At 37.8% G+C, this 52923-nt stretch carries 54 protein-coding genes (1 of these 54 cut by a window edge); 22 read left to right on the top strand and 32 right to left on the bottom strand.

Annotated features, from left to right (window positions below):
- Window positions 1-200 precede the first annotated feature (200 nt).
- Window positions 201-1370, bottom strand: a complete 1170-nt coding sequence (locus tag ACSLUO_RS14450) for an MltA domain-containing protein (protein ID WP_448249501.1) — start codon at window positions 1368-1370, stop codon at window positions 201-203.
- Between the two features lie 165 nt (window positions 1371-1535).
- On the opposite strand from ACSLUO_RS14450, the gene waaA reads away from it, so the two are divergent.
- Window positions 1536-2822, top strand: coding sequence for a lipid IV(A) 3-deoxy-D-manno-octulosonic acid transferase (gene waaA, locus ACSLUO_RS14445; RefSeq protein ID WP_448249499.1), 1287 nt, complete (start codon window positions 1536-1538; stop codon window positions 2820-2822).
- Between the two features lie 367 nt (window positions 2823-3189).
- Window positions 3190-3945 (top strand): 3-deoxy-D-manno-octulosonic acid kinase, encoded by a 756-nt coding sequence (locus tag ACSLUO_RS14440; protein ID WP_448249497.1) that lies wholly within the window; start codon window positions 3190-3192, stop codon window positions 3943-3945.
- A gap of 240 nt (window positions 3946-4185) precedes the next feature.
- Here ACSLUO_RS14440 and ACSLUO_RS14435 read toward each other — a convergent pair whose 3' ends face one another.
- Entirely contained in the window at window positions 4186-4842 is a 657-nt protein-coding gene (locus tag ACSLUO_RS14435; RefSeq protein ID WP_448249495.1) for a TetR/AcrR family transcriptional regulator, read from the bottom strand.
- Between the two features lie 183 nt (window positions 4843-5025).
- Here ACSLUO_RS14435 and coaD point away from each other — a divergent pair, with 183 nt between their 5' ends.
- Window positions 5026-5499: a pantetheine-phosphate adenylyltransferase gene (coaD, locus tag ACSLUO_RS14430; RefSeq protein WP_448249494.1), complete on the top strand. Its 474-nt coding sequence runs from the start codon at window positions 5026-5028 to the stop codon at window positions 5497-5499.
- A 4-nt stretch (window positions 5500-5503) separates the two neighbouring features.
- On the opposite strand, the gene ACSLUO_RS14425 is transcribed toward coaD, so the two are convergent.
- The 10 genes from ACSLUO_RS14425 to radC form a co-directional block, all read right to left on the bottom strand.
- Window positions 5504-6034: a rhodanese-like domain-containing protein gene (locus tag ACSLUO_RS14425; protein ID WP_448249492.1), complete on the bottom strand. Its 531-nt coding sequence runs from the start codon at window positions 6032-6034 to the stop codon at window positions 5504-5506.
- Between the two features lie 47 nt (window positions 6035-6081).
- Window positions 6082-6378: an ArsR/SmtB family transcription factor gene (locus ACSLUO_RS14420; protein ID WP_448249491.1), complete on the bottom strand. Its 297-nt coding sequence runs from the start codon at window positions 6376-6378 to the stop codon at window positions 6082-6084.
- A 151-nt stretch (window positions 6379-6529) separates the two neighbouring features.
- On the bottom strand, window positions 6530-7345 hold the full coding sequence (mutM, locus tag ACSLUO_RS14415; RefSeq protein WP_448249489.1) for a bifunctional DNA-formamidopyrimidine glycosylase/DNA-(apurinic or apyrimidinic site) lyase: 816 nt from the start codon (window positions 7343-7345) through the stop codon (window positions 6530-6532).
- A complete protein-coding gene (locus tag ACSLUO_RS14410) occupies window positions 7345-7827 on the bottom strand; it encodes a hypothetical protein (RefSeq protein ID WP_448249487.1) in 483 nt (160 codons plus the stop codon). The genes mutM and ACSLUO_RS14410 overlap by 1 nt, the downstream gene beginning before the upstream one ends.
- Before the next feature lie 176 nt (window positions 7828-8003).
- The gene (rpmG, locus tag ACSLUO_RS14405) at window positions 8004-8159 is read right to left on the bottom strand and encodes a 50S ribosomal protein L33 (protein ID WP_126670413.1); all 156 of its coding nucleotides are present in this window, start codon (window positions 8157-8159) and stop codon (window positions 8004-8006) included.
- Between the two features lie 9 nt (window positions 8160-8168).
- A complete protein-coding gene (gene rpmB / locus ACSLUO_RS14400; protein ID WP_448249485.1) occupies window positions 8169-8405 on the bottom strand; it encodes a 50S ribosomal protein L28 in 237 nt (78 codons plus the stop codon).
- A gap of 253 nt (window positions 8406-8658) precedes the next feature.
- Complete coding sequence (locus tag ACSLUO_RS14395; protein ID WP_448249484.1) at window positions 8659-9039, bottom strand: hypothetical protein; 381 nt, start codon at window positions 9037-9039, stop codon at window positions 8659-8661.
- Complete coding sequence (locus ACSLUO_RS14390; protein ID WP_448249483.1) at window positions 9026-9694, bottom strand: AAA family ATPase; 669 nt, start codon at window positions 9692-9694, stop codon at window positions 9026-9028. Before ACSLUO_RS14390 ends, ACSLUO_RS14395 begins: the two co-directional genes overlap by 14 nt.
- Window positions 9695-9763: 69 nt before the next feature.
- Window positions 9764-10069 carry a PilZ domain-containing protein gene (locus ACSLUO_RS14385; protein WP_448249482.1) on the bottom strand — a complete coding sequence of 102 codons (306 nt, stop codon included), beginning with the start codon at window positions 10067-10069 and terminating at the stop codon, window positions 9764-9766.
- Window positions 10070-10254: 185 nt separating this feature from the next.
- Window positions 10255-10926 (bottom strand): RadC family protein, encoded by a 672-nt coding sequence (radC, locus tag ACSLUO_RS14380; protein ID WP_448249481.1) that lies wholly within the window; start codon window positions 10924-10926, stop codon window positions 10255-10257.
- Window positions 10927-11006: 80 nt separating this feature from the next.
- On the opposite strand from radC, the gene coaBC reads away from it, so the two are divergent.
- Both coaBC and slmA read left to right on the top strand, forming a co-directional pair.
- On the top strand, window positions 11007-12215 hold the full coding sequence (coaBC, locus tag ACSLUO_RS14375) for a bifunctional phosphopantothenoylcysteine decarboxylase/phosphopantothenate--cysteine ligase CoaBC (RefSeq protein WP_448249479.1): 1209 nt from the start codon (window positions 11007-11009) through the stop codon (window positions 12213-12215).
- Between the two features lie 222 nt (window positions 12216-12437).
- Entirely contained in the window at window positions 12438-13022 is a 585-nt protein-coding gene (slmA, locus tag ACSLUO_RS14370) for a nucleoid occlusion factor SlmA (protein ID WP_448249477.1), read from the top strand.
- A gap of 76 nt (window positions 13023-13098) precedes the next feature.
- Here the strand turns inward: slmA and ACSLUO_RS14365 are convergent, their stop codons facing one another.
- The 3 genes from ACSLUO_RS14365 to ACSLUO_RS14355 form a co-directional block, all read right to left on the bottom strand.
- Window positions 13099-13518: a hypothetical protein gene (locus tag ACSLUO_RS14365; RefSeq protein WP_448249475.1), complete on the bottom strand. Its 420-nt coding sequence runs from the start codon at window positions 13516-13518 to the stop codon at window positions 13099-13101.
- Between the two features lie 73 nt (window positions 13519-13591).
- Entirely contained in the window at window positions 13592-15328 is a 1737-nt protein-coding gene (locus tag ACSLUO_RS14360; RefSeq protein ID WP_448249474.1) for a sodium:solute symporter family protein, read from the bottom strand.
- On the bottom strand, window positions 15328-15582 hold the full coding sequence (locus tag ACSLUO_RS14355) for a DUF4212 domain-containing protein (protein WP_448249472.1): 255 nt from the start codon (window positions 15580-15582) through the stop codon (window positions 15328-15330). Before ACSLUO_RS14355 ends, ACSLUO_RS14360 begins: the two co-directional genes overlap by 1 nt.
- Before the next feature lie 203 nt (window positions 15583-15785).
- Between ACSLUO_RS14355 and ACSLUO_RS14350 the strand changes: the two genes are divergently transcribed.
- On the top strand, window positions 15786-17324 hold the full coding sequence (locus ACSLUO_RS14350; protein ID WP_448249470.1) for a methyl-accepting chemotaxis protein: 1539 nt from the start codon (window positions 15786-15788) through the stop codon (window positions 17322-17324).
- A 149-nt stretch (window positions 17325-17473) separates the two neighbouring features.
- Complete coding sequence (locus ACSLUO_RS14345) at window positions 17474-19126, top strand: sensor domain-containing diguanylate cyclase (RefSeq protein ID WP_448249468.1); 1653 nt, start codon at window positions 17474-17476, stop codon at window positions 19124-19126.
- A 75-nt stretch (window positions 19127-19201) separates the two neighbouring features.
- On the opposite strand, the gene ACSLUO_RS14340 is transcribed toward ACSLUO_RS14345, so the two are convergent.
- A complete protein-coding gene (locus ACSLUO_RS14340; protein WP_448249466.1) occupies window positions 19202-20104 on the bottom strand; it encodes a LysR substrate-binding domain-containing protein in 903 nt (300 codons plus the stop codon).
- Window positions 20105-20250: 146 nt separating this feature from the next.
- Between ACSLUO_RS14340 and ACSLUO_RS14335 the strand changes: the two genes are divergently transcribed.
- Both ACSLUO_RS14335 and ACSLUO_RS14330 read left to right on the top strand, forming a co-directional pair.
- Window positions 20251-20697, top strand: coding sequence for a DoxX family protein (locus ACSLUO_RS14335; protein ID WP_448249465.1), 447 nt, complete (start codon window positions 20251-20253; stop codon window positions 20695-20697).
- Between the two features lie 45 nt (window positions 20698-20742).
- Entirely contained in the window at window positions 20743-21447 is a 705-nt protein-coding gene (locus tag ACSLUO_RS14330; RefSeq protein WP_448249463.1) for a pirin family protein, read from the top strand.
- A gap of 365 nt (window positions 21448-21812) precedes the next feature.
- Here ACSLUO_RS14330 and ACSLUO_RS14325 read toward each other — a convergent pair whose 3' ends face one another.
- Window positions 21813-22709 carry a hypothetical protein gene (locus ACSLUO_RS14325; RefSeq protein ID WP_448249461.1) on the bottom strand — a complete coding sequence of 299 codons (897 nt, stop codon included), beginning with the start codon at window positions 22707-22709 and terminating at the stop codon, window positions 21813-21815.
- Between the two features lie 245 nt (window positions 22710-22954).
- On the opposite strand from ACSLUO_RS14325, the gene ACSLUO_RS14320 reads away from it, so the two are divergent.
- From ACSLUO_RS14320 to ACSLUO_RS14305, 4 genes are all read left to right on the top strand, one after another.
- Window positions 22955-23476, top strand: coding sequence for a hypothetical protein (locus ACSLUO_RS14320; protein ID WP_448249459.1), 522 nt, complete (start codon window positions 22955-22957; stop codon window positions 23474-23476).
- A 417-nt stretch (window positions 23477-23893) separates the two neighbouring features.
- The gene (locus tag ACSLUO_RS14315; protein ID WP_448249457.1) at window positions 23894-24880 is read left to right on the top strand and encodes a DUF1852 domain-containing protein; all 987 of its coding nucleotides are present in this window, start codon (window positions 23894-23896) and stop codon (window positions 24878-24880) included.
- 70 nt (window positions 24881-24950) lie between these two features.
- Window positions 24951-26009, top strand: coding sequence for a methionine synthase (locus ACSLUO_RS14310; RefSeq protein WP_448249455.1), 1059 nt, complete (start codon window positions 24951-24953; stop codon window positions 26007-26009).
- Between the two features lie 164 nt (window positions 26010-26173).
- Window positions 26174-27004, top strand: coding sequence for a sulfite exporter TauE/SafE family protein (locus ACSLUO_RS14305; protein ID WP_448249453.1), 831 nt, complete (start codon window positions 26174-26176; stop codon window positions 27002-27004).
- 146 nt (window positions 27005-27150) lie between these two features.
- Here the strand turns inward: ACSLUO_RS14305 and ACSLUO_RS14300 are convergent, their stop codons facing one another.
- The gene (locus ACSLUO_RS14300) at window positions 27151-27537 is read right to left on the bottom strand and encodes an MmcQ/YjbR family DNA-binding protein (protein WP_448249451.1); all 387 of its coding nucleotides are present in this window, start codon (window positions 27535-27537) and stop codon (window positions 27151-27153) included.
- A gap of 111 nt (window positions 27538-27648) precedes the next feature.
- Here ACSLUO_RS14300 and ACSLUO_RS14295 point away from each other — a divergent pair, with 111 nt between their 5' ends.
- Together ACSLUO_RS14295 and ACSLUO_RS14290 are read left to right on the top strand one after the other, a co-directional pair.
- The gene (locus ACSLUO_RS14295; RefSeq protein ID WP_448249449.1) at window positions 27649-28911 is read left to right on the top strand and encodes a S1 family peptidase; all 1263 of its coding nucleotides are present in this window, start codon (window positions 27649-27651) and stop codon (window positions 28909-28911) included.
- Entirely contained in the window at window positions 28899-29876 is a 978-nt protein-coding gene (locus ACSLUO_RS14290; RefSeq protein ID WP_448249447.1) for an FHA domain-containing protein, read from the top strand. Before ACSLUO_RS14295 ends, ACSLUO_RS14290 begins: the two co-directional genes overlap by 13 nt.
- Window positions 29877-29959: 83 nt before the next feature.
- Here ACSLUO_RS14290 and trpS read toward each other — a convergent pair whose 3' ends face one another.
- A complete protein-coding gene (gene trpS / locus ACSLUO_RS14285; protein ID WP_448249445.1) occupies window positions 29960-30964 on the bottom strand; it encodes a tryptophan--tRNA ligase in 1005 nt (334 codons plus the stop codon).
- Window positions 30965-30981: 17 nt separating this feature from the next.
- Entirely contained in the window at window positions 30982-31656 is a 675-nt protein-coding gene (rpe, locus tag ACSLUO_RS14280; protein ID WP_448249443.1) for a ribulose-phosphate 3-epimerase, read from the bottom strand.
- Between the two features lie 322 nt (window positions 31657-31978).
- Between rpe and ACSLUO_RS14275 the strand changes: the two genes are divergently transcribed.
- Together ACSLUO_RS14275 and ACSLUO_RS14270 are read left to right on the top strand one after the other, a co-directional pair.
- Complete coding sequence (locus ACSLUO_RS14275; protein WP_448249441.1) at window positions 31979-32656, top strand: TorF family putative porin; 678 nt, start codon at window positions 31979-31981, stop codon at window positions 32654-32656.
- A 140-nt stretch (window positions 32657-32796) separates the two neighbouring features.
- Window positions 32797-32982: a DUF2970 domain-containing protein gene (locus tag ACSLUO_RS14270; RefSeq protein WP_448249439.1), complete on the top strand. Its 186-nt coding sequence runs from the start codon at window positions 32797-32799 to the stop codon at window positions 32980-32982.
- Between the two features lie 14 nt (window positions 32983-32996).
- On the opposite strand, the gene ACSLUO_RS14265 is transcribed toward ACSLUO_RS14270, so the two are convergent.
- The 9 genes from ACSLUO_RS14265 to pilM all read right to left on the bottom strand — a co-directional run bounded on the left by ACSLUO_RS14265 (window position 32997) and on the right by pilM (window position 41753).
- Window positions 32997-33812: a Dam family site-specific DNA-(adenine-N6)-methyltransferase gene (locus ACSLUO_RS14265; RefSeq protein WP_448249437.1), complete on the bottom strand. Its 816-nt coding sequence runs from the start codon at window positions 33810-33812 to the stop codon at window positions 32997-32999.
- Between the two features lie 52 nt (window positions 33813-33864).
- Window positions 33865-35172, bottom strand: a complete 1308-nt coding sequence (locus ACSLUO_RS14260) for an SPOR domain-containing protein (protein ID WP_448249435.1) — start codon at window positions 35170-35172, stop codon at window positions 33865-33867.
- A gap of 24 nt (window positions 35173-35196) precedes the next feature.
- Window positions 35197-36261, bottom strand: a complete 1065-nt coding sequence (gene aroB, locus ACSLUO_RS14255; RefSeq protein ID WP_448249434.1) for a 3-dehydroquinate synthase — start codon at window positions 36259-36261, stop codon at window positions 35197-35199.
- Between the two features lie 2 nt (window positions 36262-36263).
- The gene (aroK, locus tag ACSLUO_RS14250) at window positions 36264-36782 is read right to left on the bottom strand and encodes a shikimate kinase AroK (RefSeq protein ID WP_448249433.1); all 519 of its coding nucleotides are present in this window, start codon (window positions 36780-36782) and stop codon (window positions 36264-36266) included.
- A gap of 145 nt (window positions 36783-36927) precedes the next feature.
- Window positions 36928-38976 carry a type IV pilus secretin PilQ gene (locus ACSLUO_RS14245; protein ID WP_448249432.1) on the bottom strand — a complete coding sequence of 683 codons (2049 nt, stop codon included), beginning with the start codon at window positions 38974-38976 and terminating at the stop codon, window positions 36928-36930.
- Window positions 38976-39509 carry a pilus assembly protein PilP gene (locus tag ACSLUO_RS14240; RefSeq protein WP_448249431.1) on the bottom strand — a complete coding sequence of 178 codons (534 nt, stop codon included), beginning with the start codon at window positions 39507-39509 and terminating at the stop codon, window positions 38976-38978. The genes ACSLUO_RS14245 and ACSLUO_RS14240 overlap by 1 nt, the downstream gene beginning before the upstream one ends.
- Window positions 39506-40099, bottom strand: a complete 594-nt coding sequence (gene pilO / locus ACSLUO_RS14235; protein WP_448249429.1) for a type IV pilus inner membrane component PilO — start codon at window positions 40097-40099, stop codon at window positions 39506-39508. Before pilO ends, ACSLUO_RS14240 begins: the two co-directional genes overlap by 4 nt.
- Window positions 40099-40686: a PilN domain-containing protein gene (locus tag ACSLUO_RS14230; RefSeq protein ID WP_448249428.1), complete on the bottom strand. Its 588-nt coding sequence runs from the start codon at window positions 40684-40686 to the stop codon at window positions 40099-40101. Before ACSLUO_RS14230 ends, pilO begins: the two co-directional genes overlap by 1 nt.
- On the bottom strand, window positions 40674-41753 hold the full coding sequence (pilM, locus tag ACSLUO_RS14225) for a pilus assembly protein PilM (RefSeq protein WP_448249426.1): 1080 nt from the start codon (window positions 41751-41753) through the stop codon (window positions 40674-40676). The genes ACSLUO_RS14230 and pilM overlap by 13 nt, the downstream gene beginning before the upstream one ends.
- 127 nt (window positions 41754-41880) lie before the next feature.
- Here pilM and ACSLUO_RS14220 point away from each other — a divergent pair, with 127 nt between their 5' ends.
- The 4 genes from ACSLUO_RS14220 to ACSLUO_RS14205 all read left to right on the top strand — a co-directional run bounded on the left by ACSLUO_RS14220 (window position 41881) and on the right by ACSLUO_RS14205 (window position 49383).
- Window positions 41881-44409 (top strand): penicillin-binding protein 1A, encoded by a 2529-nt coding sequence (locus ACSLUO_RS14220; RefSeq protein WP_448249424.1) that lies wholly within the window; start codon window positions 41881-41883, stop codon window positions 44407-44409.
- Between the two features lie 266 nt (window positions 44410-44675).
- On the top strand, window positions 44676-46391 hold the full coding sequence (locus ACSLUO_RS14215) for an HAD-IIB family hydrolase (RefSeq protein WP_448249422.1): 1716 nt from the start codon (window positions 44676-44678) through the stop codon (window positions 46389-46391).
- A gap of 1 nt (window position 46392) precedes the next feature.
- A complete protein-coding gene (locus tag ACSLUO_RS14210) occupies window positions 46393-47628 on the top strand; it encodes a glycosyltransferase family protein (protein WP_448249420.1) in 1236 nt (411 codons plus the stop codon).
- A gap of 9 nt (window positions 47629-47637) precedes the next feature.
- Window positions 47638-49383 carry a sugar phosphorylase gene (locus tag ACSLUO_RS14205; RefSeq protein ID WP_448249419.1) on the top strand — a complete coding sequence of 582 codons (1746 nt, stop codon included), beginning with the start codon at window positions 47638-47640 and terminating at the stop codon, window positions 49381-49383.
- A 127-nt stretch (window positions 49384-49510) separates the two neighbouring features.
- On the opposite strand, the gene ACSLUO_RS14200 is transcribed toward ACSLUO_RS14205, so the two are convergent.
- Together ACSLUO_RS14200 and ACSLUO_RS14195 are read right to left on the bottom strand one after the other, a co-directional pair.
- Entirely contained in the window at window positions 49511-49636 is a 126-nt protein-coding gene (locus ACSLUO_RS14200) for a hypothetical protein (protein ID WP_448249418.1), read from the bottom strand.
- A gap of 110 nt (window positions 49637-49746) precedes the next feature.
- Window positions 49747-50442, bottom strand: a complete 696-nt coding sequence (locus tag ACSLUO_RS14195) for an SDR family NAD(P)-dependent oxidoreductase (protein ID WP_448249416.1) — start codon at window positions 50440-50442, stop codon at window positions 49747-49749.
- A 307-nt stretch (window positions 50443-50749) separates the two neighbouring features.
- On the opposite strand from ACSLUO_RS14195, the gene ACSLUO_RS14190 reads away from it, so the two are divergent.
- The gene (locus ACSLUO_RS14190) at window positions 50750-50950 is read left to right on the top strand and encodes a hypothetical protein (protein ID WP_448249415.1); all 201 of its coding nucleotides are present in this window, start codon (window positions 50750-50752) and stop codon (window positions 50948-50950) included.
- A gap of 135 nt (window positions 50951-51085) precedes the next feature.
- Here ACSLUO_RS14190 and ACSLUO_RS14185 read toward each other — a convergent pair whose 3' ends face one another.
- Window positions 51086-52923, bottom strand: the 3' portion of a protein-coding gene (locus ACSLUO_RS14185; protein ID WP_448249413.1) for a methyl-accepting chemotaxis protein. The gene runs 220 nt beyond the window's last position; only the last 1838 of its 2058 coding nucleotides appear in the window; the start codon falls outside the window, past its right edge; the stop codon is at window positions 51086-51088.

The following is a 52923-nucleotide window of genomic DNA, read 5'->3' as shown; positions in this document are numbered from 1 at the left end:
AATTTAATTGCAATACGCCCCCATGGATGGGGAAGGTAGAGCGACGTTTGAACCAAAGCCGAGGCTCGCTATTGGCGCTTAAATTTGCCTTGTACTAAGAAAAAACATCAAGCTAGAATAGAGAAAACATCAAAATATATATATTTCATATAGTTAGCCAATTTCTTATCCCGAGTTCAGGTTAGTTAATAAAAACGCCGTTATTGGCGTTTTTTCAATAACAACCAGGCATTGGTATAATCGGGTAAGTTTTTATTGGCTTGATGATAATCAGCCCAGCCTTGGTAACTGCCTGCTAATAAATCCAGTTGAAATAAATTATCATCAAAGGCACCACCTTGATCCGCTAACACCCCTAAACGAACAAAGTCAGCAGCTTGTTTTGTGCTATTATCACTACCACTTACGAGGAATAACTGACCTAAGCCTAATTGTTTAACATTACCAGCAAAGCTCACTTGTGGTTTAAGCGCAATTTTACTGGCAAGATCTTTACCATATCCCATAATGCTTGGTACTTCAGCAAAGTACCAATAACGCGCTTGGGCACTTTTACCTATGGCATAGTCATATGCAATACCATTATTACGATGAACATTAAAATAGCGGATATTACCATTAACATTTAATACGCCTGTTCCCTGCAATAATACATCATGTAACGCTTCTTCGGTGATCCATACCAGTGGCTGTGCTAATTTTTTAGCCGATAAAACCCCAGAAATAACTTGTTGTCGCGTGAATTGATAGCGGGTTAAATCAGCTTTTTTTTGCTCAGCTTGTTCAAGTGTTAAGTCTTGTTCATCAAACGGTAAACTATACAACGCTTGATTATACTGTTCTGTTTTTATTGGGCTGCCGGTTAATAATTTCGTGTAATATTTAGTTAAAAATATTTTTTGCTCAGGGATAGCCATTAACATTTGAGCTTTACGCTGGTTGGTACTTTTTTTAGCTATCGCCTGCGCCGTGGCTTGATCGGGTAACCAACGATAAATATCAAAATGCTCAGTTAAAAAGTTTATATTGGCTAAACGGTTTATATTACCGTTAATTGATTTTTGTTGTTGATCTTGCTGATAAGTTGCACAAACAAACGACAAGGTTGCTTTTATCCGCGCATTATTACTAAAGGGTAATAAATTTTCGCCGCCATGTACGGCAAACGTATCATCAGGGTAGCGATCAAGATAAGCCAGCATTTTATCGGCGACATCACATAAATGAGCATAATTAATTGCTGTCAAATTAAGTGCTTTCAATTGCTCGAATTCAGCAGGAGTAACGAGAGAAAACTGTGCTTTTGCCGAGCTTTCCATGGCAGAAAAAAGTGATAAAAACAAAATAAACAATAAAATAAAAGTGCGCATAACCAATAAAATTTAACAAGATTTGAGGATAATATACCACGCTAAAACAACAATTCCTGCTAACCGTCACGACTTTCGAAACAACAAAGCCCGACACTTCCTTTTAACTCTTGATATAATCAAGGCATTATCGATTAATTTTACTTGCTGCCGGTTATTATACTTGTGAAAAACTTTTTAACATTATTGTGTTACCGTTTGTTTTTATTACTGTTAACACCGCTAATTTTACTTTTTCTGCTATTGAGATCGCGTTCAAACCCTGCCTATCGCCAACGCTTAAATGAACGCTTTGGTTGGTTAAATCAGTCGTTTCAACAACAAGGTATTGTTATTCATGCTGCTAGTGTCGGTGAAGTATTAGCCTTAAAAAACTTAGTAGAAAAATTATTACTCGCCTACCCTAATATACCAGTAACTTTTACCACCTTTACTCCAACCGGTTCTGAACAAGTGATAAAATTATTTGGTGATCGGGTGCAACATTGTTACCTCCCTTTAGATATTTTATTTGCAACAGAACTGTTCTTACAAAAGCTACAACCAAGCCTAATGATTTTTATGGAAACAGAGCTTTGGCCTAACCTTGTTGCCCAAGCCAATAAACGTAATATAAAGTTACTGCTGATCAATGGCCGGATTTCAAATCGTTCCATCAAAAGTTATAAAAAACTCACTTGGTTATTCGCGCCATGTTTACAAAAGTTCAACGCTATTTTGAGCCAAAGTACCGACAACCAAAACAACTTATTAGCCATTGGTGCACAAGTTGAGCAATGTCGAGTTTCCGGTAATTTAAAATACGATATGTTGGTGTCAAATGAAGTGCAAAATAAGCAAACGGAATTGAATAACTTGTTAGCAAAAAATAAAACCTATTGGGTTTTCGCTAGCACCCATCAAGGTGATGAACAGCTTGCATTAGATGCTTACGCTCGCTTAAAGCAACAATATCCTGACTTATTGCTGGTACTTGTTCCACGTCATCCTGAGCGTTTTAATAACGTCACCGAGCTTGCTCAAGCCCAAGGCTTTATTACCCAAACACGTAGCAGCCTGCAAGCTGTAAACGACAATTGCCAAGTATGGGTTTTAGATAGCTTAGGTGAATTAATGGCGCTGTATGGCCTAGCCGATATTGTTACCATTGGTGGCAGCTTTAGTGCCATTGGCGGCCATAATCCGCTAGAGCCGGCTTGGTTTAAAAAACCCATTATTGTTGGCCCTAACATGGCAAATTTTACTGATATAATGCAACAAATGTTAAACCATCAGGCGTTAATTCAATTGCCTGAAAGCCAAAACATCAGTGCAGCATTAAGTGATGCGGTTACCAAGCTACTAAATAACAGCAGCTTAGCGGCACGTTATGGTGAGCAAGCACATCAGGTGGTAAAACTTAATCAAGGCGCGGTTGATAAAACCTTGCTAGAAATTGCTTTATTAACCTGAACTCGGGATAAGAAATTAGCTAACAATATGAAATAAATATACTTTATGATATTTCACATATTCTAGCTTGATGTTTTTTCTTAGTACAAGGCAAATTTAAGCGCCAATAGCGAGCCTCGGCTTTGGTTCAAACGTCGCTCTACCTTCCCCATCCATGGGGGCGTATTGCAATTAAATTTAACGCTGTAATAAGGAAAAACAGCTGCTAGAAAGCAAGTTATTATCCCGAGTTAAGGTTTATTAATGAATAAGTGAATAAACAAGCTTTTTAAAGCTGAAGTTTGACCTCAACTTAAGTGACCATCACAATAAACTCATTACCTAAGTAGCGAATTTTTGTAATTAATTTTTAATAAGGCTAAATATCTTGAACCCAGCTGCAATTGTAAAGCCCAGTTTAGAAAAAAGTGCTGAAAAAGTATTTCAGCAAGGCAATTGTTATTGTGTTTTTAATAGTGAGCAACTTGCTGATTTTACTCCACAAATGTTATCACCTGACTATTGGCAACATCAGCAAGCAATAGAAGGCTCTGCCCAAGGCCGAGGCACCACCTACTTTGTAAAATACCAAGCGCAACATTGGGTGCTGCGTCATTATTATCGTGGTGGTTTGATCGGTAAACTCAATAAAGACAGCTATTTATTTACCGGTTATCACAATACTCGTGCAGCACAAGAATTTACCTTGTTAACAACCCTCAAAAAGCTCAGTTTACCGGCACCACAGCCCATTGCATATCGGGTGATCAAACAAGGGCTGTTTTATCACGCCGATTTATTATCAAGCCGTATTGAAAACGCCCAAGATCTCGTTGCCATCTTACAACAACAAGCTTTAACGGAGACAATATGGTTCAATATTGGAGTGATGATCAGTAAGTTTCACCAACATGGTATTTATCATCACGATCTCAACAGTCATAATATTTTATTAGATCAGCAAGAAAAGCCTTGGCTGATTGATTTTGATCGCGGAGAGCAACGACAAGTAGATAAACGTTGGCAAGAAAACAACTTAAACCGCTTATTACGTTCATTTAGAAAAGAAAAGGCAAAACTCAGTACTTTTCATTGGCAAGAAAAAAACTGGCAAACGCTGTTAAACGGTTACCAGTCTCTTTAGTTTTAGATTATTAACCTGAACTTGGGATAAGAAATTAGCTAACAATATGAAATAAATATACTTTATGATATTTCACATATTCTAGCTTGATGTTTTTTCTTAGTACAAGGCAAATTTAAGCGCCAATAGCGAGCCTATTGCAATTAAATTTAACGCAGTAATAAGGAAAAACAGCAGCTAGAAAGCAAGTTGTTATCCCGAGTTCAGGTTTATTAATCTTCTAGCTTATCTAGCTTAGTATTATGCGGCCACTAAGGATTCTTGATAGCGCTGCTGATACATCTCACGCGCTTTTAAGAACTCAGGTAATGCTTCTTTAGTGGTATAAGGTTTAATAATGACTAATATTTTCAACACACCTTCATAAAAGACCGAGGCATCAATTTCTGGATTTACCCGTTGCGTTTGATAAAAGCTTAACCAGAACGTATTTACCAAACGTAAAATACTCACTAAATCGGCTAGTTCATCATCAGCAAATTGGATCATGTTTTCATCGCGCAATGACAACATCATTTTAGCAACACGATCACCAATAGCTTCTTGTACTTCAACATACTTTTCACGTAAATCAGGATTTTTATCTAACAAAACCGGTAAGTTAGCGTAGAAAAACCGAAACTTAGACATCACATGAAAAACCGTATCCAAATAAGAGATAATTGTATCTAACGGCTTAGCTTCAGGTGAAACGGTAGGGAAAGTGTCTAATAATAATTTGCGGGCATATTCTTCGTAAATACAAAAGATGATGTCTTCTTTATTACGAAAATGATAATAAAGGTTACCTGGGCTGATACCTAAATGGGCAGCAATATGATTAGTGGTAACGTTCCTTTCACCCTGCTCATTAAACAATGCAATACTTGCGTGTATTATTTTGTCGCGTGTTTTCATGGTATCTATTTTATCCTTACTACCGATAACTTTTCTTTATCATACTACCAAAAAAGCGCTAACGAAAAGCCTTTTCGAGTAAATACTTTAAGCCTTAGTTATTTTAGCGAATAGATGTTTTGAAAATCAAGCCAGACCGACATACAATACTGTTCATAACTTTATGAAAAATTAAGAATTATTATGGGTGTAACAGCTATTTATCCGGGTACTTTTGACCCTGTAACTCACGGACATACTGATATCATTGAACGTGCCAGCAAACTATTTGGGCGCGTAGTTATTGCGGTAGCGGCAAGTCCAAGTAAAAAGCCACGTTTTAATTTAGCTAAGCGTGTTGAGCTATTAACACATGTCACCGCACATTTGTCGAATGTCACGGTTGTTGGCTTCAGTGGGTTATTAGCTGACTTTGCTAAAGAGCAAAATGCCACAGTATTAGTCAGAGGGTTACGCACCGTTGCCGATTTTGAATATGAATATCAATTAGCGAATATTAATCGCCAGCTTAATCCGCAACTCGAAAGCGTGTTTTTAACCCCGGATCCCGCTTATTCGTCAATTTCATCAACCATAGTTAAAGAAGTGGCTTTACATGGTGGTGATATTAGTCCGTTTGTTGATCCTACTGTGAAGCTAGCATTTTCTGAAAAATAAGTACTTATTGATTCCACGGCATTCTAGCAAGTAGCATAGCCATGCCGCACGAGTTAGTAATGCCGGCAAACATTAGTCCTGCTCCAACAAAGGCAGATATACCGTAAAAATACGGATGCACTAAGCTACCAAGAATAACCCCTGTTACGGTTAATGCACCGGCCGCTATTCGTACTTGCCTTTCAAGTGATATCACCTGACTTTTACCTTGAATTGTTGTTAAACCCGACATTTTTAATTGATTTAAACCACCTTCAATAATCACTAAGTCATGTGTTAATTTTGAAGATAATTTATCAACTGCCATTTCCGCACGAACGCCACTTTGGCATAACAAATAAACTGGCTCATTCGTATGGCCGTGTTCAGCTAATGCACTTTGACAACGCTCAGGTGTCAACGCTTGTATTGGCAAAACTATACAGCCAGCAACTGATTCATTAGCAACTTCAGCGGCAGTTCTTAAATCAATGATCGTTTTTTGCTTTGTTGGTAGCTTCATAAATTCGCTTGCTAACATTCGTGTTACGGCCATAACCTCACCTCTTAAATTCATTGATTATAAAACGTTGTCTGAAAACCTTATTCAGGACAATATATTGCTTTTAATGTCGCGATCAGTTGCAACACTTTGTCATCCGCTAAACGATAATAAATCGTTTGCGACTCTCGTCGTGTTGTTAATAAATTAGCCGCTCTCATTTTTGCTAAATGCTGTGATAGGGCTGATTGACTTAACGGTACTTTTTTATTTAATTCATTTACAGATAGCTCTTCAGCACCAAGACAACAGCAAATCATTAACCGTTTATCGTTAGCAAGTTGCTTTAATAAGTTAGTTGCAGCCTGTGCATGTTCAGCTAGTTTTTCTATTTCCATATAAACACCTCGACATACATTAGAATATTCTAATGTATATAGATTAGCAAATACTAATATAATAAAGCTTAGATTAATATTTGCTATAAAATTAAATTAATATAACGGAATAATTAAATGAAAAGACTAGAATATCGAACCAAAGCGCCATTTAATTTTTTTGACACTTAGGACAATAAACAGAACTACGATTTGACTGTCGAATTTCAATCAAGGATGTTTCACAAACCACACAGTTTTCACCACCACGGCCATAAACGTTCAACGACTGAGCAAAATAACCAGGTTTGCCGTCAGCTTGAGTAAAGTCTTTTAAGGTTGTACCGCCTTGGGTAATCGCTGCAGCTAGTACCGCTTTAATGGTATCAGTTAAATTATTCAAACGACGTTTACTAATACTACCAGCAGCAGCAGTTGGTCGAATTCCCGCTAGAAACAAGGCTTCATTAGCATAAATGTTACCCACACCAACAACTACCGGATTATTCATAATAAAGGTTTTTATCGGCGTTTTACGGTTCTTAGCCATCTCAAATAAATAATCATGAGCAAAGTCATCGGTTAATGGCTCGGGTCCTAGCTTTGTTAGAATACCTTGTTCATCAACATGCTCCGGTAACCATAAAACCGCGCCAAAACGACGAGGGTCATTTAACCTTAAAATAGTGCCATTGGTGAACACAAGCTCAAAATGGTCATGTTTTATGACCTCAACATCCTTATTAACAACTCGAATAGTACCTGACATACCTAAATGAATCAGTAAACTGCCCGTGTTAAATTTAAGAATTAAATACTTAGAGCGACGCTCAACCGATAGCACTTTTTGGTTTTTTAATGTTAAGACCGCTTCAGGTATTGGCCAGCGTAATTGCCAAAACCGCACAATAACCTCAGCAACGGTTTGCTCAACAATATGGGGGCTAATACCTAAACGGCATACTTCAACTTCGGGTAATTCAGGCATTACATCATCACTTCATTTGGAATAAGTTGAGAAAAGATCGGAGCCGCAACGCTGAGCCACTGATCACTGCTTTGTTTATAAATTATTAACTCTTGTTCACTAGGTAATAACATAAAGTATTCATCGATATCTTGGCCAGCTAACACCACAGAAACCACTATTGCCTTAGTTTTATCAAGTACTTCAGGTTTTGTTATTTCTGTGCCTGACACTTGATGCCAGGCGGACATCATCGCACTAAGCGGTTGGCCTTCGATAACGTTAGGCATCGAACGCCATGTTTGACCGATACGTTCAATATGAGTTTGCTGATTCACCGTTAAAGATAAAATTACCGCATGCTCGGCAATTAAAAACTGCTCGGTATGCTCTGGCGTAGTATTCATGAAAGTGTTTTTCTGGGTTAAATTAATTAATAAAATAAACCCCATTACCGAAAAAATAATGACATTGTTCCAGCCACTACGAGAAAGTTTGATCACTTGTTTTGCCCCAGAAAATAAATAATACCAATCCGTATAAGAAAGTGCTCGCTATAGATAAACCATGACAAAAATAGAATAGCAGAATGAAAACCTAACAGATACGGCTATGATACTGGATTTTAGGCAATAAAAAACCCAGCAATTGCTGGGTTTTTGAAAGTTTGAAATAAAGATTACTTAATTTTAGCTTCTTTATAAATCACGTGTTGACGGATTCTTGGGTCAAACTTTTTGATTTCCATTTTTTCAGGCATGGTTTTTTTATTTTTATCTGTAGTATAAAAATGACCAGTGCCTGCACTAGAAACTAAACGAATTTTATCACGCATGATGATTCCTTAGATTTTTTCGCCACGAGCACGAATGTCAGTTAATACTGCATCGATGCCTTTTTTATCGATAATACGCATTCCTTTCGGAGTTAAACGTAATTTAACGAAACGATTTTCGCTCTCAACCCAAAAACGGTGAGATTGAAGGTTTGGTAAAAAACGACGACGAGTCGCGTTTCTTGCGTGAGAACGATTGTTCCCAACAACTGGTTTCTTGCCTGTTACTTGGCAAATTCTAGACATGTGAGTCACTCCAATAAAAAATTTCAGCTCGAGCTATCTTGCCCCAAGGCCGTCGCCACGGGATCCTGAAAAAGGTGGCATATTATAGAGAAACTAAAATACTATTGCTAGTCTTTATCTCCTTTATCTACTAATACATTATATTTTATAACAATATCAATAATATACAGAATGAAAAAACAACTTATTGGGGCTATTTACTACTGATTTTTCGGCTATTAAGCCATCAAATTGCTGATTACACCAGCAAAATCTATTCAACTTTTGATTCTAACAAAGCTTTTAATTTTTCATCATCATCTAGTTCAGCGAACTCAGCAATTAAAATCCGTAAAATATGCGATTTAGCCAGCTTACTTTCTTTCGCTAGGTCATTTAATTGCTTAAAGGTTTGTTCATTAAAAGTAAAAGTTGCATGACGAAATAATTTTTTTTGTGCCGCTTTTTTTTGGGCTTTTGCTTTTTTAGCTAATCCAACGGCTTTTTGTACGGCTAATTTGTTATCTTTACCCGTGGTGACAATTTCAGGCATTCCCTTGGCGTAATTTTCAGCATCATCAATAAACTCATCAACGGTAAATTTTTTCTTTTTACCGTTGTTAGAGTTCGACTTTTTTAAATCAGCTAAACTCATGTGAGTTATCCGATTTAATAGCTAAAATTTCTTCTGCAATCGCAATGATTTCTTGTGCTGCTTTACCGCCAGGTTCATTTTCTAGTACTGAAGAGCCTTGTTCTTCACTATCATCATAAATATTACGACTAAAAGTCACGTTGTCTAACACGTTAATACCGTATGAGCGACAAACGTCTTTTGCTTCCAGAATACGGCCAGCTTGATTAGGTAAAGATGGGCATTGAGTGATGACAAATGATGCCATTAATTTAGGATTAACCATTTTACACGTACTTAACATATCTTCCATATGCTCAACCGTTTTCAGATCTCGACGTTTAGGTCTTAATGGAATAATCGCATGTTCAGCAACCGACATCGCAGCGCGTAGTGCTAAGTTATCTTGGCCACCACAATCAACAATCACGTAATCGTAATGCTGCTTTAAACTCAATAAGTCATTACGGATTTTACCGTAGAGTTGAATACAATTAATAGCTGATAACGACGGGTCACTATTACGAGCCTGTATCCAATCAGAGGTCGTTCTCTGAGGGTCACAATCTACCATTAACACAATCGCTTTTTTATCTCGAGCAAAGTACACCGCTAAGTTTTGAGCTAAACAACTTTTGCCGCTACCACCTTTCTCTCCGCCCACTAAAATCATCATAATGTAAAGTCCTTTACTTTCTCTCTAGCACTGAACTTTTTAAGTATAGTGCAAATAAAAATATCGACATTAGTCGATAAGTTTTAAAGCGATTTGATAACAACCGCTAGCTTGTTTAACACATCGTAACACTTTGCCATGTAAACGCTGACTTCTAGGATCAGCCGCTTTAAAAATAACAATTGCATTGGTGTTAACTGGAATTTCATCATCACAGTCAGCTCTAACACCGCCTCGTGAAAAATCCAAGCAGGTAATTTTTTTACTATATTCTTCGCCGTTTTGATCTTGCCAAATAAGATCTATCTGCTCTTCTTCCATATCAATTCTAAAAAATTGACGACGTTCGTTATCTTGTATACTACTCTCAGACATAAGCAATCCCTGTATTAATATAATCTTTTTTATTTGCTATAAATTACCGCTAGAAACAACTAGATGCAAGTATTACAAATAACCCACTATCATATTTAACGTTAACGACTTGATTTATTAATATCAGGTTAACATCTCATCTCGTTGGCTTACTTAAGTTTTCAAAGTAATAGTTAACACTTAGCTTAAATTTCACCGTGTTCAGCAAACGAGTAACAATAATTACCAGCAATAATGCAATGATCTAATAAGCGCACATCAATCAAACTTAAAGCCTGAGCTATTTTATTGGTGATTTGTTTATCGGCAATACTCGGTTCTGCTACTCCTGATGGATGATTGTGGCAAAGGATCACCGCCGCCGCTTTGAATTTTAATACCTGTTCAATGATCACCCGTGGATACACTGCTGCAGAATCAATTGTGCCATAAAACAAACGCTTAAAAGTTAACACTTGGTGTTGGTTATCTAAAAATAGCACGGCAAAAACCTCTGAAGTTTCCGCTTTTAATTCCGTGATTAAATAATCACGAGTTGATTGTGAACTAGTAAGCGCTTGCCCTTGTTGTAATTGCTCACTTAAATAACGCTTCGACATTTCTAAACAAGCTTGTAACTGAACATATTTCGCCGTGCCTAAACCATGGGCTTGGCAAAATTCACTTAAACTGGCTTGATAAATAGCTGAAATACTACCAAAGGTTGATAATAAATTTCTCGCCAGATCTACCACATGGCAACCTCGAACACCGGTTCGTAAAAATATCGCTAATAATTCAGCATCACTTAAACTTGCTGAGCCTTGTTGTAATAATTTCTCCCGTGGGCGCTCGTCACACGGCCAATCCTTTAGCATGTTTGCTCCTTAACTAAACGTTCTTTTAGTGGTAATCTATCCGCTTATATTTATTGATTCATGTTTAAGATTAGCAGCTTATGCAAATTCTACAGGGTAAAAAAATCGTTTTAGGCTTATCAGGCGGTATTGCTGCCTACAAAGCCCCTGAACTTGTGCGCCGATTAAAAGAACAAGGCGCGGATATCAGAGTTGTTGTAACCCAAAGCGCTAAAGAGTTTGTTAGTACCTTAAGCTTACAAGCAGTATCAACTAATCCCGTTGCCGATAGCTTGTTAGACCCCGCAGCAGAATTAGCCATGGGTCATATTGAATTAGCCAAGTGGGCTGATTTAATTTTAATTGCACCAGCAACCGCCAATAGTATTGCAAAACTCAGTCATGGCCTTGCTGATGATTTATTAACCACAATTTGTTTAGCAACCAGCTCACCGATTGCTATTGCACCGGCAATGAATCAACAAATGTGGCACAACTTGGCAAGCCAGGCCAATATTAAAACCTTAGCCTCACGTAATTTTCTTATTTGGGGGCCGGGCTCAGGTGAACAAGCTTGTGGCGATGTAGGCTTAGGTCGCATGTTGGATATTCCTGAGTTGGTTGATCACGTTTGTGACTTTTTTCAGCCACAAACTAAACAAACGCTAACAGGTCAACACTGGGTGATCACTGCAGGGCCAACCCGAGAAGCTATTGATCCGGTACGTTATATTTCAAACCATAGCTCAGGGAAAATGGGTTATGCCATTGCCGAAGCAGCAGCAAAAGCCGGTGCTCAAGTCACGATAATATCTGGGCCAGTAAACCTTCAAGCGCCGACAAATTGCCAACTCATTAAGGTAAACAGTGCCTTAGAAATGCATCAGCAAGCATTAACTTTAGCCCCTCAAGCTAATGTATTTATTGCTTGTGCCGCCGTTGCTGATTACCGTGTGGCAAGCATTGCTGAGCATAAGTTGAAAAAAACAGACGAGCAGGATGAGCTTAATCTGACCTTAGTAAAAAACCCAGATATAGTTGCTGATGTTGCCGCTTTAACAAACAAACCTTTTACGGTTGGTTTTGCCGCCGAAACTCAAGATGTAGAACATTATGCTTTAGGCAAATTAACACGCAAAAATCTCGACATGATTGCCGCGAATAATGTTGCTCTTGCTGGTCAAGGTTTTAATTCTGATGACAATGCCTTAACCTTATTTACTAAGCATGATAAAGCCGTATTAGCCTTAGCAGCAAAAACGGAGTTAGCAAAACAACTAGTCGCTTTTATTGAGCAACACAATAGGTAACCTCAGCGTAAGTTATTGACACCCAAAACGCTGACTTATCCTTAACCTTAATCTCTAAATAACACCTGCTTATTAACATTGCCCGTTAGTAAGCAGCCACATACTGCTTACCACTTAGTATATCGAATAATTTATTTAAAAGTTGTAGATAAACAGTTGAAGGTTCAATGAAAAAAACGGTAGAATCAAACCATAATTAAAAATAATTTTGTGAGTGTTTTGATGCCAGTTAATCAAAAACCAAATCGTAAACAACAAATCCTCGAATGCCTTGCTTTAATGCTTCAATCTAGCCCTGGACAACGTATCACTACGGCAAAACTTGCGGCTGAAGTTGGCGTTTCTGAAGCGGCACTTTATCGCCATTTTCCGTCAAAAGCACGAATGTTTGAAGGATTGATTGAGTTTATTGAAGAGTCTATTTTTTCGCGGATCAACTTAATTTTAGCCGACCACAAAGAAACCTTGGTGCGCTGTCATCATATTCTGCATGTTTTGTTAGTGTTTGCAGAACGTAATCCTGGCATGTGCCGTATTTTATCGGGTGATGCCCTAATGGGTGAAAATGAACGCTTAAGAACACGGGTAAATCAGTTTTTTGAAAAACTTGAATCACAATTTAAACAGGTATTACGCGAACGTAAGCTACGTGAAGGTAAAGCGTTTAATGTCAGCGAGCAAGCGCTTGCGAATATGTTAGTGTCATTTGCCGAAGGAAAAATATCACAATATGTTCGTTCTGGTTTTGCCAGAAAGCCCAGTGATGACTTTAACGAGCAGTGGTTATTTTTAATGGCTGATAAATAACTATACCCATTCATATAGCGCTGAACACAAATAATGTTTAGCGCTTAACTTGATTATCATAAAATTTATTGAGGTTTTAATTCATCGTCGCGCTAAATTCACTGATATAACTCGCTCCCTTAATTTTAGCGATCAAACGCATTGTTAACTGCTCTTGCTTGTTAGTATTAAAAGCAACATCGGTTTGCCAATAAAATGCATTATTCTCTGGTGTTAGTTGGTACGCCGTCACCTGCTCATTAACTTCAAATAATACCGCATCAGTTAGGGCATAATTAGCATTAACTATCGTCCTACTTCCCGCTTGATAAATATTTATTTGTAATTCGTTAGAGGTTAACAAACAAGCTTGAGATAGCTGACATTGCCCTTGTAACGTTAAGGCGAATACTTGGTTTTCATTGGCCTGTTGTTCAACAACATAGTCGGCAAGAATATAGCCTGCGATAAGTAAAAATGGGGCGATATAAATCGCCAGTTTTTTATGTTTATTCAATGTCTGCTCTCAAATAAAATAAAGCCTCCAACTTGGAGGCTTATCAGTGTATTCAGGTGAATACTGCTTAAAGTTAATGGTTATGAGCTGCACCAGCGCCTTTAGGCACTCTGAAGTTATCAACTAATGCTTGAATTTCAAGTGGTGCTGGCCCAGTAAACCGACAAACAATGAATGCCACCGCAAAGTTAACAATCGCACCAACCGCACCAAAGGCATTAGGCGAAATCCCAAAAAACCAGTTTTCTTCCATATTACCTAAAAAGCTAGTACCTGGAATAAACATAATGCCTTTATGTTGAAAAACGTACAGCATAGTCACGCCAATGCCACAAATCATACCGGCAATTGCCGCCGAGCCACTCATTTTTTTAGCAAAAATTCCCATCATTAAGGCAGGAAAAATACTGGATGCCGCTAAACCAAACGCCAAAGCGACTGTACCCGCGGCAAAACCAGGCGGATTTAAACCGAGATAACCTGACACTAAAATGGCTAATGTCATCACTATTCGGCCAGCTAACAGTTCGTTTTTCTCAGACAAGTCAGGTGTTAACACCCCTTTCATTAAATCATGAGAAACTGACGACGATATAGCTAACAATAAACCCGCCGCGGTTGATAACGCCGCCGCTAAACCACCCGCCGCCACCAAAGCAATAACCCAATTAGGTAAGTTGGCAATGGCCGGATTAGCTAAAACCATAATGTCGCGATCAACCTTAACCATTTCATTTTTTTGCTCATCCGCTGAATATTGAATTTTACCATCGCCATTTTTATCTTCATGCTGTAATAAACCGGTATTTTCCCAGTCTTTAAACCATTGTGGTCGGTCATCATATTCAAGGTATTGGCCCGCAACCGGTTCAATAGTATTCATTAGGTTAAGTCGTGCCATTGCGCCAACAGCAGGTGCTACGGTATATAACAAAGCAATAAAAACTAACGCATAACCGGCTGAAGCACGAGCGGCTTTAACACTAGGTACGGTAAAAAATCGCATGATCACATGTGGTAATCCCGCCGTACCTATCATCAACGATAAGGTATAAGCGAACATATTTAAGCTACCGCCCATGTTATCTGTGGTGTATTCTTTAAAACCTAAATCGGTTACTACCATGTCTAATTTATCCAACAAATAAACACCGCTGCCATCTGCTAAAGTACTGCCTAAGCCTAATTGTGGAATTGGATTACCGGTAAGTTGTAAAGAAATAAAAACAGCAGGAATGGTATAAGCAAAGATAAGTACGCAGTATTGAGCAATTTGTGTGTAAGTAATGCCTTTCATACCACCAAGTACGGCATACACCCAAACAACTCCCATCCCAATGCCTAATCCTAAACCATAATCAACTTCTAAAAAGCGAGAGAAGGCAACACCTACTCCTTTCATTTGACCAATGATATAAGTTAAGGAGGCAATAATGAGGCAGATCACCGCAACTACGCGTGCAACTTTAGAGTAATAACGATCAGCAATAAATTCAGGAACGGTAAACTTACCATGTTTACGCATATAAGGAGCGAGTAACATGGCTAATAAAACATAACCGCCAGTCCAGCCCATTAAAAATACTGAGCCACCATAACCTAAAAAGGCAATTAACCCCGCCATTGAAATAAAAGAAGCGGCGCTCATCCAATCAGCACCAATTGCCATACCATTTTGCAATGGGGTAATACCACCGCCAGCAACATAAAAGTCGCTAGTTGAAGCCGCTCGAGCCCACCAAGCAATTGCAAAATATAAAGCAAATGAACCAAAAACTGCGATATAGGTATAAAGTCTTAGTTCTTCCATTATTCTTCCTCAACCTGATGCTTTTTATCAAGCTGATTCATTTTATGGGAGTACCAAAAAATTAGACCAACAAAAGTATAGATAGAGCCTTGTTGAGCAAACCAAAAACCCAGTTTATAACCACCTAATCGAATTTCATTTAATGGCTCAACCAGTAAAATCCCAAAACCAAATGAAACAACAAACCAGATAACTAAACAGATAAAAATCAATCGCAGATTTTCTTGCCAATAAGACCGAGAGGTGATTTCCATATTGTGCTCCTAAAGCGTATTATTATAATTATAAGTACAAATATTAGCGCGAGGTTGGTGAGTATTCAAAGAGTTATCGCTAACCCTGATTGTTTTTCCCTTAATTTACATTAAGATAATGCTTGATTAACCCTGCCAAAACTTGTTCTATTTAAAAAAGCAGCTAATAATCGTTATACAAACATAAGGTAACTTAATCAATTATGAAAAGTTTGAATCAAGGATCTGAAATTACTTTTTCGGAACACGAGCAACTCGTTTCTACTACCGACACTTTTGGCACTATTACCTATGCTAATGAAAACTTTTGCCGTATCGCCGGTTATAGTCAAGAAGAATTAGTTGGCCAACCACACAACTTGGTTCGTCATAACGACATGCCCAAAGCCGCTTTTGCTGATTTATGGCAAAAACTCAAACGTGGTGATTCATGGCGCGGCTTAGTTAAAAATCGCTGTAAAAATGGTGATTTTTATTGGGTAGATGCTTATGTTACGCCATTATATGAAAATGACGAGATTATTGGTTATCAATCGGTTCGCTGTAAACCAACACGCCAACAAGTACAAGCCGCTGAACGTTTATATCAAGAACTAAATCAAGGTAAATTACCGAAAGAATTTCAACTAAACAGCCAAATAAAACAACTTTCAATACTGCTTTTCAGTGCGCTATCAGCACTTGCTGCTGCTTATTTAATTAGCCCGCTAGCCGCTTTATTTCCGGTGCTTGTCTGTGGCTTATTTTACATCCTTTTTTACGATGAATTACTCAAGTTACCAAAAGAAATTCGTCGGATCCAAAGCCAATTCGACAGCCCATCTCGTTTGGTTTTTGCCGGTAAAGGTGTCAGCGCTTTGTTAAATTATCCCTATTTAATGATGCAGGCAAAAGTACGAACCATTTTAGGAAGGAGCCATGATTCAGGTAGCGAATTAATGCTACTGGCCGAACAATTAAAAGAAACGTCGAATCAATCGCTCGAAGGATTATTCGAAGAAAATTCACAGTTACAACAATTAGCAACAGCCATTACTGAAATGACCACAACAGTTGAAGATGTTAGCCGCAGCACAACCGGTGCTCATGATAAAGTGGTTAATATTCAATCGGAATGCAATCAAGCGATTGAGGTGATCAACAATAGTCAGATGAAAATCAGCAATTTGTCATGCGAGGTTGAAAAAGCGGCTAACTCCGCAACGGAACTGGTCAAAGATGCCGATAATATTGCAGCGATCATGTCGGAAATAGAAGGTATTGCTGATCAAACCAATTTATTAGCCTTAAATGCCGCAATCGAAGCCGCTCGTGCCGGAGAACAAGGCCGAGGCTTTGCTGTTGTAGCTGATGAAGTACGAACACTCGCAGGGCGAACACAACAAGCAACCGAGCAAATTAGAGGTTCTGTTCTTGAATTACAAGCAACTCTAAAAAAATGGAGCGATGTTATGCTAACCAGTAGAGATGACGCTGAATCGTGTAATAAAGATGCTTCTGAAGCTAAAGTGAGCATGGATAACATCATAGAAATGATGAATGATATGTCTGACCTCACGGCACAAATTGCTACCGCAACAGAAGAACAAAGTGTGGTCGCTAATGAAATCACACAAAATGTTCACAACATTGATGATATTTCAGGCCAAAATACACGTATTGCCGAGCAAGTTAATTTAAGTGGTATTAAAGTCAATGAAAAATCTCATGCCCTTGAGTCACTGAGTTCAACCTTTAGATAATATAAGTTAGCAAAAATTAAAACCTCGACATACGATTACTTAAACGTCAAAATATACGTTAGTCGTATGCCAAGGTTTGCGCTACTTGCTGGAAAAACCACGCATTATTTTCTATCTTAAAGTTAAACAGCTAATCAAGGGTATATTACTTGAACCTTATAGATTCTTTAGTGCCTAGATTACTCGTTGCTATTTTTTTAATAGCGTTTTCTTCGCAATTATTCGCCAGCCCCAATTTAGACCTCAAGAATCAGTCATCGCTCTTTATTGAAGACAATAATATATGGCGAAAAGTTGCAGAAGCCCAGGTAAATTTTGATCACCCACAACAGGTTTGGCAAAATGCCGCCAATACCTCGCCAGCCATTGTTGGGCAAGCGGGACTGTATCTGGCAAAATTGACCATAAAAAATAGTGATGAAAAAACATGGTTTCTCGTACCAAATGCTAATTTTGTCGATATCGGGCAAGCTTATTGGCAAGGGGAAAATGAAGCGCTAATTAAATTAAAAAATTTTTCACAATTAACCACAACACAAACTCCTCATCTACTTCATTTTCAAGCACTACCGTTACCACTAAAAGCAAACGAAAATGGAACATTATGGCTATATATTTCAGCGAAACACTTCCCTACACCTGTGTCTTTAGCTATTTACGATGAAGCTAATTTTTATCACTACCAAGGCATAAATAATTCGGTCTCTTTCGTAGCAATTAGTATTATGTTATTGCTCAGTTTATTGACCTTTTTAATTTACACCCGTACGAGGGAACGTATCGCCATTACATGTGCCGGTTATGTCGGCCTTCATGGTTTAGGTTGGGCAGCTGCCGCCGGTTTAATCGAAGATTTCTCGACGTTTTCTACTTTCAACTTTAGTTATAGTGGCATGTATATTTTTCCTTTTGCTATCGCTTGTGCTAGCCAATTCGTTGCTGATTTATTTGAATGCAAAACGAAGTTCATCCGGCTACATAAAGTATTAACCACAGTCTCCTTGGCCTGTATATTCCTTGGTACTGTGATGTTGTTTTTACCATTTGAATTAACCTTCTACCTTTCCCATGCCTTAGCACTTGTTTGGATAAATTTAACCTTGTTTGTTGGTTTTTACATGCTCAAAGAAAAAGACTTCAGGGCAAAATACTTTCTGACAGGTAATCTTCTCTATAGTGCTTCGTTAATTTATTATATAGCGTCACATAGTAAACAATTTGGCCCACTGGATTATCCCGAGTTATTGGTGATTTTAGCGCTATCTGTTGATTGTATCTGTATTGTTCTTTCGCTATCTGAGTGGTTTAAGTTAAAACAAAATGAATATAATCAGCATTTTTATCTGTCACGTATTGACCCATTAACAAAACTTGGCAATCGTTATGCACTTGATGACACTTTGACCGCTCTAACCTCCCCTTATATTGTCATCTACATTGACTTTGATGGTTTAAAAACCATCAATGATAAATTTGGACATGACGAAGGGGACAAGTTAATTAAATATGGTGCCAAGCTTATTGCCAAAGCCATAGCGCCATTAGGGCATGTTTTTCGTGTGGGTGGTGATGAATTTATTTGTATTGTTTCGGTAAAACAAGCAGACAATATCAATAAATTACAACAAACCTATCGTGAATATATGCTTAATGTTAACGAACAGCTGAAAAAATCATGGCAAGGTGCAGGGCTAAGTTTTGGGATTGCGAGTAATAACGAGGGAAAGACCCCTTCGGAATGTCTGTCGATAGCCGATCAAAAAATGTATCAACATAAAAAAGCCAAAATCAGTTTGCTTTAACAAAAGCTATTACCGTTAAATTAAATCTTTCAAGTAATACCATTCCGTATAAAAGTGAGTTACGAGAACATCTCATCAAAAAACGCCAGCAAGATTTGCATTCTTTAACAATTCCCTTAAACGCTGTAGGCCTTTACCGCGATTGACTAACTTCCAAGCAATAACTAACTCATCTGGTGGCTTAATTTTTTCAGTTTCCAGCGCAATTAATACTCCTTGTTGAACATAACTTTGCACGCGTTTTTTGGGCAAAAAACCACAGCCTAAGCCGCTGATAATCGCTTTAATTTTATGCTCTAACGTGGCGACATAGAGGTGCTGACTATTTTCAATTAGACCAATGGATTTAGGAATGGCGGTTTTTGCACTGTCGTGGACAACAACAGTGACAAAGTTAGCAATATCGTCATTACTTAATGGTGTTTGACAACTCATTAAAGGATGCGTTTTATTAACATAAAATGCCATTTCATTTGATGCCATCGGTTGTGATGCAATGCCCTTTTGTGGAGGAACCGGTGCTGACGCACCAATAATTAAGTCAACTTGATCATCAATCAACACCTCCCATGTGCCGTTTAATACTTCTTCACTAATATCAATTTCAATATTTGGGTGCTCAATTAAAAATTGATTAATAATTGGAAAAACATCCATACCATCAATGATCGAATCAATGGCTATACGAATTTTGGGCTCCCAACCATTGGCGATAATTTGGGTTTGTTCTGATAATTTGTTGATAGCTAGCAGAATATTTCGTCCTTCAACTAATAAATGCTTTCCTGCCGGCGTTAACACCGAGCGACGCCCTTGTCGCTGGAACAAAGTGACATCGAGCTGCTCTTCTAATTTTTGCATAATATATGAAAGTGCTGACGGTACCTTATTCAGTTTTTCAGCGGCTGCAGCATAGCTTCCTCGTTCATCAATAGCATCTAATACCATTAAAGCTTCTACAGTTATGGGAGAGTTCATTTAACACCAAATACGTTAACTAACAGTGAGAAACATATTGTTCAATTTTTTTGAACAAATCAAACAATAATCACCAGTTATTAAAGAAATATCGTTGAGCTACCATAACTTTACTTTCAACAAAGCAGCTATTTATAGGACTTAAGATGAACAAATTAACAATTAACTCAGTATTTCAGTCAACACAAAGTTACGCGACGTTACCGTTACGTGTAATTGCCGGCATAATTTTTAGCGCACATGGCGCACAAAAACTATTTGCTTGGTTTGGTGGCTACGGTTTAGATGGTACCGGCCAATGGATGGAGTCGATAGGCTTAGCGCCCGGATTTTTGATGGCCTTATTAGCGGGCAGTGCTGAATTTATCGGCGGCTTATTATTAATCATAGGCTTGTTAACTCGCCCTGCTAGCCTAGTATTAGCGATAACCATGTTAGTGGCTATTTTTAGTGTTCATTTTGCTAACGGCTTGTTTATGAGTAATAACGGTTATGAATTTGCGTTAGCTTTATTTGCCATTAGTGTCGCATTAATGATTCAAGGTGGTGGTAAGTTAAGTATCGACAATATCATCAGTAATAAAATTAAGTGATAGCCTGACAATGCCAACTGCCAATATTATTTAAGGAACGCTACCATGATGAAACATATTCCATATCAACAATTAGGTAAAGCCGATCACGGTTGGTTAAAAGCCAACCATCACTTTAGTTTTGCTAATTATTACAACCCAGAAAGGATGTCGTTTGGTACCTTACGTGTTATCAATGATGACTGGATTCAAGCAGGCACAGGCTTTGCTCCGCATCCTCATAATAATATGGAAATTATTACTTATGTGCGTTCAGGAGAGATCACGCATGAAGATAATACCGGTAACAAAGGCATCACTAAAAGTGGTGAGGTACAAGTAATGAGTGCTGGCAGCGGTATTGTTCATTCTGAGCATAACCGTGGCAAAGCGCCTATTACGCTTTATCAAATTTGGATAGAAACCAATAAACTGAATGTGGCGCCACGTTGGGAAGCAAAAACTTTTCCAACCGAGTTCTCAACGCAACTACCATTATTAGTTTCTGGTTACTCTGAAGACAAAGGTAACAGCTTGTTTATCTATCAAAATGCGAGAATTTTTGGTGGCAAAATCAAACAAGGTAGTGTTTTTAATCAGTCGATCACACATCAAGCTTATGTGCTGGCATCTTTTGGTTCATTTGAAATAAGAGAAAATGAAAAAAATATTACCATGCAACAAGGTGATGGTGCAGAAATAACCGAAAGTAAAGTTGTTACAATTCACGCATTAACTGACTGTGAAATTTTAGTGATTGATGCACCATAAACTAAACAGTTGTGCTTTACGCCTACTTAGCTGCAAACAATTTAGTTAATAAAAAAGGCTTGCCGTTAATCCTGAAAATTAACTAACCCGAACACAGGATAAGAAATTAGCTAACAATATGAAGCGCATATGTTTTTCATATTTCATTTATTCTAGCTCGATGTTTTTTCTTAGAACAAGGTAAATTTGAGCGTCAATAGCGAGCCTCGGCTTTGGTTCAAACGTCGCTCTACCTTCCCCATCCATGGGGGCGTATTGCAATTAAATTTAACGCCGTAATAAGGAAAAACAGCAGCTAGAAAGCAAGTTGTTATCCTGAGTTAGGGTTAATTAGCAAGCCTTTAAGTTTTTTTAAACTAAATAGCTTAGTTAGCGCTGGCCATTAACAATATCTTTTTAATATCTTCAGGCGTTGCATTTTTATTTCCTTGATTATTCGCCCCGGTGATCCACCAATACACCATACCAGCATCAGAGCAATCAAACTTATTCGCTTGGAAAGGCACAACACCATCTTGCTCAGCATAAGCCATCATTTGCCAGATATAAGCAATACCTGAGTCTTTATGGTTTTTGGCCCAATCCCATTGATGAATAGGAGTTTGTAAACCTACGTTTTGGTCGCCAATTTGATGCTCAATGACACCAAAATTAAGAATTTGCTGCCAGCTGAAGAAATCACCACTATTATCATTGGCTGGATGATGTGAGACCACATGAACATGCTTACGTGCTGCAGGGTTAGCTCTTTGTAGTGCATAGCCAATTAAATCAGGTTCACCGGCTTCAATTATCCAGAGTGGGTCAGTTGCTGTTGAAGCATTAATAGCATCACGAAGATCAAGCGTTGCCGCTTCTTGATGCGTACGACAATTATAATAAGCACGTAAATTATTAAACGGGCCAAAAAGTTCAGTGCCTTTACCACTTAATTCATGTAGAAACTTCTGACGACGCAGTTCATTGGTTGCATCTATTCTTTGAATTCCTTTATTACGAAAGGGGTCTAAATCACAAGAATGTGAAAGATGCACCAAACGATCGTTAAGCTCGGCTTGTTTAAGCAAAGCCAACATTACTGGCGTTGCACCAATATCATCAGGATCAGGTGAGTTACCATCAATAACAATCGCTAGACGCCCTTGTGGTGGTTTGATTGTATCTAACGCTTGGCTTGTTGATGAACTGGCATTATCGGTTACATTTATCGCACAACTTAGTGTAATAAACGACATTAACAAAGGAATTAATATATGTTTCATAGGTATTATTGCTTATTGTAAAAGAATGTTTAATGAATAATTTAAAGTTTGTAGCCTATTAAAAGCACAAATAAACTTTATTAATCAATATAATTCAAATTAACTCAAATTGAAATAAAGTCATAGTATTATCCAAAGCTTTGATTCACCGCTTGTTAAGAATACGACGTAAATAGCTACCAAGATGATCTAACCGAGTAATCAATCCGTAGTCATAAATATCTTTATATAAACGGGCAAATAAAATGCGCATTTTCTTCATAAGCTTTTTACTTTTGTTAACTACCGGTTGCAGTAGTACTTATCTGAATCAACAAGTTACCGGAAAAAGCTTTCCAACAGTAAGCGGTGAAAATCTCGAACAAGAGCAGGTGCAAATACCCTCAGATTTCACCGGCGACTTTACCTTACTATTAATTGGCTACAAACAAAATTCACAATTTGATATTGACCGCTGGCTGATAGGTTTAGATATGACAAATACGCAAGTTGATGTTTATGAAATCCCCACTATTCAAGGCTTATTTCCTAGAATGTTTAGCACCACGATTAATAATGGTATGAGAAACGGTATACCTAAATCACTTTGGCAAGGTGTGGTTACTGTGTATAACGACGGCGATGAAGTTCAAGCATTCACAGGTAATGAAAATCCAAATAATGCCAGAGTAGTACTATTAGATAAAAATGGCGTTATTTTATACTTTTATGATGAGGGTTTTTCTGTGGCTGCGCTTAATGAGGTCAGGAAATTTTTAGCTCCTTAATCAACTATTGACAAATAAAGAGCCAAAATAGCCGATGACGTTGGTTTTGGCTTATTTTCAGCGCCAACATTAAGCATCAATTTAGTTCAGTTCTTTTAATTAATAATGCTATTGAAGCACCTATCTACTTTCTAGACACCCTACTGCCATAGACGCAATGCTTGTTTTTTATCGACAAGAAAAAGCTTAACAAGTACGCAAATTTATCCCATTTTATCGATTCACTCATTTAGGCCGTGTTAACTTTTTTTTATGTTAATCGATTACCCTGCCAACAAAACATGAGTAAAATTCATAATTAAATGAAAATAAATCAATTTTATTCATAACACTACCGAGTATAAAATACCACCAGCTCTTAATAAGAGACCCTAAACCTTTAATATTTTATCTCAGACAATTGGATACCAGCGCACCATGAATAACCATTTTACCTTTAGCATTAAAAGCACTTGTCTCGATGAAGATTATCAACCATCAGACAACACTCGGATCACCACTAACTTTGCTAATTTGGCGAGAGGAAACTATCGCCAGAAAAACTTACGCAACGCGCTAAATATGATCAACAACAGCTTTAATGCTTTAGCGCATTGGGATAACCCCCAAGGAGATCGTTATTCAGTAAAGCTAGAAATTGTTTCCGTTGATATTGATATTTCAGGCAGCGGTCAAACTTTTCCATCAATTGAAGTATTAAAAACAAATATTATTGATCATAAAACCAACAAGCAGATTGAAGGTATCGTTGGTAATAACTTTTCTTCATATGTACGAGATTATGACTTTAGTGTTTTACTGCAAGCCTACAACAAAGGACAAAGCAAATTTAGCATTCCTGATAATTTTGGCGAATTACATGGCAAGCTTTTTAAATGTTTTATTAATTCAGAGGCTTATCAGCAAAATTTCAAAAAAACACCGGTTATTTGTCTTAGTGTTTCAGATAATAAAACCTATCATCGTACTGAAAATCAACATCCGGTATTGGGCGTTGAGTACCAGCCGAATGAAGCTTCGTTAACTGAGCAATATTTCCAAAAAATGGGTCTGCAGGTGCGTTATTTTATGCCCCCGAATAGCGTTGCGCCTTTAGCCTTTTATTTCTTTGGCGATTTATTAAATGATTACACAAGCCTTGAGCTAATAAGCACCATTAGCACAATGGGGACCTTTCAAAAAATTTATCGACCAGAGATCTATAACGCCAACGCTGCTGCAGGAAAATCCTATCAGCCAAATTTAAAGAACCCAGATCATTCATTAACACAAATTGTGTATGACCGAGAAGAACGCAGCCGATTGGGTAATGAGCAAGGTAAATTTGCTGAAGAACACTTCATCAAACCATACCAAACGGTGCTTGAACAATGGTCAGCCAATTACGGTAGCCATTACGCTTAGCCGCTAGCTTTGTTAGCCATGCTAAACGAGTAGAAAAACAAACCGCATTATTTATTATGAAAAGCTTATTATGACAACATTAATAAACAACACCTTTACTAACAAAACATTATTACCTACTTCAACGGCAGGCAGCTTGCCCAAACCGGCATGGCTGGCAGAGCCTGAAACACTTTGGTCTCCTTGGAAATTACAAGGTAAAGAATTAATTCAAGGCAAACACGACGCCTTACGCTTATCGTTGCAAGATCAACAACAAGCCGGCATTGATATTGTCAGTGACGGCGAGCAAACTCGCCAACATTTTGTAACTACCTTTATTGAACATCTTAACGGCGTTGATTTTAACCAACGTAAAACCGTTAAAATTCGTGATCGTTATGATGCCAGTGTGCCTACGGTTATTGGTCCGGTTAGTCGACAAAAGCCTGTCTTTGTTGAAGATGCTAAGTTCTTACGCCAACAAACTGAGCAGCCGATAAAGTGGGCCCTGCCAGGACCTATGACCATGATAGATACACTTTACGATGACCATTACAAAAGTCGTGAAAAGCTAGCGTGGGAGTTCGCCAAAATTCTTAATCAAGAAGCCAAAGAATTAGAAGCTGCTGGTGTTGATATTATTCAATTTGATGAGCCAGCGTTTAATGTTTTTTTTGATGATGTTAATGCTTGGGGCATTGCTTGTTTAGAAAGAGCAATTGAAGGGTTAACATGCGAAACCGCTGTACATATTTGTTATGGTTATGGCATTAAAGCCAATACCGATTGGAAAAAAACGTTAGGCTCAGAATGGCGACAATATGAAGAAGCTTTTCCTAAATTGCAAAAATCGAGTATCGATATTATCTCATTAGAGTGTCACAATTCTCATGTACCAATCGAACTACTTGAGCTTATTCGCGGTAAAAAGGTCATGGTCGGAGCTATAGATGTTGCTAGCGATATTATTGAAACACCGGAAGAAGTTGCAAACACCTTACGCAAAGCACTTAATTATGTAGATGCCGACAAGCTTTATCCTTGCACTAACTGTGGTATGGCGCCATTATCTCAGCAAGTAGCACGAGGTAAGTTAAAGGCGTTAAGTGCCGGTGCCGAAATTATCCGAAAAGAGCTTTCAGCTTAAGCCATCTTCATTGTTGGTATTTTAGAGCACGAATAAGTATAAAACTCGGGATAAGTAAATAACCCTAGCTGCTGACGGCTTAAAAATAAGTCTTATCAAGCTAGGGTTAAAAACATCAAGTCGATAATAAGATTTTGTCGATGTAAAAATAGAAGTAGTAAACAATGAATCTTATTGAATTTATCACAACGAACATCTCCACCCTTTTGACATTAGTTGCTACAGGCATTTTTGCTGGTATTTTAGCCGGCTTATTAGGCGTCGGCGGCGGTATTGTGATAGTGCCAGTGTTATTTTTTTTATTTCAAAGCTTTGGCGTATCACCAGAATCGGCAATGCTAGTGGCAACAGCAACATCGCTTGCGACCATAATACCAACCTCACTTAGTTCTATTCGCGCTCACCACCAAAAAGGCAATGTTGATTTTAGCCTGCTAAAGCGCTGGGCTGTCTTTATTTTAATAGGTGTTTTAGCGGGAAGCTGGCTAGTAACCCGTGTAAATGGCAGTCTGCTAACAATGTTATTTGGCGTGATCGCAAGCTTATCGGCGTTAAATATGCTGTGCCGCACCGGAAAATCCGCTTTATTTCAACAATTGCCAGGTAACGCAGGACAAACCGTGATGGGTACAAGCATTGGCTTTTTCAGTGCTATGGTTGGTATTGGTGGTGGTACTATCTCGGTTCCTCTATTAACGCTATATAACTATCCTGCCCATAAGGCTGTTGGCACTGCCGCCGCTATCGGGCTAATTATTTCACTGCCTGGCGCGCTTACTATGTTAATTCTCGGGAATACGCCAACTGATGCCCCTGCTGGTACATTTGGCTTAGTTAACTTAATTGGCTTTATTTGTATTGTGCCGCTGACCGTATTATTTGCCCCTGTCGGCGCAGCATTAGCCGCTAAATTAGACGCGCTAAAACTGAAAAAAATCTTTGCTTTGGTGTTACTTTTAACTGGCTTACGGATGCTGGCACAAACCTTTTTATAAACATTAAGGTACAAGTTATTAGCGTTATAAATTTGTCGGGAAAGTTAACAATCGAGACGCTTATTGTTAATAAGCGTCTAAAAATTCGGTGTTACACCTTATTCTTACTGTCTTTTTGATAGCGTGATTATCGAAGTGTAATAGCCTTACATCTGCATCAAAATAGATCTTTGCTCTTGTTTTGGCATATTATTTACCACTAATAAAAACGAATTATCAATCATGCGTTCAATCTCTCCTTGAGGAATAGTGCCATCTAAAATAATGGTATTCCAGTGACGCTTGTTCATGTGGTAACCGGGAATAATTGACTGAAAAATATCTCGTAACATAATTGCTTCTTCAGGGTCGCACTTAAGGTTTAACCAGTATTCTAACTCTCCTTCTTGTTCTCCTTTCCCTATTTTGCCAATCGCCAAGGTCGCGAACATTTTATTATTTACCTTATAAACATGCACTTCGTCGCCAAACGGGTGCTGTAAAACGGCTTCGGGCTTATCAATAATATATTGATGAACTTGTTGATGATCCATATGCAAGTATTCTCCTAATGTCACTGATCCTAAGATAATGATAAATTGTTAATGACAATTATGCTAACAATGGCACAATGTGGTTAATTTTCAAATAAAAAAGGAATATAAATGAAAAGGTTAGTTTCCCTATTCATTTTTTGTTTTACCGCCCAATTACAAGCAGTTGAAAACGCAGAAGCGTTATTTAAGCAACTGGCGCCTTCGTTGTATCAAATAAAATTAATTGATATTGCCAGCGGTGAAAAGTCATCTATTGGCTCTGGTTTTCAAATTACCGAAGATGGCTTAGTTGCCACCAATTATCATGTTATTTCAGGTTATGCCCGCCACCCTGAAAAATATAAAATGCAGTATCTTGATCAGCAAGGCAATAGTGGCGAGCTATTATTAAAAAGTGTTGATGTAATTAATGATCTCGCTTTGGTCAAGCGCGCCGTTTCAGCTCCTATGCCTTATTTTAAAATTTCGCATGATACGCCAATTAAAGGTGAAGAATTATATTCACTGGGCAATCCACATGATTTAGGCATGATTGTTGTACCTGGTACTTATAATGGCTTAAAAGCCGAATCTTTCAATGATCGCATTCACTTTACCGGCTCAGTAAATTCAGGAATGAGTGGTGGCCCTGTGGTCAACAAAGCTTCTGAAGTTGTTGGTATTAATGTGGCAACCTCAGGTAATCAAATTGGCTTTTTAGTGCCGCACGACAAGCTAAAAATATTATTTAAGCAATTTCAAAGTGCGCCACCAAACAATATAAAACAGCAAATGGCTGAACAATTATCAGCTTATCAACAAAAATTAACTGAGCAAGTACTTGCTGCCGATTGGCAATTAAAACGGTTAGGTCAAGGTAATGCGATAATTCCAACCATCGACCTGCCTTATATTCGTTGTTGGGGTAATTCTAATGCCGATAAAAAAGACGACTTATATTTTACTGTGATTGCCAACTGTACTCTGGATGAAAATACCTATATCGAAGGCAACTTTTTTACCGGTAGCTTAGAAATGGAGTATCGTTACTTACAAGCAAAAGAGCTAAGTGATACTAAATTTTATCACTTATACAAACAACGTATTCGCCAAGTAGGACCGAATAATCAAGCTGGTAAAGATCATGTCGGCGAATTTCAATGTCATCACGATATAGTCACGCCAAATAATCATGCGATCAGCAATAAAACCATATTTTGTACTCGCGCTTATAAAGACTTTCCTAAATTATTTGATGTTATTTATTTAGCCGCAAGTGTTGATAAACACGACAAAGCTTTGATTAGCCACTTTACCATGTCAGGTGTTGAACAAAAAAATGCTCTGCTATTTACTAAGAAATTTATGGAGGCAGTGTCATGGGAACAGTAAATGAAACCATTATTATTGAAGAGATCAGTCGCAACCAAAAATTTATTAGTCGGCAAAAATATAATCAAGCTAATATTTCTGTCGGCCGCAGTTATGACAATGACGTAATTATTTCTGATCCTCATGTTTGTCCTGAACACCTCAACATCACCTTTGATGGTGAATTTTGGCGAGTTCATGACTTAGACACCATAAATGGTAGTTTTTTAGGAGAAAAGAAAAAATCGGCGGATCATCATATCGTTCACTCCGGTGATGTCATCAGTATTGGTAAAAGCCAAATCCGCATTGTTTTTCCAAACCATCCGGTTGCTGAAAGTGTGGTATTTAGTCCTTTCGAAAACTTAATTAACCTCGCTCGCAAACCTGTTGTATTGATTGCGGCAATGGCATTATTTACCTGTTTAGCGGCGCATTTATTTTATTTAACTAAGCCGATTGAAGTCAGTTACACACAATTTTTTGTCCCTGCTATTGGCATGACTCTCGGTTTTGCTATGTGGCCTTGTGGGGTCGCGTTAGTGTCACATTTAACAAAAAATGACTCCCGTATTTGGCATCAGCTAGGTATCAGTTTTATTTTCTTTAATCTATTTTGGTTAACTGATTTCATTGAAAACATCTTATTATTCAATTCATCAAGTAACTTCTTAGTAAGCTTAACCGTAATGGCGTTACCAATATTAATTGCCTTTGGTTTATTCTGGTTAAATGCCTATATTGGTTTTCATATGACAAACAAGCGCCGTAACTTTACCGCATTAGGTTTAGTGGTATTATTTTTTGGTGGTTCCAGCTTAGTACAAATGAGCAATCAACCTGAATTTAGACCATACCCAAGTTACGACAACACAATTATGCCACCAAACTTTCTACTCACCTCTGGTAGTAGTGTTGATACTTTTATCAATGAAGCTGAGACCTTGTTTGCAAGTGCAAGCAAAACAGCCAATGAAGATGATTAAACTCAACCCCTATCATTTTCATTAAAATTGCCAAAAAAAACGCCGCTTAACTTAGCGGCGTTTTTTATTAACCAAAAGCGATATTAAGGTTTAGCAATAAAACCGACAGCATCATAAACCTTAGATAATACTTGCTGACCTCGTTCAGAAGCTTTATCCGCACCTGAACGCATCACGCTATCTAAGAATGCTTGATCATTACGATAAGCTTTAAACTTAGCTTGAATTGGCTCTAACAAAGCAACCACAGCATCGGCAACATCACCTTTTAAATGACCATACATTTTATCTTCATATTGTGGCACTAATGAAGCCACGGTAGTGCCAGTACAACATGACAATAAAGATAATAAATTAGAAACTCCTGGCTTTTCTTCAACATCAAAATAAATTCGTGCTTGCTCGTCTGAGTCAGTTACTGCACGTTTAATTTTTTTAGCCACTTTTTTCGGATCTTCTAACAAACCAATGAAGTTATTAGTATTGTCATCTGATTTAGACATTTTCTTTAACGGATCTTGTAAACTCATCACCCGTGCGCCAAATTCAGGAATAAACGGCTCTGGTACGGTAAAAATATCACCATACAAATTATTAAAACGCGTTGCGATGTCACGCGCTAATTCCAAATGTTGCTTTTGATCATCACCCACAGGTACTTGGTCTGCTTTATATAATAAAATATCCGCGGCCATTAATACCGGATAAGTAAATAAACCCGAGTTCATATTAGCTTCAGATTTTTGTGATTTGTCTTTATATTGGGTCATGCGATTTAGCTCACCCATTTGAGTGTAACAATTTAGCACCCAACTTAATTGGCTATGCTCGGGCACTTGCGACTGAACAAAAATGGCACTTTTTTCAGGATCGATACCACACGCCATATACAAAGCTAAGCCGTCTAAAACAGAGTTTCTTAATGCTTGTGCCTCAGGACGAACGGTGATCGCATGTTGATTAGCCAACATATAAAAACAGTCGTGACTATCTTGCATTTTAGACCACTGTTGCACAGCTCCTAAATAGTTACCAATAGTTAATTCGCCTGAAGGTTGGCAACCACTTAATACAATAGGTTTAGTCATGATTTTCCTTTACTTCTTTATTTGTTAACAGTTGCTAATTGAGCACGCATGTTATCAATAGCAACTTTATAATCAGGTTGGTTGAAAATAGCTGAGCCAGCAACAAACATATCTGCACCCGCGCTCGCTATTTCCGCAATATTGTCAGCATTCACGCCACCATCAACTTCAAGTCGAATATCAAAGCCACTGGCATCAATACGTTGACGAATTTGACGAAGTTTATCTAAAGTCATTGGAATAAAAGATTGCCCGCCAAAACCAGGGTTAACCGACATCAACATAATTGAGTCTAATTTATCCATAACAAAATCTAACACATTTAACGGCGTTGCCGGATTTAACACTAAGCCCGCTTTACAGCCATGTTGCTTAATTAACTGTAAGGTACGATCAACATGTTCACTCGCTTCTGGGTGAAAGGTAATAATATCAGCCCCTGCTTTGGCGAAGGCTGGCACTAATGCATCAACTGGTTTAATCATTAAATGCACGTCAATTGGTGCGGTAATGCCATAATCTCGTAACGCTTGGCAAAACATTGGGCCAAAAGTTAAGTTAGGAACATAGTGGTTATCCATTACGTCAAAATGCACAACATCAGCACCGGCAGCAATAACCTTGGCGACATCAGCACCTAAATTAGCAAAATCAGCTGAAAGAATTGACGGTGCTATTAAATAGTTCGACATAGTTAAAATTCCACAAATAATTAATGCCGCTACTTTACCTAATACCGCTTAATTATTGAAGTTAAAATAAATTATTTGTCGCATCCAATTGCACCAGATGAAACGTTGCAGCACCAATATTGTGCAAATGAATTTTTTACACTAAAAAACTAAAAATGCACCACGATAGAGCTCCGAAAATAAACGTCTGATTTTAAAAGGTTATTTTAATAAAAATTTAATTTTTCTTTAATAGGCACTTAACTTGCTATAACTAACTTAGATATTGAATATCAAAGCCAATAATAATGGTTACATTTAAACTGAAAACATGGGAATTACTATGAAAAAATTAGCTTTACCTCTTACGATTATCTCTTTAGCAACAAGTGCTGCTTTCGTTTCAACTTCGGCTTCTGCAGAAGTTTCTGCTAACGTAGCAGCAACAAGCAACTACTTGTGGCGTGGTCTTGAGCAAACAGGTGGTGCTGCCGCTATTTCTGGTGGTATTGATTACTCAAGCGAGTCTGGCTTTTATGCGGGTACTTGGGCATCAAACGCTTCATGGGGCGACATGAAAACTGAATTAGATTTATACTTTGGTTTTGGTGGCGATATCAGTGAAGATGTTTCTTATGATGTGGGTTATATCTATTATGCATACCCAGATTCAGTTGCTGACGAAAATGACTTCTCAGAAATTTATGCAAGCCTTTCAACAGCTGGTTTCACGTTTGGTGTAGCTGTATTAGCTGATTCAGAAGCTGGTGGCGATGGCGGTGAATTTGGTGATTCTGTTTATGCTAACATCGATTACGGTTTTGCCTTAGAAAGTGGCGCTGAAGTTGGTTTACACATTGGTGATTACAGCGGTGATTTCTCAACTGAATCTTTTGACATCGGCGCTTCAGTAAGCAAAGATGGCTTCACTTTAGGTGTTTCTAAAACAGATTTTAAAGACGGTGCTGACAGCAACGACATGAAATTCTATGTTTCTTACGCTGTAGATATCGCTTTATAATTTAAATTTTTAAATTAATTTCTAAAAGCCTGAAGACTTAAAATCTTCAGGCTTTTTTGTGTCATTTAACTCCCAGCATTAGTATTGCTAACCTTAGTAGATCAATGCATGCTAGTGTTAACTAGTATAGAGGAGTTAGTATGAATTTCATTGCAACACTAAAAAGTGTCGCTGCCGCCTTTTTTGGGGTGCAAAGTGACAAAAATAGAAATCGAGATTTTAGTCAAGGTAAAGCCAGCCATTTTATTATTGCCGGTATTATTGGTGTGATTGTTTTTATTGCTTTATTAATTTTCGCTGTCAGCTTAGTTTTACCCAGCTCATAAAAAACGAATTTCCCTTAATAAAGTGCTAACAACTCACCAACTTTTTTTCGTGTAGCGCCTTGCTGGCTAATGGTACGAGAAACTTTCAGTGATTTTATCTGCTCGGCATGTTGATAAATTTTACGTGTCCAAATGGTATCGTGATTACTAATTAATACCGAAACATCTTTATTAACCGTGCTTTCTTCCGCAGCATTCGCTAAATCAGCTTGTTCATCCAAACCAAAACCGTTACCTGAATAACTGGTAAAACTCGCGGTTTTACTTAAAGGTACATAAGGTGGATCACAATAAACCACATCACCTGGTTTTACCCGTTCAAAAATCTCACGATAGCCCAAACACGTAAACTCCGCTAACTGTGCTTTATCAGCAAAGGCATTGAGTTCTTGCTCAGGAAAATACGGTTTTTTGTATTTACCAAACGGCACATTAAAACCGCCGGATTTATTATAACGACACAAACCGTTGTAACCATGACGATTCAGGTATAAAAAGAGCAATGAACGATGATAAGGATCGGTTGAAGCATTAAACTCAGTTCTTAGCTGGTAATATCTATCAGCCTGATTATAAGCCGGCGAAAAATAGTTAACTGCATCTTTAATGAATTGATCTGGGCTTAATTTCAGTAAATTATAGAGATTAATTAAGTCTTTATTGATGTCATTTAATAAATAACGCTTATAGTTACTATTAAGAAAAACAGAACCTGCACCAACAAAAGGTTCAACAAGTACGTCACCTTCGGGTAGCATCTTGGCAATAACATCGCTCAAGGCATATTTACCGCCTGCCCACTTTAAAAATGCGCGTTGTTTTTTTGTCATCTTTCTTAAATGCCTACAACTTAATTCAAGGCAGGATTGTAGCCAATATTAATCAAGATTGGGAGCTTTGATAGTGTTTGATTTCACTTTTTATTGCATCTAGGCTTTTAATCCAAATTTTTAGCGCTTGTAACGATTCAGGTAATGCGGCTTTGGCTTGTTCAACTTCTAATCGCGTGGCATAAGGAACTGAGGTTAATACTTCAAATTCAACACCATCAATTAGCCTAAAATAGCTAGCATATTCTAAATTTGAGTATTGTTTTAAAAAGTCATTTTTAACTTTTTGTTCACTAAAAGCAGCAAACTGAATAACAAAGCCATTTGCCATGGTTTGATAAATATTTACTACGTCTTTAGCTTCATGCTGATCAATTAATGATACTTCATCCACTAACTTACTTGGCATTTTATTAGCTGAAGTGATTGTCTGTGTTGGTTGTATCGACTCTGCCAACGTTAATGCCGTTAACACATCGTTATTATCCGCTAACTGTATTTCAGGCGTCTCGCTTAACGATAATGCATTAAGAATATCGCTATGTGTTGCCGGCGCACTAGCAGCATCGGTTGTTTTTAGTTTATTAGCGACAACAAAAACAGGTGCTGATGGCTGATTTGTAGCCTGCGTTTTCGCTTTCAGCTTAGTCTCATTAATACTTTCAACGACAACAACGCCAGCTAAAGCCAAAAATAAAATAGTTACTAAGCTAATAATTAACCATTTTGCTTTTTTTAATGAATTAAACCATTGTCGCTTTTGCTTAAATAACGGTGACTTCAGTGGTACTAGTTGGCCACTTTCTGCTGCAATTATCGATAATTTATTTTTGAATAAGATACTGTTTTCTGAAAGTTTATGTCCTAGAACATAATTACCGCTGACCAACACATTAATAGTTAATTGAGCACGTTTAGCTATTTCCGCTAACTGTGTTAATTCATGTAATATTTGAATCGATAGATTCTGACCATGCTCTATAGCAATAGAAATTTTTTGCGGATTAGCTTTCACTAAATTGACTAAGCTAACCGCTAACGATTGCTCAGGATCAAATAACACATTAGTAAATAATTGTTCAACTAACCGACTACGAATTTGAATATCATGTAATTGACTAGAAACAGCAATAAAGGCCGCATTATGATCAGCGTTTAAATTAGCTAGAAAATGGCTAGTGACTGGAGAATATTGTGCTGATTGCTCAGCGGCAACCACAACAAGTTGATTTGAAAAGCGAAAGATATAATCAATACGCGCATTCGCACTAATATTCGTATTCGAATAAGTGCCTGAATTTATATTCGCAACTTGCGCGTTTTGATTTTCAGCGACTGAATGATATGCAAGTGCTGACATAGCCTCACCTTCTGCAAAATAAAGTTACAGAATTTGTTGAAGCATGTCCTCACTAATATCATCTCTAATTTCAGAGCTGCCTATAGCCGTTGGTACAATAAAGCGTAATTTACCCGCTAAATTTTTCTTATCACGACGCATATGTTTAATAAACTGCTCAAAGCCCATGTTTTCTGGCGCTGTTAACGGTAAGTTAAAGGTAGAAAGTAAGGCTTCAATGCGACGAAGATCTGACACTTCAATCAAATTCATTGATACTGCTAACTTAGCAGCAAGGACCATGCCAGTAGCAACAGCTTCACCGTGAAGCCATATGCCGTAGCCTTGTTCAGCTTCAATAGCGTGACCAAAGGTATGACCTAAATTTAATAATGCCCGAACACCTGATTCTTTCTCATCAGCGCCAACAATATCGGCCTTGCACTGACAACAACGACGGATCATTTCGATTAAAGTGGCTTGCTCACCAGCTTTTATTTGAACGGTATTATTTTCTAACCAAGTAAAAAATTCGCCATCGCCTAAAATGCCGTATTTGATCACTTCCGACATACCGGCACTAAATTCTCGTGCGGGTAACGTTGTTAATGAATCGATATCAATAAGTACCGCTTTCGGTTGGTAAAAAGCACCTATCATGTTTTTACCAAGAGGATGGTTAACAGCCGTTTTACCACCTACAGATGAATCTACTTGTGATAATAAGGTTGTTGGAATTTGAATAAAATCAATTCCACGTTGATAACATGCTGCAGCAAAGCCGGCAATATCACCAATCACGCCACCACCTAATGCAATCAAGGTCGTGTCTCGACCATGCGCATTCGCTAATAAGTGAGACATGATTACATCAAAATTAGCTAAGCTTTTTTGTGTTTCACCATCAGGTAAAATAACTTCATCAACATCGTAGTCACTAAGCTGCTGCTTAATTTTATCGGCATATAAAGGATGCACAATATCATTAGTAACAATACAAACTCTTTTGCCCGAAATATGTTGAAGTAACGGACTATTATCGGTTAATAGCCCAGCTTCGATATAAATAGGGTAACTGCGATCGTCAAGATCAACATTTAATAATGCCATAATTAGAAATCTAAACGTTCAACAATTTTATTCGCGACAACTTTTGCACTTTGATCATCAGTTTGCACAATAACATCTGCAATCTCTTCATAAAGAGGATTACGCTGTACTGCTAAATTTTCAAGCACTGTACGTGGTTCTTCAGACGTTTGTAGTAATGGACGTCGACGATCACGCTGCGTACGAGCAACTTGCTTGTCGATAGTTGTTTCTAAATAAACAACAATACCACGAGCTGATAGTCGGTTACGCACTAAATCACTGATCACTGATCCGCCACCAGTTGCAAGAACAATACCTTGCAATTGACTCAAATCATCAATAACGGTTTCTTCACGTTTTCGAAAGCCTTCTTCGCCTTCCAAGTCAAAAACCCAAGCGATATCAGCACCGGTACGGCGTTCGATCTCTTGATCTGAATCGTAGAATTCTAGATGCAGCTTATCTGCCAATTCTCTGCCAATGGTACTTTTGCCAGCACCCATTGGACCAACAAGGAAAATATTACGTTTTTCTGCCATTAGATTATTTAAAAACTCAGTTAACAAATTGATTTAAAATGGAGAGGGAACTCCCTCGTGATTTTCAAGGGCGCAATTATCGCAATTGTTGGGGGTAATTTGCAAGTAAGTGTTTATAAAAGTGTACACTTACTTGCAAAATTTGTTAGAAACGCTCGGTAACTATGCGTGGAGTAACGAAAATCAATAATTCTTTTTTCTCGTTAAAGTTATTAGAATTTCTAAATAACCAACCAAAATACGGAATATCACCTAATACTGGCACTTTTGACACCGTACTTACAATTTGCTGCTGATAAATACCGCCTAACACGATTGTTTCACCATTATTGACTAACACTTGGGTGCCGATACGCTGAGTATCGATAGCCGGTGCCGAGCCATTTTGAATTGAAGACACCGTATCTTGTGTTACAACTAAGTCTAAAATGATACGATCATCCGGTGTAATATGTGGTGTTACCGTTAGGCTTAGCACCGCTTTTTTAAACTGAGTTGCCGTTGCACCACTTGATGCGGCTTCTTGATAAGGAATTTCAACACCTTGTTCAATATAGGCTTCTTTTTGGTTGGCTGTGGTTATACGCGGGCTAGCAATAATTTCGCCTTTGTTTTCTTTTTCCATCGCACTTAATTCAAGATCAAGAATAGTACCATCAGCTAAACGTGCTACTTGAAAAGCAATACTACCCGCAGGTGTTGATGATGGTAAATTTACATTTAAGCGATCGCTCAAATCAGGCACAAGTCCAGCTCCTGCTACATCAGCCCCTTGTAATGTTCCTGAAGTAGCACTGTCGCCACTTATATCGGTTACACCCCAACGTATACCTAACTCTTCATTGATATTATCTTTTACCGTTACCATTCTAGATTCAATGACAACTTGGCGAACAGGAACATCTAATACCGACACCATACGCTTAATATCTTCAATACTTTTTGCGGTATCTCTAATTAATAAGGTATTGGTTCGTTCATCAACACTGACACTACCACGTTCTGATAAAATGCTGGTATCTTCGTTTTTAATTAAATTAGCAAACTCTAGTGCTTTCGCGTAGTTAATTTGCACGTATTCAGAATAAAGTGGTGCTAATTCTTCAACTTGTTGTTTTGCTTGTAATTCACGCGCTTCACGGGCCGCTAATTCATCACTTGGTGCAACCATTAAGATATTGCCATCCATGCGCTTATCAAGACCTTTAACTTTCAAAATAATATCTAAGGCTTGATCCCAAGGCACGCCATCTAAACGTAAAGTAATATTACCCGATACAGTATCGCTGGTGACTAAGTTAAAGCCATTATAATCAGCAATAATCTGTAATACGGTTCTAACTGAAATATCTTGGAAATTTAATGAAATAGCACGACCAGAAAAGTCATCAGCATCTTCTAGGTAACCAGGAGTTTCCGCCTTTTTACTAACAGAAAGCGTAAAGACATTATTTAATTGCTGATGTTCAAATTCATATTCGCCATCAATATCAACAACCAACCTTGCATTTCTACCATCTTTAAAAGTTTCAATACCTTGAACCAAAGTGCCAAAATCGGTGACATCTAATTTATATAATAAATCTTCAATTATCGCGGTGTTATGAAATTCAACAAATAGCTGCCCTAAACGATCACGAACATCAACAGCCACCATACTATCAGCTAGATTAATAATTAATTGTGCTTCATCATCTTTATTCTTTCTAAAATCAATCGATTCTATGTTATTAATAAAATCACCACCAACAGGGGTAATTTTAGTAACCGCTGTATTGGCAACACCTTTATTCAAGACAATAGAAAAAGTATTATCAACTTGGCTGACATCAAAAACAGATAAAGCATCTAAATGAATAGCGGCAACAACATTACCTGCTGTTTTATTAATTTCAACAGAGTTAACACCAGCGTGTGCTATTTCCGTGAAAGCAAGGTTTTCGTCAAAACTGTCGGCAGCAAAAGTAATATTAATTTGCGCAGGTTCAATAGATGTTTTAACAATCGGCTGAATTGAAATATTTTCAGATAAACTAAACACCAACTCAATTTCATCATTTTGAATAGTGTTATATTTTACACTGGTAACCGATGCCGCAAACGATTGTGACGCAAAGAAACAAAGCGACATCAAGAAAATATTTTTCATTATGGCGAAGACATTCATTTTTTTCTTTATTGTTAATATCAACATTAGTTCCTTTGCCCCTCTGCAGACGAATCCATTATACTAACCACAGATTCTCGCTCAACCCAACAACCAGCACCATCAGGCACTAATTCTAAAACTTTAATTAAATCGCTATTCACTTCGGTAATTTTTCCATTATACATACCTAAATAACTTCCTACGGTAACTTGATGTATAGTACTGTCTGAAGCTTCAATTAACGCCCAAACTACACCTAATTCACCCAGTGTGCCACGCATCGATAAACTATCTAAAGCGTATTTTTCAAGTGGCTGCTTTCTCCGTCGAGGATCTGGGCTTAAACACCCAGCCATTTGTTGCATACGCTCTTGTATTGCTTCAGGTTTTGGTAACACAAACGGGCTGCGTTCATTGCTCGCCGAATACGCTATATGATTAAACTCAGGCACTTCTGGCATAGGCGCAATGTAACTTGTTGCCGAAGATTGTACCTCAGTGATGTATTCTTTGATATCAGAAGTATCGCTAAAACAACCAGATAACATTAATATAGGTAATAAAGCTAATTTTTTCATTCTGCTTTAGTCTCCCGATATCGATAAGTTTTTGCTTGTAATTTTAATCGTAATTTACTGGAGTCATTAATTTTTGAGATGTCAAAATCGTGTAAAGTAACAATCCGAGGTAAACCGGCTATTTTACTGACAAATTCACCAAACTCATGATAATGACCAATCACCTCAATATCGATAGGTAATTCTATATAAATTTCACGGGTAATTTCTGGCTGCCAATTTAAAGTGACAAAATCTAAACCGCTTGTTGTGCCAACAAACGTAATATCGTCAAGTAAACCTGGCGTTTCATGGCTTTCAGGTAAGCTTTTTAATTGATTAGCAAACAATGCCTCGGCATCTGCCATTTGCTGCTTAAATAATTCCAAATTAGCAGCAACGTGATATTTAGTTCGATACGCTTCTTTTAACGTTTGTTCTTCCTTAACAGCATTATCTAGCATGGTAATACGATCACTAATAAACATCATATAACCAACAACTAAAACAATAACAGCGAGAAAAATAGCCAAGATAATTTTAGCCGCTTTCGGCCATTGACCAATATTTTCTAACTCTAAATTATCAAATTGAGACAGATCAATATCCATTATTTGCCTCCTTGAACGCTAGCTTGGGCTTTTTCAATATCGTTGACTAAGCCTTTAATTCTCACACGCATATTGAAGTCACTTAATAACCGACTCTTAGTATTTTTACTGCTAATAGTACTCAATTGTGCATCAGCTAATAAGTTAGAACTTTCAATCTCACGTATCATATTTGCAAGGTGATTGTTCGATTCACTCTTGCCGACTAATTCAAGCATATTACCTTGTTTATCTAAACTAGTTAAATATATGCCATTAGGTACAATTTTAGTAATTTCATCAAGAACTTGTGTACCAACATTTCGGCTACGCTGTAACTGTTCAACCACTGAAATACGACTTTCTAGCTCAGATTTTTTCTCATTAAGCCCTTTAATTTCAGCAATTTTAACATCTAATAATTGTATTTCATTTTTTAAATATTGATTTTTGCTATTTTGGCCATCAACGCGCATTTGATAAAACTGACCAACTAATAATGCTATCGCTATCGCTGAAGTTGCGACCGCGCCAAGAATCATAAAATATTCTTTTTGCTTCGCTTTTTGTGCTTCTTCACGCCATGGAAGTAAATTTATATATGCCATGAAGTAAAACTCCTTAATGCCAATCCTGCTGCAACGGCAAGCTGTGGTGCAGACTTCCTAAGTTCTTCGGGGTTGACCTTATCAGCAATTGCCATGGCACTAAACGGGTTAATTACTACCGTATGAATACCCAGTTCATCACGTAATAAGCTTTCTAACCCTTCAACCATGGCACTACCACCAGATAGCGCCAAATAATCAATTTTATCTTTACCGCTGGTGGTTAAAAACATCTGAATGGCACGGCGAATTTGCTGTACTAAGATAGTATGAAATGGTGCAAGTACTTCAAAAGTATAATTGGGAGGTAAATCATTGGTAATTTTAGCTTCTTCTGCTTCATCAAAGGTTTTGTTGTAATAAGAAACAATCGACCTTGTGTATTGTTCACCACCAAAAAGTTGATCTCGACTATAAATGTGTTTACCTGCGTCAGTGACAGAAAAGAGTGTCATGGCAGCACCGATATCAATCATTGCAACCACTTTATCAACCGCATCATCGGGTAATAAAGGTAAGCATAAATCATAAGCTCGACTTATCGCATATGACTCAACATCAATAACTTTGGCTTTAAAGCCACCACTTTCTAATGCCGAAACACGAGCAGTAATAGATTCAGTACGCGCAGCACTCAATAAAACATTAACTTTACTCGGATCTGATTCATTCACTCCTAAGGTTTCAAAATCAAGGCTGACTTCATCAAGTGGGAAAGGAATTAGGCTATCAGCTTCAATTTCAATTTGGTTGGCTAAATCATCTTCGGTTAAATTAACATCCATATAAATTATTTTAGTGATCACCGTTTGACCTGACACCGCAGAAGCACACATTTTGACAGGGTCGGCTAGTTTATTACGGATTTTTGCAACAATATTACCAACCGCTTCAATATCCTGAATTTCTCGATCGATAACAGCCCCTCTAGGCATAGCCTCTATCGCAAAATCTTCCAGAACATAACCGTCATCTGTTTGGCCTAACAATACAGCTTTAACTGCATGCGATCCGATATCTATGCCCACCATTTTGGCAGTTTTCTTTTTCCATAGGCTGCTTAACATAACGTCCTACTAACTATTTTTGTTATAATTTAATACACCATTGTGCAATAAATACATTTATTACACGCTTTTACACGATATACTAGTCATTATTACCACTTTTTTTAACTATTGTAGAGCCTTACTTGTGTTTTCACTAAAAAAATTGATCAAATTTTTCATTATTTCCTTATTTTTTGGTCTTATAGCGATTGCCGGAGTCTATATTTACCTCAAAGATGAGCTACCCAGCGTAGAATCTTTAAAAGACATAAAATGGCAAACGCCAATGCAAATTTTTAGCAAAGACGGCCAATTAATTTCCCAATTTGGCGAAAAAAAACGTATTCCCCTAACCTTAGATGACATGCCAGAACAATTGATTAATGCTCTATTAGCAACTGAAGATGATCGTTTTTACTTACATTTTGGCGTTGATCCTATCGGTATGGGACGCGCTATTTTAGGTAAATTAATGGGGCAAAATAAAGGTGGTGCATCAACAATAACCATGCAGGTTGCACGAAATTTCTTTTTAACACGGGAAGTTACCGCCATTCGAAAAATTCGAGAAATTTTTCTATCTTTCCACATTGAAAGTTTATTAAGCAAAGATGAAATTCTTGAACTTTACATGAATAAAATAGAATTAGGTCATCGTGCCTTTGGTTACGGAGCCGCAGCCCAAGTTTATTACGGTAAAGATGTTAAAGAATTAACCTTAGCGCAAATAGCGGTTTTGGCAGGCTTACCAAAAGCGCCTTCTACATTAAACCCGATTAGTTCACCAGAACGAGCGTTAGGGCGACGTTCTGTTGTATTAAAGCGCATGTTAGTAAGTGGTTACATTACTTTAAGTGAATATGAACAAGCGAATAATGAACCTATCACCGCTCAAAAACATGGTGCCGAAATAGAATTAACCGCGCCTTATGTCGCGGAAATGGCGCATCAAGAAATGCTCTCTCGCTATGGTAAAGAAGAAGCTTATAGCGCAGGCTTTAAAGTATTCACCACCATAAGCTCACAATTACAAACAGCCGCGCAGCAAGCCGTTGTGACAAATTTGCATAATTATGACCAACGCCATGGTTTTAGAGGTCCCATTTTATCGCTTCGCGCTGAGCAATCGACAGTTGAAGAAAATCCACAAAGTACTCAACCGCCAATTACTTTTGATGAAATTAGTCAAACACTAGCAGATATCCAAAGTTATCAAGCTTTAATTCCTGCCGTGGTGACTTTAGTCGAAGAAACATCTGTTGAAGTAACCTTTGAAGATCAAACCACTAAAACTATTTTATGGCCGGGTCTTGCTTGGGCACGTGAATATATTCATGACAATAAACAAGGGCTACCTCCCAAAACAGCCGGAGATATTTTAGCTTATGGTGATGTTGTCTATGTTAAGCAACAAAGTGATGGTAATTATGCCTTAAGCCAATTACCTGACGTCAGCAGTGCATTAGTAGCATTATCACCAGACAACGGCGCCATAGAAGCAGCGGTAGGTGGCTTTAGTTTTCAACAAAGCCAATTTAACCGAGTAACCCAAGCCAAACGCCAAGTAGGCTCAAATATTAAACCTTTTATTTACTCTGCAGCATTAGATAACGGCTTTACTCTAGCGAGTTTGGTCAATGATGCGCCAATCAATAAATGGGATAACAGTTCAGGTACCGTTTGGCGTCCGAAAAACTCACCTCCAGTATACGATGGCCCTATTCGTGTACGTTTAGCCTTAGCACAATCAAAAAACGTAATTGCGGTAAGACTATTACGCGCGGTTGGCTTAAGTAATATTATTGATCACTTATCACTATTTGGCTTTAACCCTAGTGAATTGCCTAATAATGAATCTTTAGCGTTAGGTTCAGCCTCGCTAACCCCCATCGAAGTTGCAACGGGTTTTGCCACCTTTGCCAACGGTGGTTTTTTAATTAAGCCCTATTTAATTGAACGCATTGAAGACTCGTTTGGTAATGTTATTTTCCAAGCCGAGCCAGCGATTGCATGTGATGATGATTGCCCAACAACGATAAATAAGCAAAACGAAGATCCCAACCTAGTGACCTTAGATGCAGCTCCAAAAACAGTCAAAAAAGCAGAGCGAATGATCAGTGCGCAGAATGCATTTTTAGTAACCCAAGCATTAAATAGCGCTATTTGGGGTGCCGATTGGTCAACCGCACCGCATTGGCAAGGAACAGGTTATCGAGCAAGAAAATTAGGCCGTCGTGATATAGCAGGAAAAACGGGAACCACCAACGAAGCAAAAGATGCTTGGTTCTCTGGTTTCAGTCGACGCTTAGTAGCCACCAGTTGGATTGGCTTCGATGATCATACTCGTAACTTAGGGCAAACTGCATACAACGCTAATTTAGGTCGTAACCAAATTACCGGTAAAGAATTTGGTGCCAAATCAGCACAACCGGCATGGATTGACTTCATGGCAAATGCTTTAGAAACATTACCCGTGGAGCCATTTAAGCAGCCCGAAAATATTTTATCCGTTCGCATAGATAAAGCTTCTGGCAAGCTCACTAATAAAACTGATAAAAGCAGCACGTTTGAATACTTTATGCTAGGTAGCGAGCCCGTTGATTATATTACAACGGATACAAGTGAAGGTATTCTCGATGGTTCCGCAGTTCAGCAAGTAGAAGAGCTATTCTAAAATAGCGTGCACCAAACACAGGCACTGAAAAAGCGCACCACAATGGTGCGCTTTTTGTTTTTATCCGGTCTTACCTGCTCTTTAGGCAAGTAAAACACGCCAGCAAAATTCACCACAAACAAAACCATAACACCATGTTTTAAAAGAATTTAATTGACATTTTATGACCTATTAGCAAGCAATTTTTACAGCTGGCATGTTATATGAACCTATAAATCTACGTAATCAACTATTCTAATAGATGTATTTACTGGTTCGGAGAGACAATGCTGACAGAATTCATCACTAAACATAAATTGCCAAACGAATTTATTAACAAAGCTAAATATTGTTTCATGCCGCTTGCTGAGAAAATATTAGCCAAAAAAAATAACCAAACAAGTCCATTATTTGTTGGTATCAATGGCTGCCAAGGCTCGGGGAAATCAACACTGACCGACTTTTTAACTGAATATTTATCAAGTCAACACAGCTTAACTGTGGTCAACATCTCCCTTGATGATTTTTACCTCAGTAAAGCGCAAAGAGCCAACTTAGCACAAACTATTCACCCATTATTAGCAACTCGCGGGGTGCCTGGTAGTCACGACATCGACTTATTAGCCAAAACCTTAACGTCACTTAAAAAAGCACAACCTAATATCCGGTTATCAAGGTTCAATAAAGCCACCGATGATTTATACCCTAACGATGAATGGTTAGCTGCACCGAACAATGTTGACATTGTTTTATTAGAAGGCTGGTGTTGGGGCGTCGTCGCACAAGCCGCTGAAAAACTGTTAACCCCGGTTAATAATTTTGAAAAAGAACAAGACAGCGATGCGGCTTGGCGCACTTATGTCAATCAGCAATTAGTGCAAAATTATCAACCACTTTATTCATTAATGAACTGCTGGTTAATGTTAAAAGCGCCCAGCTTTAACTGTGTTGAAAACTGGCGCTGGCAACAAGAAGAAAAACTTGCCAAAACCAGCCAAGGCGCAGGTGTGATGAGCAAAGCACAAGTACACAATTTTATTCAATATTACCAACGATTAACCGAAGAATGTTTAACCACTTTACCCGAGCAATGTGACTGGGTTTTGGAGTTAGATGAAAATAGACAAATTCAAAAAGTACTCGATAAGGAAGCGAACATGGCAAAGTTACCAATAATATTTACCGACTTGGACGGCACATTATTAGATCATTTTGATTACAGTTTTAGCAAAGCTGAAAGTGTTATTGATGAGTTAAAAAAACGTCAAATACCGATCATTCCAAACACCAGTAAAACCTTTGCTGAAATGGTTAATATTCAAACCTCATTAGCGCTAGATTCTCCTTTTATTATTGAAAATGGCGCCGCTGTTTATATTCCCGTTGGTTATTTTAAAGACCAACCTGATGGCACTATAAGACAAGGTAATTATTGGGTTAAAGAATTTTGCCCACCACGTTCGCATTGGTTATCGTTATTAGAGAGTGTTAGCGAGCAATACGGTGATTTATTTCAAGGGTTTTCAAAGTTATCCCTTGATGAACTATGTAACCTAACCGGGTTATCGCCAGAAAGTGCCGAGTTTGCCTTAGATAGAAAATATACCGAGCCATTATTATGGCATGGCGATAATTGCAACAAAGACGAATTTATTGCCCATATGGAGTCTTTAGGTGCTCATATGCTTCAAGGCGGACGCTTTTTACATGTTGGAGGCCACAGTGATAAAGGCCTTGCATTAACATGGCTTGCCAATGTTTTTTCCAAACAACTCAAGGTTACAGTACAAACGATTGCACTTGGTGATAGCCATAATGATAACGAAATGTTAGAAATTGCCGATATTGCTATGCAAATCAAATCACCTATTCATCCGTTTCCTATGCTCAATAAAACAAATAATTGTTTTCGTAGCACCGAGTTTGGCCCGAAAGGCTGGGCAGAATGTTTATCAAACTTTTTCTTTTTACAGCAACAACCTCTACAAATAGGAGCGTGTTAATATGGCTGATTTTTATCAAAATGGTATCGTAACCACGTTACATAACTTAACCGATCGCTCAAATGAAGAACTCGAAAAAGAGCTTATTAAGTTTTCAAAAACTCGCCCAATGGGGCTAATTTTACCATCATTATTTTCTGAGCTCGAAGGTGATGCTCTGCCTGACATCGTCAATAAATTAACTGAAGTGCCTTATTTAAATGAAATTGTTATCGGCTTAGATAGAGCAAATGAAGAGCAATACCGCCATGCCCTTAAGTTTTTCAAAAAATTACCACAACACCACCGTATTCTATGGAATGACGGTCCACGTTTAAAAGCACTCGATGCAAAATTAGAAAAACTTGGTTTAGCGCCAAAAGAAATGGGTAAAGGTCGCAATGTTTGGTACTGCATGGGCTACACATTGGCCTCAGGTAGAACCGAATCTGTAGCCTTACATGATTGCGATATTGTCACTTACGAAAAAGATTTATTGGCGCGATTAATTTACCCCGTTGCTAACCCACAGTTTAACTATGAATTTAGCAAAGGTTTTTACACCCGAATTGCTAATGGTAAAATCAATGGTCGTGTTTCACGATTGTTAGTAACGCCTTTAATTAAAGCGTTAAAACGGATTGTTGGTTACAACGAGTATTTAGAATACATGGACAGCTTCCGTTATCCACTAGCCGGTGAATTTTCATTTCGCCGCGACGTATTAACCGATTTACGCATTCCAAGTGATTGGGGCTTAGAAATTGGTGTACTCAGTGAAATGCAACGAAATTACGCCAATAACCGCATTTGCCAAGTTGATATTGCCGATATTTACGATCACAAACATCAAGACCTCTCGCTTGATAATGAAGAAGCCGGTTTGTCAAAAATGTCGATTGATATCACCAAAGCCTTCTTCAGAAAACTAGCAACCCAAGGCGAAACATTTAGCACTGAAGCTTTTCGTTCTTTAAAAGCAACCTATTATCGTATTGCTTTAGATTATGTTGAAACGTATCACAATGATGCCATGATGAATGGCTTAACCACGGATATTCATTTAGAAGAAAAAGCCGTTGAAATGTTTGCTCAAAATATTGTGACTGCTGGCCAGCGCTTTTTAGACAATCCAATGGAAACGCCATTTATGCCAACATGGAGCCGTGTGGTCAGTGCCATGCCAGATATTCTAGAACAGCTCAAAGAAGCAGTTGAACTAGATAACGCCGAGTTTAGCGAAAAATATAGTGACTAGAGGTTAACAATGACAGTAGTGATAGACGCACTCAAGCAGAAAGTTGAACAACAACTCAACACCATTTATCAAGATATTGAACTTAATATTGAGCTAAAAGATTTAGCTCAACGTTTAATTAACCTGATGAATATTCCTGATAATTGTGCCGCCGTACAACCTTTTGATAATCACTGGTCCGAACAAGATATCATTATGATCACTTATGGTGATAGTGTTATGCAAGCAGGTGAGCGGCCATTAACAACGTTAGCCAAGTTTATGGACAGCTATTTAGATTGTGTTAATTCGGTGCATATTTTACCGTTTTTTCCTTACAGTTCAGATGATGGTTTTGCGGTGATCGACTATTCTAGCGTCAATGAATCTTTAGGGAACTGGCAAGATATTAGCGTGATTGCGCAAAAGAAGCGCTTGATGTCTGATCTGGTCATTAATCACTGTTCAAGCCGTAGTTTGTGGTTTGAAAACTTCATTAAAGGCGAAGGACAAGGCTGTGATTATTTTTTTACTGCCGACCCCAATGCCGACCTATCTGATGTAGTTAGACCTAGAACATCACCATTGTTACGAGAAACAGAAACAGCCAATGGCACCCAGCATGTTTGGTGTACTTTTAGCCATGATCAAGTCGATTTTGACTTTAGAAATCCTGAAGTATTAACAGAATTTGTAAAAATTATTCGCCAATATTTAGATGCGGGTGTTAATATTTTTCGCTTGGATGCCGTTGCCTTTTTATGGAAAATTGTTGGTAGCCCTTCAATTAATTTACCACAAACCCATGAAGTTATTCGGTTATTAAGAACACTCATTGAACACGCCCAACAAGATGCCGTGATCATTACCGAAACCAATATTCCTAATACCCAAAACTTAACCTATTTTGGTAATGCTAACGAAGCTCATTGTATTTATAACTTTTCGTTACCGCCCTTACTGATCAACACCTTGATCACAGGTAACTGTTTATATTTAAAACGCTGGTTAATGAGCATGCCGCCAGCACAAGACGGTACTACCTATTTTAATTTTATAGCTTCACACGACGGCGTTGGCTTAAGACCCGCTGAAGGTTTATTGGAAGATACAGAATTAACCACTTTAGTTGAAACCATGCAAAAATTCGGAGGTAAAATATCTTGGCGCACCACCGAAACCGGTGAGCAAAAAGCTTATGAAATGAATATTGCATTATTTGATGCGCTACAAGGAACAACCGCCGGTGCTGATCAATGGAATATGCAGCGTTTTATCTGTGCCCATGAAATTATGTTAGCGTTAGAAGGTATTCCTGGCATTTACATTCATAGTTTATTGGGAACACAAAATGATTATGAAAAGCTTAAAAATACGCACCACAACCGCTCGATTAATCGTCATCGCTGGGATTATGCAAGCTTGCAAGCACAGCTTGCTGAGCCAACCACAACACATCATCAGGTGCTCAAAAAACTGACGAAGTTAATTGAAATTCGCACAGCCCAACCAGCATTTCATCCAAATGCAACCCAATTTACTTTACATTTGGGTTTACAATTGTTTGGTTTTTGGCGACAAAGTATTAATCGTAAACAAAGTATTTTTTGTATCAGTAATATTACCGATCAAATCATGGAATTACCGATCAGTGAATTAAATTTAATTATTACGGAATCTTGGGTTGATTTAATTTCAGGAGATGAAATTACCGATTTAACCCAAGCCATCCAGCTACAACCATATCAAACCGTTTGGCTGAGTAACCGAGCCTAAAGCTAGGTCTAAAAGCAGCTAAAACTCAAAAGCCGTAGCATTATTCATTAGGGTCTGTTTATCTTTGTTTAATAATTCAGCTGAGAGATAAAATCGCTTTAATCAAGGCTGAAATTATGTCGTTTAGTCATCTAAACCAATAATTTTTAACGCCGAGTAAAGCGATTTTAGCCTCAGCCCACAGGGCAATGGCTATTTTTTGCGCTAGCTGCATTAGAATGTCACTCATTTGGAATAACCAAACAACGTTCATTCTGCTTTGCTATCACTTAAAATAGCCTATTGCTGAAAATACAAACAAAAATCAACAGACCCTAACAATGCTACGGCTTAATAATTGGTGATAATTAAAACACGCACAAATTACCAGGCAATTTCATTACCTTGTTCATCAAAAAAGCCACCACTTTGCGCCAATGTTAAATTAGCAATGGTATTAATTAATAATGGTACCGCTTGCTCAACACTCATAGGTGCATCTTCGCCGCCCATATCAGTACTCACCCAACCTGGACTTACTGCACAAACAGTAATTTTTTGTGATTCAAACTTTTTGGCTACCCGACGAGTTAACATATTCACAGCTGATTTACTCATGCTATAAGCATCAAAAGGCCCTAACGGGTTAATGCAATTATCGATGGAAGAAAGCCCCGAAGTTAACTGAATTACTTGGCTATTTTCATTAAAATGATATTCCAACGCCTGAATGAATAAAGCCGGTGCGACAGCATTAATTTGATAAGACTTAACAAAAGCCGCTTGGGTCCAACAACCAAACGATTGATCAAGAGACACGCCAGCATTGTTAATAAACAAGTCAATATGTTTGCATAAAGTCATTATTTTTTTAGCTGCTCGAATAATCGATATTTCATCTTCAAGCTCAACATTTACTTCATATAAGTTCTGTTTGAGCTGTTCACTTAAACCCGCTAAAAACTCTGTACTTAAACCTTTTCTTGTCAGTGCTATAACACACCAGCCATTTTTTAAATAATTTTCAGTAAAGCCAAGCCCAAGACCACGATTTGCACCAGTTATAACAACAGTTTTCATTCACGTTCCTTAATAACTCATTATCAAAAGCTGCCATTATCGCTTTATCATCACGCTAGCAGCTTCAGTAAAATAATATATACCCAGTGTTAAGTGGATTATCGGCGATCATTTTACCATCATTAATCATCATTTTTACACTGACTTTTAATCTCACCAAATGATCTAATACTTTTCTGTTCCAATGAAGCAAAATAGTCACGCTTTTGTCACATCACCTAACTCGAGATAACAACGACTTTTCTAGCAGTTGTTATTATTACTACAATAAATTTGCTTATAAAATGCTCTATAGATGAGGAAGGTAGTGGGACGTTTGAATCAAAGCCGAGACTCGCTATTAGCACTCAAATATGCCTTGATCATGCCAACGCTTATTGGCACAAGGTTAACCGGCAAGAAAAAGTATGGTTATGCCTATGCTATAGGGCTAAGGGGTTATTTGTTAGGTTTAATACTCTCTGTGAGTTACGACCGCCCATGGGGGCAAGTATTGCTTTGTGTTTAGCCACCCTCGCTGCTATCACGGCATTTTTTATCAAAGCAACGGGTAAAGTAAAAACTTAATAGTAATAGCGGTAAACTAGCGTACCGCTATTACTTTATTGATACTAAGATAAACTAAATTCGAGTTAAATAATCGTTATTTAAAGGTAAAAACATCAATATCGGCTTTTAAATCAATACCATTTTGACTCAATGTTTGAGTGGCCGTTAAGGTATATGAACCTTGCTCAGACATTACTTCAGAATCATCTTTAATAGCATGAATACGTTCATTAATTTCATCGGCAACATTAGTTTGTTCTTCCGTTGCTACGGCTATTTGCGTTGCCATATCAGTAATTTCATCTAATTCATTTTTAATCGTATTAAATGCCTCGCTACTGCTTTGAACTTTTTCTAAAGCGCTAGAACCATACTCTTGCAAATTATGCATTCTTTTTGATGCATTAGCCGCACCACTGATCAGCGTTTCAATTTGCGCTTCTATCTCTTCGGTGGAGTCCTGAGTTCTTTTCGATAAACTTCGAACTTCATCTGCAACCACAGCAAAACCTCGTCCCATTTCACCGGCTCTTGCGGCTTCAATAGCAGCATTAAGCGCAAGTAGATTCGTTTGTTCAGAAATAGCCTTGATCACTTGTAAAATATGACTAATTTGTGCCGCTTCATTATTTAAATTAGCAACCAATTTGCTCGTATCTCCAAGATCCGTAAACAGCTCGTTCATCGCAACTTGGCTGCTTTGTGCATTATCAGCACTGGATATAGCGAGATCATTAACCCGTTTAACCGTGTCAGAAGTTGTTGTCGACATTTTTGAAACTTCATAAATAGTTGACGTCATTTCATTAATTGCCACCGAAATACTATCCGTCGCCACTTTTTGATTGTCGATCAACTGCATCGATTTCGACATTGAGGATGCAACATTATCGGTTGTAGAATCCATCGATATAATGCGAGTTTTTACTTTAGATAAGGTTTTTTCAAAAGCCGCAATTAGCGTATTAAATGCATTACCAACTTGGCTTAATTCATTCTGACCTTCAATTCTACTGCGTAGCGTCATATCTTTAGTTTCAGCTAACAAGGTTAAATCTTTTATTAGCTGCTTAAGTGGCGCATTGATACTCATAATTATTTGATATGACGTTAACGTTATAATCACGAGCAGAATGATTATAAAAATGATGGTGCTATAAACCACATTTTCTGCATTATCGATTAAAGTATTTTTAGTTTGCTCAACTTCAGCAAGCACATTATTTATCACTAAAGCATAACCGTCAGTAATCCCTTTTCCTTTGGCAAGCCAATCATCCTTATCTATTTCAATAGGCTTTTGAACACGATCATTGACTGTTTTTCGAATAGCCAAATATTGTTTTTGAGCAAATTTATAATCCGACTGTCCTTTTAAATGTTGATTAAAATAATCAACAACATGTTTGGGGGAGAAACTAATAAAATTTCTTAAATAAGTCTCTTCTAACATGTCATTTTTTCTTATTTCAGCAAACGTATTAATCGTCAGAGTACCGGCAATTCCTCGGTAAACATTACCTATTTGAGATGAGGTTATATCTTGGGCGTAAACTAAATTTTGATAAGCATGAACCAATAATGAAAGCCGTTCATTACTGCTCGCTAATAAAACAACTTGTTTGGTGCTATCAATTAAAGTGGCAACATAATTATTAAGAGAATTTATTGTCCAGAATTTACTCCCTTTGGGATCATCTGGGTCTGGAGCATTTTTATGTCGTTTATCTGCTAAAGCGCGTGTAAAGCTAAGCTTGTCTAAAGTTAATTTAATATTAGTAATATCTTTCGCTAACGTTGGAAATTGATTAATTTTTTCAGTTTGAGAGATAAAGGCATAAAACCCCTCTAGAGAGTGATCAACAGCTGTTCGGCTATCAAGCATTGCTTGTTTAAACTCTAATCCCGTTTGATGCTTAACCGAGCCTGGGC

It is taken from the genome of Thalassotalea agariperforans (assembly GCF_053470345.1).
This window is presented reverse-complemented; position numbering and strand designations above follow the sequence as displayed.

Excerpts from the sequence above, each read along its gene's own strand:
- ACSLUO_RS14360 (WP_448249474.1), bottom strand. The coding sequence starts at position 15,328 with ATGGAAGAACTAAGACTTTATACCTATATCGCAGTTTTTGGTTCATTT.
- radC (WP_448249481.1), bottom strand. The coding sequence starts at position 10,926 with ATGCTAAAGGATTGGCCGTGTGACGAGCGCCCACGGGAGAAATTATTA.
- ACSLUO_RS14200 (WP_448249418.1), bottom strand. The coding sequence starts at position 49,636 with ATGAACGTTGTTTGGTTATTCCAAATGAGTGACATTCTAATGCAGCTA.
- ACSLUO_RS14340 (WP_448249466.1), bottom strand. The coding sequence starts at position 20,104 with ATGAACTCTCCCATAACTGTAGAAGCTTTAATGGTATTAGATGCTATT.
- mutM (WP_448249489.1), bottom strand. The coding sequence starts at position 7,345 with ATGCCTGAATTACCCGAAGTTGAAGTATGCCGTTTAGGTATTAGCCCC.
- pilM (WP_448249426.1), bottom strand. The coding sequence starts at position 41,753 with ATGTTAAGCAGCCTATGGAAAAAGAAAACTGCCAAAATGGTGGGCATA.
- ACSLUO_RS14325 (WP_448249461.1), bottom strand. The coding sequence starts at position 22,709 with ATGAAACATATATTAATTCCTTTGTTAATGTCGTTTATTACACTAAGT.
- aroK (WP_448249433.1), bottom strand. The coding sequence starts at position 36,782 with ATGGCAGAAAAACGTAATATTTTCCTTGTTGGTCCAATGGGTGCTGGC.
- ACSLUO_RS14295 (WP_448249449.1), top strand. The coding sequence starts at position 27,649 with ATGAAAAGGTTAGTTTCCCTATTCATTTTTTGTTTTACCGCCCAATTA.
- ACSLUO_RS14245 (WP_448249432.1), bottom strand. The coding sequence starts at position 38,976 with ATGTTGATATTAACAATAAAGAAAAAAATGAATGTCTTCGCCATAATG.
- ACSLUO_RS14425 (WP_448249492.1), bottom strand. The coding sequence starts at position 6,034 with ATGGCCGTAACACGAATGTTAGCAAGCGAATTTATGAAGCTACCAACA.
- ACSLUO_RS14385 (WP_448249482.1), bottom strand. The coding sequence starts at position 10,069 with ATGTCTGAGAGTAGTATACAAGATAACGAACGTCGTCAATTTTTTAGA.
- ACSLUO_RS14210 (WP_448249420.1), top strand. The coding sequence starts at position 46,393 with ATGGCTGATTTTTATCAAAATGGTATCGTAACCACGTTACATAACTTA.
- ACSLUO_RS14300 (WP_448249451.1), bottom strand. The coding sequence starts at position 27,537 with ATGGATCATCAACAAGTTCATCAATATATTATTGATAAGCCCGAAGCC.
- trpS (WP_448249445.1), bottom strand. The coding sequence starts at position 30,964 with ATGACTAAACCTATTGTATTAAGTGGTTGCCAACCTTCAGGCGAATTA.
- ACSLUO_RS14420 (WP_448249491.1), bottom strand. The coding sequence starts at position 6,378 with ATGGAAATAGAAAAACTAGCTGAACATGCACAGGCTGCAACTAACTTA.
- coaD (WP_448249494.1), top strand. The coding sequence starts at position 5,026 with ATGGGTGTAACAGCTATTTATCCGGGTACTTTTGACCCTGTAACTCAC.
- slmA (WP_448249477.1), top strand. The coding sequence starts at position 12,438 with ATGCCAGTTAATCAAAAACCAAATCGTAAACAACAAATCCTCGAATGC.
- ACSLUO_RS14230 (WP_448249428.1), bottom strand. The coding sequence starts at position 40,686 with ATGGCATATATAAATTTACTTCCATGGCGTGAAGAAGCACAAAAAGCG.
- ACSLUO_RS14275 (WP_448249441.1), top strand. The coding sequence starts at position 31,979 with ATGAAAAAATTAGCTTTACCTCTTACGATTATCTCTTTAGCAACAAGT.
- ACSLUO_RS14265 (WP_448249437.1), bottom strand. The coding sequence starts at position 33,812 with ATGACAAAAAAACAACGCGCATTTTTAAAGTGGGCAGGCGGTAAATAT.
- pilO (WP_448249429.1), bottom strand. The coding sequence starts at position 40,099 with ATGGATATTGATCTGTCTCAATTTGATAATTTAGAGTTAGAAAATATT.
- ACSLUO_RS14310 (WP_448249455.1), top strand. The coding sequence starts at position 24,951 with ATGACAACATTAATAAACAACACCTTTACTAACAAAACATTATTACCT.
- ACSLUO_RS14320 (WP_448249459.1), top strand. The coding sequence starts at position 22,955 with ATGCGCATTTTCTTCATAAGCTTTTTACTTTTGTTAACTACCGGTTGC.
- ACSLUO_RS14240 (WP_448249431.1), bottom strand. The coding sequence starts at position 39,509 with ATGAAAAAATTAGCTTTATTACCTATATTAATGTTATCTGGTTGTTTT.
- rpmB (WP_448249485.1), bottom strand. The coding sequence starts at position 8,405 with ATGTCTAGAATTTGCCAAGTAACAGGCAAGAAACCAGTTGTTGGGAAC.
- ACSLUO_RS14315 (WP_448249457.1), top strand. The coding sequence starts at position 23,894 with ATGAATAACCATTTTACCTTTAGCATTAAAAGCACTTGTCTCGATGAA.
- rpe (WP_448249443.1), bottom strand. The coding sequence starts at position 31,656 with ATGTCGAACTATTTAATAGCACCGTCAATTCTTTCAGCTGATTTTGCT.
- ACSLUO_RS14195 (WP_448249416.1), bottom strand. The coding sequence starts at position 50,442 with ATGAAAACTGTTGTTATAACTGGTGCAAATCGTGGTCTTGGGCTTGGC.
- ACSLUO_RS14330 (WP_448249463.1), top strand. The coding sequence starts at position 20,743 with ATGATGAAACATATTCCATATCAACAATTAGGTAAAGCCGATCACGGT.
- ACSLUO_RS14305 (WP_448249453.1), top strand. The coding sequence starts at position 26,174 with ATGAATCTTATTGAATTTATCACAACGAACATCTCCACCCTTTTGACA.
- ACSLUO_RS14350 (WP_448249470.1), top strand. The coding sequence starts at position 15,786 with ATGAAAAGTTTGAATCAAGGATCTGAAATTACTTTTTCGGAACACGAG.
- ACSLUO_RS14395 (WP_448249484.1), bottom strand. The coding sequence starts at position 9,039 with ATGAGTTTAGCTGATTTAAAAAAGTCGAACTCTAACAACGGTAAAAAG.
- ACSLUO_RS14205 (WP_448249419.1), top strand. The coding sequence starts at position 47,638 with ATGACAGTAGTGATAGACGCACTCAAGCAGAAAGTTGAACAACAACTC.
- coaBC (WP_448249479.1), top strand. The coding sequence starts at position 11,007 with ATGCAAATTCTACAGGGTAAAAAAATCGTTTTAGGCTTATCAGGCGGT.
- ACSLUO_RS14355 (WP_448249472.1), bottom strand. The coding sequence starts at position 15,582 with ATGGAAATCACCTCTCGGTCTTATTGGCAAGAAAATCTGCGATTGATT.
- rpmG (WP_126670413.1), bottom strand. The coding sequence starts at position 8,159 with ATGCGTGATAAAATTCGTTTAGTTTCTAGTGCAGGCACTGGTCATTTT.
- aroB (WP_448249434.1), bottom strand. The coding sequence starts at position 36,261 with ATGGCATTATTAAATGTTGATCTTGACGATCGCAGTTACCCTATTTAT.
- ACSLUO_RS14435 (WP_448249495.1), bottom strand. The coding sequence starts at position 4,842 with ATGAAAACACGCGACAAAATAATACACGCAAGTATTGCATTGTTTAAT.
- ACSLUO_RS14260 (WP_448249435.1), bottom strand. The coding sequence starts at position 35,172 with ATGTCAGCACTTGCATATCATTCAGTCGCTGAAAATCAAAACGCGCAA.
- ACSLUO_RS14290 (WP_448249447.1), top strand. The coding sequence starts at position 28,899 with ATGGGAACAGTAAATGAAACCATTATTATTGAAGAGATCAGTCGCAAC.
- ACSLUO_RS14335 (WP_448249465.1), top strand. The coding sequence starts at position 20,251 with ATGAACAAATTAACAATTAACTCAGTATTTCAGTCAACACAAAGTTAC.
- ACSLUO_RS14270 (WP_448249439.1), top strand. The coding sequence starts at position 32,797 with ATGAATTTCATTGCAACACTAAAAAGTGTCGCTGCCGCCTTTTTTGGG.
- ACSLUO_RS14390 (WP_448249483.1), bottom strand. The coding sequence starts at position 9,694 with ATGATGATTTTAGTGGGCGGAGAGAAAGGTGGTAGCGGCAAAAGTTGT.
- ACSLUO_RS14215 (WP_448249422.1), top strand. The coding sequence starts at position 44,676 with ATGCTGACAGAATTCATCACTAAACATAAATTGCCAAACGAATTTATT.
- ACSLUO_RS14450 (WP_448249501.1), bottom strand. The coding sequence starts at position 1,370 with ATGCGCACTTTTATTTTATTGTTTATTTTGTTTTTATCACTTTTTTCT.